Genomic DNA, 57,671 nt, shown 5'->3' with positions numbered 1-57,671 from the left:
AGCGGGCGGCGGGCGCGGTGGGGTTGCACGACGGCGCGCGGGCCGCGCTCGACCCGCGCGCCACACCGGGTGGCCGGTCGGGCGTGTCCACGCCCGACCGGCCACCCGGGACGTGCCCCGCTACGCCTCGGGGGTGTCCCGGCCCTCCAGGTCCGCCGAGCCGGCGGACGTGGTGGGCTTCTTCGCCTCCTCGGTCGGCGAGGTCGGCGTCTCCGGGCGGGCCGACACCGGCTCCTCGGCCTTGTCGCCGTCGAGCAGCGCGGTCAACGCGGCCCCGGTGATCCGGCGGAACGTCCGCCCCACCCGGCGACGGTCCAGGACCGCCACCTCCAACTGGTTGGCGGCGATGGTCCGGGCGGCGCCGCCCTCTCCCCCGACGCTGCTCAGCGCCTGCATCGCGACCTTCACCGCCTCGCCCAGCGACATGTCCGGACGGTGGTGGGACTTCAGCACGCCGGTGATCGCCTCGGCCTGCCCGCCCATCGCCATCCGGCCCGGCTCGTCGTTGACGGATCCGTCGTAGGTAAGCCGGTAGAGCTCGTCGTCCTCGGCGGTGGTGCCGACCTCGGCCACGCAGATCTCCACCTCGAACGGCTTCGACTGCTCGGTGAAGATGGCACCCAGGGTCTGCGCGAAGGCATTCGCCAGGGCCCGGCCGGTGACGTCACGCCGGTCGTAGCTGAGGCCGTTCAGGTCGGCCATCCGCACGCCGGCGCGGCGCAGGTTCTCGAACTCGTTGTAGCGGCCGACGGCGGCGAAGCCGATCCGGTCGTAGATCTCACTGACCTTGTGCAGGGCGCTGGAGAGGTTCTCGGCGACGAAGAGCACCCCGCCCTCGTAGCTCAGGACCACCGCGCTGCGGCCCCGGGCGATGCCCTTGCGGGCCAGCTCGGAGCGGTCGCGCATGATCTGCTCGGGCGAGGCGTAGAACTGCATGGCCACGGCGGCGGTTCTCCTTAGGGCGCTGTGCTGACGGCTGCTGACTGGTACGGGCGGGAGCGGATCAACCGCCCGGGTTCTCCATCCGGCCGGAGACCACGCTCTCGGCGATCGCCGACATCTCCTCGTCGGTGAGCCGGTGGGTGCCCTCCGCCGTCGCCGTCATCACCACCGGGTAGATCCGCCGGATCAGGTCCGGGCCGCCGGTCGCGGTGTCGTCGTCGGCCGCGTCGTAGAGCGCCTCGACCGCGAGCCGGACCGCCTCGTCGATGGAGAGTCCCGGCTGGAAGCGCTTCTTCAGCGCCGACCGGGCGAAGAGCGAGCCGGAGCCGATCGCGTCGTAGCCGGTCTCCTCGTAGGGGCCGCCGGTGACGTCGAAGCTGAAGATGCGGCCGGCCCGCGCCGGGTCCTTCGCGGCCAGGTCGTAGCCGGCGAAGAGCGGGATCACCGCGAGACCCTGCATCGCGGCGCCCAGGTTGCCACGGATCATGGAGGCGAGCCGGTTGGCCTTGCCGTCGAGCGAGAGCATCGCGCCCTCGATCTTCTCGTAGTGCTCCAGCTCCACCTGGAACAGTCGCATCAGCTCGATGCCGATCCCCGCCGTGCCGGCGATGCCGACCAGGGAGTACGCGTCGGCCGGGTGGACCTTCTCGATGTCGCGCTGGGCGATCAGGTTGCCCATGGTGGCCCGCCGGTCGCCGGCCATCACGACACCGCCGGCGGCCGAGATGGCCACGATGGTGGTCGCGTGCGGCGCCATGTCGGCGGCCATACCCGGCGGCAGCGGCCGGCGGCCGGGCAACATCTCGGGGGCCACCTTGCTCAGGAACGAGGTGAAGGAGGACGTCCCCGCGTTGGTGAACACATCTGGTAGACGCCCGGATGGATCAAAACCCGCTGCCACGTGGTTCCTCTCAGATATGTGATCGCCCCGGCCAGCCGCGACCGATCGTCACGGAACTGGCCAAGGCCACCGTTGCAGTTGAAGCACAATATCCCGCGCACCCACCCGGTGCGATGATCGTGGTCGAGATGTTGGGGATCCGGTGTGCCACAGATCGCGCACACCCCGCCCTGCTCGGCCAGGAGCTCCTGGAACTCCTTCTCGCCGATGCCGTAGCGCCGCCGCAGGTGGTACTCGCGACTGCCGCCGTGGAGCCGCGTCCGCGACTCCCTGCCCTTCTCGTTGTGGCAGGGCTTGCAGTATCGGCCGTGGCCGTCCCGCCCGGATCGGTTACGGGGAAAGTCCGCCAGCACCTTGACCGCATCGCACGCCGGACACCGGCGGTACCCTTCCGGCACCGCCGGTAGCTGACGCACCTCACGCCCATCCCGTTCCCGGACGCGCTTCGCGTAGCTGGCCTTCGAACGCGCGTTGAAGCAAGGTTTGCAGTAGCTGCCACGACCGTCTGGTCTCCTGCTGTTGGCGCAGAAGTCCGCTAAGGGCTTCCACACGCCGCAGTCGCGGCAGAGACGCTCGCCGTTCCGGTCATCCCACTGTCGAGGCATGTCCGAAATGCCGGTTAGACCCTATTCACCCCCTTTTTGGACATAGCCGCGCACGAATTCTTCGGCGTTCTCCTCGAGGACCGAGTCGATCTCGTCGAGCAGGTCGTCGACGTCCTCGGTGATCTCGGCGTGCCGCTCCGCCACTTCCGGGTTCGCCTCGGTGGTGACGTCCTCGATCTCCTCGCCCTGACGCGACTTGCCCGACTGCGACTGCCCGCCGCTGTCACGAGTGGCCATTGCTGCCTCCTCCACGATCGCCCTGCGATCAACTTACCTCGCGGAGGCGACGAAAAGCCCGCCGCGCGCCGCGTTCGGCACCCGACGGGCAATCGTCGACCCGGTCAGCCGCCGGTGAGGGTCTCCAGCAGATCCTTGGCGCTCGCACAGCGGTCGAAGAGCGCCCCCACGTGCTTGCGGGTGCCGCGCTCCGGCTCCATCATCGGCACCCGCACCAGCGACTCCCGGCCGACGTCGAAGATGACCGAGTCCCAGCTGGCCGCAACGACCTCGGAGGCGTACTGGGCCAGGCAGCGGCCGCGGAAGTAGGCCCGGGTGTCCTCCGGCGGTTCGGTCATCGCCGTACGCGTCTGCTCGTCGTCGAGCAGCGTCTTCATCGCGCCCCGGGAGACCAGCCGGTGGTAGAGGCCCTTCTCCGGGCGGACGTCGGAGTACTGGAGGTCGACCAGTTGCAGCTTGTGCGAGCCCCAGCCGAGCTGCTCGCGCTCCCGGTAGCCCTCCAGCAGCCGCAGCTTGGCCACCCAGTCCAGCTCGTCGGCGCAGAGCATGACGTCGCGGCCCAGCCTGTCCAGCACGCGCTCCCAGCGGGCGAGCACGTCGAGGGTCTGCTCGTCGGCGTCGGTGCCGTAGCGGTCGTCCACGAAGGACCGGACCCGCTCGTAGTAGGCCCACTGGAGGTCCAGGGCGGTCAGCCGCCGCCCGTCGCGCAGCCGCATCCGGTGCGTCAGGGACGGGTCGTGGCTGACCGCGCGCAGCTCGCTGACCGGGTCGGCGATGCCGAGGTCGGGGCCGAGCGCCTTCTCCTCGATCATCGTGAGGATCAGCGCCGTGGTGCCGACCTTCAGGTAGGTGGAGATCTCCGACAGGTTCGCGTCGCCGATGATGACGTGCAGCCGGCGGTACTTGTCGGCGTCGGCGTGCGGCTCGTCGCGGGTGTTGATGATCGGCCGCTTGAGGGTGGTCTCCAGGCCGACCTCGACCTCGAAGAAGTCCGCACGCTGGGAGATCTGGAAGCCGCTCTGCCCGCCGTCCTGGCCGATGCCGACCCGGCCGGCGCCGCAGACGATCTGCCGGGTCACGAAGAACGGCGTCAGGTACGCGACGATGTCGGCGAACGGCGTCTGCCGGCGCATCAGGTAGTTCTCGTGCGAGCCGTAGCTGGCGCCCTTGTTGTCGGTGTTGTTCTTGTAGAGGTGGATCGGCTGGGTGCCGGGAATCGTGGCGGCGCGCCGGGCCGCCTCGGCCATCACCCTCTCCCCCGCCTTGTCCCAGCGCACCACGTCCAGCGGATTGGTCACCTCTGGTGTGGAGTACTCCGGGTGGGCGTGGTCGACGTAGAGCCGTGCGCCGTTGGTGAGTATCACGTTGGCCAGCCCGAGGTCCTCGTCGGCGAGCGCCTCGGCCGGGTCGTACGCGGCACCGGAGTAGGTGAAGCCGCGCGCGTCCCGCAGCGGCGACTCCTCCTCGTAGTCCCAGCGGGCGCGGCCGCCCCGGTTGAGTTCCGGGCGCGCCCCGTAGGCGTTGACCACCTGGGAGGAGGTGACCATGGGGTTAGCCCCGGCCTGGCCGGGAACGGAGATGCCGTACTCGACCTCGGTGCCCATGATCCGTCTTACGCTCATCGACCTACCCGCTTCGCTCGCCCGACCCGGTCCCCCGTCACGTCGAGCGTAGTCGGCCGCGCGGCGGATGGGGGCGCGGCGGACCGGGGCGGCGGGGGCGGAGAGGCGGGCACGGACGGGACGGGGCCCGTGGCGCGTCGCGCCACGGGCCCCGTGCGGGTGTCCGTCAGAGGTACTGGCCGGTGTTGCTGGCGGTCTCGATGGACCGGCCGGCCTCCGCGCCCTTGCCGCCGGAGACGAGCGTGCGGATGTAGACGATCCGCTCGCCCTTCTTGCCGGAGATCCGGGCCCAGTCGTCGGGGTTGGTGGTGTTGGGCAGGTCCTCGTTCTCCCGGAACTCGTCGACGCAGGCGTCGAGGAGGTGCTGCAGGCGCAGGCCCTTGCGTCCGGAGGTGAGGAACTCCTTGATGGCCATCTTCTTGCCCCGGTCGACGATGTTCTGGATCATCGCGCCGGAGTTGAAGTCCTTGAAGTAGAGGACTTCCTTGTCGCCGTTGGCGTAGGTGACCTCGAGGAAGCGGTTCTCCTCGGTCTCCGAGTACATCCGCAGCACGACCGCGTCGATCATCGCCGCGACGGTGGCCTGGGGGTCGCCGCCGTGCTCGGCCAGGTCGTCCGGGTGCAGCGGCAGCCCGGCGAGGATGTACTTGGTGAAGATGTCCTTGGCCGCCTCGGCGTCCGGCCGCTCGATCTTGATCTTTACGTCGAGTCGGCCGGGTCGCAGAATCGCCGGATCGATCATGTCTTCCCGGTTGGAGGCGCCGATGACGATGACGTTCTCCAGCCCCTCCACGCCGTCGATCTCGCTGAGCAGCTGCGGGACGATGGTGTTCTCCACGTCGGAGGAGACACCGGAGCCCCGGGTCCGGAAGATCGAGTCCATCTCGTCGAAGAACACGATGACCGGTGTGCCCTCGCCGGCCTTCTCGCGGGCCCGCTGGAAGATCAGCCGGATGTGCCGCTCGGTCTCGCCGACGTACTTGTTGAGCAGCTCCGGGCCCTTGATGTTGAGGAAGAAGCTGGTGTGCTTCTCCTTGCCCTCCCGCTCGGCGATCTTCTTCGCGAGCGAGTTGGCCACCGCCTTGGCGATCAGCGTCTTGCCGCAGCCGGGCGGACCGTAGAGCAGGATGCCCTTCGGCGGGCGGAGCTGGTGCTCGCGGAACAGGTCGGCGTGCAGGAAGGGCAGTTCCACCGCGTCGCGGATCTGCTCGATCTGCGAGTGAAGGCCACCGATGTCGGTGTAGTCGACGTCGGGCACCTCCTCCAGGACCAGTTCCTCGACCTCGCTCTTCGGGATCCGCTCGTACGCGTACGCCGAGCGGGGCTCGATCATGAGCGAGTCGCCGGCCCGGATCGGCGAACCGATCAGGGTGTCGGCGAGGTGCACGATGCGCTCCTCGTCGGAGTGCGAGACCACCAGGGCCCGGTCGCCCGGGCTGCCGTCGGGACCCGCGAGGATCTCCTTGAGCATCGCCACCTCGCCGACCCGCTCGAAACCGAACGCGTCGACGATGTTGAGCGCGTCGTTGAGCAGGACCTCCTGGCCGCGCCGCAGCTCGGCGACGTCCAGCGAGGGCGAGACGGCGACACGGAGCTTGCGTCCGCCGGTGAAGACGTCCACCGTGCCGTCGTCGTGCCGCGCAAGGAAGACGCCGTAACCACTCGGCGGTTGCGCGAGGCGGTCGATCTCCTCCTTGAGCGTCACGATCTGCGCGCGAGCCTCCTTGAGGGTGCTCACGAGCCGGTCGTTGTTCTCGGTCAGCCGCGCCAACTGTGCCTGGGTGGCCGCCAGCCGCTCTTCGAGCTGCCGGACGTGTCGGGGGCTTTCGGTCAACTTGCGCCGCACCAGAGCGAGTTCCTCTTGAAGGAACGCGACCTGCGTGGAGAGATCGTGGGCCTCCTTCTCCCACCGTGCGGCGCGCGAGTCCGCGTCGTCGCTGCGTGCCACGTCCCACCTCCCCGGGGGGCTTGAACGTTCTGCCCTAACACTAGCCGCTATGAGGCCGATTCGGTCCCACGCAACGCGCTCGTCACCGAACCTTGATCGCGAAGGGTGGCCCGGGGGGCCGGTACGGGCGTTCGGGTACCGTCGGGGCGTGGGACGGGAGAACATGGGGGGTGCGCCGTGGCGCAGGTCGTGACGGACGAGTTGCAGGTCTGGGTTGACCAGGATCTCTGCACGGGCGACGGGCTCTGCGTGCAGTACGCGCCCGAGGTCTTCGAGTTCGACGTCGACGGGCTGGCGTACGTCAAGGGCCCCGACGGCGAGCTGCGGATGGCGCCGGGCAGCCGGGTCGACGTGCCGGAGCACCTGCGCCTCGAGGTGATCGACTCGGCGAAGGAGTGCCCGGGCGAGTGCATCCACGTGGTGCGCGGCAGCGACGGCGTCGAGGTGGCCGGCCCGGAGGCCGAGGAGGACTGACGGCCCGGTCCTCCCGCGCGAGCGCGCGGGAGGATCGAGACGTCCGGGAACCCCGCCTGCGCGGACCACCCGGGCGTACGCCTCAGAGCATCGGTCGGCCGACCACCGAGGCGACCAGGCGGGCGAACTCCTCCAGGCGGGCGATCTGTCCGGCGCCGCCGTCGTCGAGGGTCTTGCCGAAGCGCAGCGCGTCGTGCCGGGGCGCGCCCACCGCCTCGTCGCTGGGCGGCGCCTCGTCCAGCGAGGTGAGCAGTAGGTAGACGTCGATGCTGTCCACCCGGATCCCGCCGTCCTCGGCGCGGGTGAGCCGGCGCCGGCAGCCGACCTCGGTCACCGTGGAGACCGGCACCACCCGCAACGACGAGGTCATCGAGCCCGGTGGCCCCTCCTCTGGCGGCACGTCCTCGCCGTGCCAGAGGACGAGGCGGCTGCCGTCGCAGACCACGACCTCCTGCCACACCCCGTTGACCTCGTTGACGAAGCGTTCCAGGGTGAAGCCGAGCACCGAAGCGCCGCGCAGCACCCCACCGAGCGCCTCGAGCGCGACGTCGGGGTCCCGCAGGTACGCCCGGGCCGCCGATTCGAGGTCCTGGTAGGGCGACCAGTCCGGGAACACCGCCGGCAGGTCGCCCCCGCCGAAGCCGGGCCGGCTCATGACACCTCCCCGTGCCCGGCCCGCCGGCACGCGCCGACGGGCGGGATCCGTCCGTTCACTCCTCGTCGCCCCGCTGCACCGTCACGGCCGTTCCGTGTCCTCGGCCGCCTGCTGCGCCGAGGCAGCCGCCGCCTGCCTGGCGGCCTCGGCCTCGCGCAGCGCCTGGCGGCGTTCGGCGTACGCCTCGGCGCCCTTGCTGGGCTTGCGGCGCCGCGGCGGTGCGGTGACGCCGGGGGCGAGCTTACGCGCGGAGACGAGGAACGCGGTGTGCGCGATCATGCGGTGGTCCGGGCGCACGGCCAGACCCTCGGCGTGCCAGTCGCGCACCAGCGACTCCCAGGCCCGCGGCTCGGTCCAGCCGCCGCGCTCACGCAGCGCCTCGACCAGCTCGGACAGCTGCGGGGTGGTGGCGACGTAGCCGATGAACACGCCACCGGGCACCAGCGCCCGCTCGACCATGTCGAGGGTCTCCCACGGGGTGAGCATGTCGAGGATGATCCGGTCGAAGCCGGTCTCGGCGCACCCGGCGACGTCGCCGACGTGCAGGTGCCACGCCGGGTGCGGCCCGTTGAAGAACGCCTCGACGTTGCGCCGGGCGATCTGGGCGAAGTCGTCGCGCACCTCGAACGAGTGCAGCTCGCCCCCCGTGCCGACCGCACGCAGCAGGGAGCAGGACAGCGCGCCGGAGCCGGCGCCGGCCTCCAGGACCTTGGCGCCGGGGAAGATGTCGCCCATGGCGACGATCTGGGCGGAGTCCTTCGGGTAGATCACCTGGGCGCCGCGCGGCATGGAGAGCACGTAGTCCGACAGCAGCGGTCGCAGGGCCAGGAACGCGGTGCCGCCGCCGGTGGTGGTGACCACGCTGCCGTCGGGCAGGCCGATCAGCGCGTCGTGCTCCAGGATGCCGCGGTGGGTGTGGAACGCCTTGCCCGGCTCCAGGGTGACCGTGTGCATCCGCCCCTTGGGGTCGGTCAGCTGCACCCGGTCGCCGATCCGGAACGGGCCGCGGTGCACGGGGGGCAGCGCCGGGGTGTCGGCGGGCACCGGGGTACCCGGGTCTGCCGGGGCGGCGGGGGGAGTTGCGGTCACGTGTTCATCTTCCGTTGAGGTTCGAGGAGCTGAGCCAGATCCGCGATGTGCAGAATGCCCACGACATCTTCGCCTGAGGTCACCACGTACTGCGCGCCCGGGTGGGTCTGCACGGTCTCCATCACGCCTTCCCCGTCGAGTCCCACCGGCATCGCGGGCAGGTCGGGCAGGGATCGGGCGACCGCGTCGACGGCCAGCCAGGGGCGGCGTTCCACGGGCACGGCGTCCGCCGCCGCCGGGTCGACCAGGGCGACCGGCCGGCCGGCGGTGTCGGTGACCACGAGGGCGGCGCCCGGGGTGCTCCCGTCGGCGCGCCGGCGGTGCGCCTCGGCCAGCGGCGTGCCGGTGGGCACGACGAGCACGGGCCGGGCCAGCCGGGCCAGGTCGATCAGCGGGAAGCGGCGACTGATCCGGGCCATCCGGATCGACTGCCCGGCGCCGCGCCACAGGGTGAACGCGACGAGCAGCATCAGCGGCAGCGCCAGCGGCGCCAGGTCGCGGGTGAGGGTGAGCAGGGCGACCAGCGCGGCGGTGCCGACGGCGACGACGCGTCCCACCCAGCCGGCGACCTCGGTGCCGCGGTGCCGGTCGCGGGTCACCGCCCAGACCGCCGCCCGCAGCGCCCGGCCGCCGTCGAGCGGCAGGCCGGGCAACATGTTGAACAGCGCGACGATGACGTTGCTGACGGCCAGTTGGAAGGCGAGCTGGTTGGCCAGGGTGCGGTCGGGCAGGGCGAGGGTGGCGGCGACCGCGAGGACGCCGAGCACGGCGGAGACGGCCGGGCCGGCGAGTGACACCAGCAGGTCGATCCGGGGCGTCGGGGCGTCGCGGTCCATCTCGGTGTAGCCGCCGAGCAGCTCCAGGGTGATCCCGCGCACACCGATGCCGTAGCGGCGGGCGGTGAGGGCGTGGCCGAGCTCGTGCAGGAGCACCGAGCCGAGCAGGGAGACCACGAAGCCGAAGCCGATCAGGTAGCCGGCGAGCTGGGACAGGTCGAGCTGGCGGCGGGCGAACTCGGCGTACAGCACGGTCACCAGCAGGGTGAGCAGCACCATCGAGCCGTTGAGGTGCAGCGGCACCCCGAACACCCGGCCCACGGTCAGGCCGCCCCGCGCGTCGGGCCGGCGGCGCGGTCGCCTCGTCTGCTCCATCGGATCGATGCTACGCGGCGGAGATCATGCGCCGGCGTGGTGACGGGACCGGGCGCCGGCGCGGCGACGCGCTGGTGCACCGTCCTGCCACGCGATCATGCACCGGTGCGGCGACGGCGGTGGTGTCACACCGGTGCCCTAACCTTCCGGGCATGACGGCGGAACCGGTGACCACGCAGCATTCCCCGACCCCGGCCGATGTCCCGGCGACGGTGCGGGCCTCGCTGTCGCCGTCGCGGGCGGCGGATTTCAAGACCTGCCCGCTGCTCTACCGGTTCCGCAGCATCGACCGGCTGCCCGAGCGGCCGACCGTCGAGCAGGCCCGGGGCACACTCGTGCACGCGGTGCTGGAGCGGCTGTTCGACCTGCCGGCCGCCGGGCGCACCCCGACGGCCGCCGGCGACCTGGTGGCCCCGCAGTGGGACCGGCTGGTCACCGAGCAGCCGGAGCTGGCGGCGCTGTTCGCCGACGGCGATCCGGCGGCGGCCGAGTTCCTCCGCTCCGCCGCCGGGCTGCTGGAGGGCTACTTCGCGGTGGAGGACCCGCGCCGGCTGGAGCCGGCCGAGCGGGAGAGCCTGATCTCGGCGGTGGTCGACGAGGAGCTGCTGATCCGGGGCTACGTCGACCGGCTCGACGTGGCGCCCGACGGGGCGCTGCGGGTGGTCGACTACAAGACCGGCGGCGCGCCGCGCGAGGCGTTCGAGGCCCGGGCGTTGTTCCAGCTCAAGTTCTACGCGCTGGTGCTCTGGCGCACCCGGGGCGTGGTCCCCCGGGTGCTGCGGCTGCTCTACCTCAAGGACTCGGAGGTCTGCGACTACGCCCCGGACGCCGACGAGTTGCTGCGCTTCGAGCGCACCGTGGTGGCGTTGTGGCGGGCGATCGAGCAGGCGACCGCCCAGCAGGATTTCCGTCCCCGCCCGAGCCGGCTCTGCGACTGGTGCAGCCACCAGGCGCTCTGCCCGACCTTCGGGGGCACCCCGCCGCCGTTCCCGACGCAGGCGGCGCCGGATCCGCTGCGCGACGCCCGGTCCCGCCCGACGCCTCCCGGCGCCGACGAGTGACCGGCTGACCGGCGCACCACCATCCGGTGAGGTCCTCCGCCGCTCGGCGGCGGGTTCCAGCCGCCGCACGGCCGGTCGTCTGGCGCTCACGCGGCGGGTGACACCCTCGTCGGCCGCCCCGACGGGGACGAGATGCTCTCCTCCTGAGGGATGAGGCCGGGCTCACCGCCGGCGACGATCAATCGGCCGCGACGGCGGATAGCGTCGCGGTATGACTTCGGGCCCCCGGGCGTGGCTGCGCCAGCACCCCCTCGCCGCGGACGTGCTCCTCGCCGGCGGGCTCGTCGTGGCGGAGGTGGTGCTCACCGCGTTGACCCCCCGCGAGTACTGGCCGGGGCGCCTGCTGGCGGCGCTGGGCTGGAGCGTGGTCTGCGCCGCCCCGGTGGCGTGGCGGCGGGTGGCGCCGTGGGCGGCGGTCGCGCTGGCGGTGGCGACGCTGGCGGTGCCGCTGCTGCTCGGCCCCGCGCCGACCACGCAGGGCATGACCTTCATGGTGCTCACCTACACGGCGGCCGCCGCCGGGCCACCGCGTACGGCGGTCGTGGCGGCGATGGTGCTGTGGATACCGGTCGCCACCACCAGCGCCCTCGCGCCGCCGCCCGACGAGCTGCTGGCGAACGTCAGTCCCGCCTACCTGGTGCTGAACAACCTGCTGGTGGGGGCGGTGGCGTACTCGGTGGGACGCGCGGTGCACGCCCGTCGGGCCTCCACGGAGGCGCTGCGGGAGCGGGCCCGGGCGGCCGAGGAGAACCAGCGTTCGCTGGCCGAGCGGGCGGTCGCCGACGAACGCCGCCGCATCGCCCGCGAGCTGCACGACGTGGTCGCGCACCACGTCAGCGTGATGGGGGTGCTGGCCACGGGGGCCCGTCGCGTGCTGCCGAAGGACCCGGACGCGGCCGACGGGGCGATCGCCACCATCGAGGAGACCAGCCGGGCGACGCTGCGGGAGATGCGCCGGCTGCTCGACGTGCTGCGTACCGACGCCGAGCCGGCCGCCGAGCTGGCTCCGCAGCCGGGGCTCGCCGGCATCGAGGCGCTGGTGGAGCAGGTGCGCGACGCCGGCCTGCCGGTGACCCTGCGGGTCGAGGGCACCCCGGCGACGCTGGAGGAGGGGGTGGCGTTGACCCTCTACCGGATCACCCAGGAGGCGCTGACCAACGCGCTCAAGCACGCCGGCGCGGCCACCGCCCAGGTGCTGCTGAGCTTCGACGGGGACACGGTCGACGTGGAGATCGCCGACACCGGGCGCGGCCCCGGGCCCGACGGCGACCGGATCGGGCACGGCCTCGTCGGGATGCGGGAGCGGGTCGCCCTCTACGGTGGTGTCCTGCGTACCGGGGCGCGGCCGGGCGGGGGCTTCCGGGTGTCGGCGAGGATCCCGGTGGAACCCCGGGGCGCGGCGGCGTGACCGGGGATCGGGACGGGGGAATCAGGTGACCGACGCGACGGTGCCGGCACGGCCGGTACGCATCCTGCTCGCCGACGACCAGCCGCTGCTGCGTACCGGCTTCCGGATGGTGCTGGGCACGGAGGACGACCTGGACATCGTCGCCGAGGCCGCCGACGGTCTGGAGGCGGTGGAGCTGTCCCGCCGGCTGCTGCCCGACGTGGTGCTGATGGACATCCGGATGCCGCGGATGGACGGGGTCGCCGCGACCCGGGCGATCGTCGACGCCCGGCTGCCGGTGCGGGTGCTGATCCTGACCACCTTCGACCTGGACGAGTACGTGGTGGGGGCGCTGCGGGCCGGGGCGAGCGGCTTCCTGGCCAAGGACGTGCCGGCCGACGACCTGGTGGCGGCGATCCGCACGGTGGCCGCCGGGGACGCGGTCGTCGCGCCGCGCATCCTGCGGCGCCTGCTGGACCGCTTCGCCGACGCGCTGCCCGACCCCGCGGCCGCGCCGCCCCGCACGCTGAGCGCGCTGACCGAGCGGGAGCGGGAGGTGCTCGTGCACGTGGCCCGGGGCCTGTCCAACGCCGAGATCGCCCGGGCGTTGTCGGTCAGCGAGACCACCATCAAGACCCACGTCGGGCACGTGCTGACGAAGCTGGGGCTGCGCGACCGGGTGCAGGCCGTGGTGCTGGCGTACGAGTCGGGTCTGGTCCGCCCGCGGGCGTAGCGCCTCGTCGCCGGCCGGCGCGGGCCGCGTACCCGGGGATTCGCCACGGCACGCGGCGCGGTTGCCGCCGTCACCTACCGTGACCGGAGACGTCGCCGCGCGGTTGACCCTGACGCGGCGTCACTGTGCAGGATCGGTCCCGGCCGGCGGAACGCCCTCGCCCGGCCGCCCACTCAGGGGCAACCCTGAGTCGGCATTGGGGGGCACCCGCAGCGCGAAATCCGCCACGGCTCCGACCGGAGTCGGAGGGATCGGGGCTGGCGAGCACAGATGATGGGACTGCCGTGCCGGACCAGCGGGGGCGGCGCGGACCGAAGACAGACGGAAGAGGTAGATGACGTGACCGCGACGGTAGGCCAGCAGGCGCAGGCCGCGGCCCGGGCGAACGACGTGTGGAAGGTGTACGGCAGCGGCGAGGCGCAGGTCATCGCGCTGCGGGGGGTCAGCGCGGAGTTCGAGCGGGGCCGGTTCACGGCGATCATGGGGCCGTCGGGCTCGGGCAAGTCGACGTTGATGCACTGCCTCGCGGGCCTGGACTCGGTGACCCGGGGCACGGTGTCGATCGGCGACACGAAGGTCACCGGCCTGGGCGACGCGGGCCTGACGAAGCTGCGCCGCGACAAGGTCGGCTTCATCTTCCAGCAGTTCAACCTGCTGCCGACGTTGACGGCGAAGGAGAACATCCTGCTGCCCCTGTCGATCGCCGGACGCAAACCGGATCCGGCCTGGTACGACACGGTGATCGCCACGGTCGGGCTGCGGGACCGGCTGGACCACCGGCCGGCGCAGCTCTCCGGCGGCCAGCAGCAGCGGGTGGCGTGCGCCCGGGCGCTGGTCGCCCGGCCTGAGGTGATCTTCGCCGACGAGCCGACCGGCAACCTGGACTCGCGGGCCGGCGCAGAGGTGCTGAACTTCCTGCGCAACTCGGTGCGCGAGCACGGGCAGACCATCGTGATGGTCACCCACGACCCGACCGCCGCCGCGTACGCCGACCGGGTGGTCTTCCTCGCCGACGGGCAGATCGTCTCCGAGCTGATCGAGCCGACCGCCGACACGGTGCTGGACACCATGAAGAAGCTGGACACCCCCGTCGAGGTGGCGCGCTGATGTTCCGCGCGACCCTGAAGAGCCTGCTGGCCCGCAAGGTCCGGCTGATCCTCTCCGGCCTGGCCGTGGTGCTGGGCGTCATGTTCGTCTCCGGCGCGTTCGTGCTCACCGACACCCTCGGCCGCTCGTTCGACGCGATCTTCGCCGACGCGTACGAGGGCGTGGACGTCAACGTCGCCGCCAAGCCGAAGATCGACATCGGCGAGACGGAGGGCATGCCGGTGGCGGCGCCGGTGCCGACGGCCACCCTCGACAAGGTCCGGGCGGTGCCCGGCGTCGCCGAGGCCACCGGCGTGGTCGGCGTCGACGGGGCGCGGCTGATCGGTGGCAACGGCAAGGTGGTCGCCTCCTTCGGCCCGCCGCAGCTCGGCGAGAACTGGACCGGCGAGAGCGACCTGGTGCAGTTGCGCGAGGGGCGGGCCCCGCAGGCCGACGACGAGATCGTCATCAACAAGGCGCTCGCGACGGCCGGCAAGGTGAAGGTCGGCGACCGGGTCGGCGTGCTGACCCTCCAGCCGAAGCAGGAGTTCACCATCGTCGGCGTGTTCGGCTACAGCGGCGGCCGGGACTCCATCGGTGGCGCCAACGAGATCATGTTCACCACGCCGGTGGCGCAGAAGCTGATGCTCGGCGCGCCGGACACCTTCAGCAACCTCTCGGTCACCGCCGCCGACGGAGTGTCCGACGAGGCGCTGCGCGACGCCGTGGCCGCCGCGGTGGGTGCCGACTTCGAGGTCAAGACCGGTACGCAGCTGTCCGAGGACGCGGCGGCCGGCATGAAGGAGGCGCTGTCCTTCTTCAACCGGATCCTGCTCGGCTTCGCCGCGGTGGCGCTGCTGGTGGGCACCTTCCTGATCCTCAACACCTTCTCGATCATCGTGGCGCAGCGCACCCGCGAACTGGCGCTGATGCGCGCCGTGGGGGCCAGCGGCCGGCAGATCATCGGCTCGGTGGTGCTGGAGGCCATCGCGGTGGGGCTGGTCGCCTCGGTGCTCGGCCTCGGCGCGGGCATCGGCATCGGCGCGCTGCTGGCGTACCTGTTCAGCACGTTCGCCGGCGGGCTGACCCTGGCGGGGATCGGCGTGCCGCTCTCCGCGGTGGTCGGCGCGTTCTCCGTCGGTCTCGTGATCACCGTGGTGGCGGCGCTGCTGCCGGCGCTGCGGGCGTCGCGGATCCCGCCGATCGCGGCGATGCAGGACGTGGCCACCCCCGACCGCCCGCTGACCAAGGTCACCGTGGCCGGCGCGATCGTCACGGCCGTGGGCGGGGCGCTGCTGGCACTGGGGCTCACCGGCAACGCCGGGGGCAACACCCTCGCCACCATCCTCGGCGGGGTGCTGTTCGCCTTCATCGGCGTGGCCCTGCTGACGCCGCTGATCAGCCGGCCGGTGGTGAGCCTGCTCGGCGCGCTCTTCGCCTGGTCGGTGCCGGGCAAGCTGGGCCGGCTCAACTCGGGGCGCAACCCGCGCCGCACCGCCATCACCGCCGCCGCGCTGATGGTCGGCATCGCGCTGGTCACCGGCGTGACGGTGATCCTGGATTCGGCGAAGAGCAGCATCGGCGGGCTCGCCCAGGACAGCCTGAAGGCGGAGCTGGTGATCGCCGGGGCGCAGAGCGGCCCCCGGCCGCCGAGCTTCGACCCGGCCGTGCTGGAAAAGGCCGCCGCGATCCCGGGGGTGCGCCTGGCCGACGGCGAGTACGGCGACCTGGCGATGGTCGGCGGCGAGCGCACCTGGGTGGCGGCGAGCAGTGACGTCGCCGCGCTGCGGCTGATCTTCGGGGCCGAGCCGACCGCCGGCGACATCGACCGGTTGGCGCCGGACGGGATGCTGGTCAGCTCCGACACCGCGACGGCGCGCGGCCTCTCCGTGGGGTCGAAGGTGCCGGTGCAGACGTCCCGGGGCGAGGCGCGGACGTACACCGTGACCGGCATCTACGCCAGTTCCCAGCTGACCAACCCGGTGGTGCTGCCGGCGGAGGCGGCGAGCGGCTTCGCCATCCCGCAGCCCATCCAGGGTTTCATCCAGCTGGCGCCGGGCACCCGGGTGGCCGACGTGCAGCCGCAGATCGAGGCGCTGCTGGCCGACTCCCCCGAGGTGTCGGTGGCCGATCGGGAGGCGTTCATCGAGCAGCAGACCGGTCAGCTCGACGGCCTGCTCGTGATGATCCAGATCCTGCTGGCGCTGGCCATCGTGATCGCCGTGCTCGGCATCATCAACACCCTGGCGCTGTCGGTGCTGGAGCGCACCCGGGAGCTGGGGCTGCTGCGGGCCATCGGCCTGCGCCGGGCGCAGACCATGCGGATGATCACCGTGGAGGCGGTGGTGATCTCGGTGTTCGGCGCGCTGCTCGGCGTCGTCGTCGGCGCCGGCCTGGGCGCGGCCGTGGTCGAGGCGCTGCGCGACGAGGGCATCACCGACCTGGTGCTGCCCTGGACCCAGATGGGGATCTTCCTCGGCCTCGCCGCGATCGTCGGGGTGGTCGCCGCGGCGCTGCCTGCGGTCCGGGCCGCCCGGATCAACGTGCTCGGCGCCATCGCCCACGACTGATCCCGCCGCACGACGAGGGCCCCGCCGACCGGCGGGGCCCTCGTCCGTCAGGCGGGGCCCTCGTCCGTCAGGCGCGCCGCTCGCCGCCTCAGGCGCCCGGCGGCGGCGCGCCGAGCAGGGCGGCCAGCAGCTCCAGGTCCGCGCCGGTCAGGCTCTCCAGCTGGTGTACGCCGTCCAGCGGCCCGATCGGCACCTCCGCCGGTACGGCCAGCACCGCCGCGCCGGCGGCGAGCGCGCTGGCCACCCCCGTGGGCGAGTCCTCGATCGCCACGCAGCGGGCGATCGGCACGCCGAGCAGCCGGGCGGCGGTCAGGTACGGCTCCGGGTGCGGCTTGGCCGCCTCGACCTCGTCGCCGCAGACGACCGCGTCGAAGCTGTCGCGCCCGAGGGTGTCCAGCGCCACCTCCACCAGGGGCCGGCCGCTGGAGGTCACCAGCGCCGTCGGGATGCCCGCCGCCCGGACGGCCCGCAGCAGGTTCAGCGCGCCGGGGCGCCAGCGCAGCCCGGTGCGGAACAGCTCCAGGATCCGGGCATTGATCCACGCCGCGCTGGCCTGCGGGTCGCGCCCCGGCTGGCCCAGGTCGTCGTGCAGGAGGCGCATCGACGCGGCCATGCTGGAGCCGATCATCGCCTTGCGGGCCGGATCGGAGAGGGTGCCGCCGTACTCCGCCGCCAGCTCGTGCAGCGCGACGTCCCACAGCTTCTCACTGTCGACCAGGGTGCCGTCCATGTCGAAGAGCACGGCGGCGGGGTGGTGGCTGTTCAGCGGGTCCTCCCTCGGGTGCGTACCCCGGGATCCTCTCAGCCCCCACGCCGCCGGCGCGCGCCCAGGTGCCGCGGGGTGACCTGGCCGACGGGTTGCGCGCGGGCGCGAGACTCGGGACAACCGGCCGCCAGCCACGGCGGTCCCTCGCCCGGAGGTCGCCATGCGCGTCCGATCCCTGGTCTCCCGGTGCACCGTGATCCTGCTGGCCGCCGCCGCCGCGATCTGGCCGGCCGGGCCGGCCGCCGCCGCGAGCCTGCCGCTGGAGCGGTGCTACGGCCTGGAGACCCCCCAGCACGAGGATGAGCGGGACTGGTTCGCCCCGGGCAACGTGCACACCACGTGGCCCTCCCCGGTGGGCATGGTCGACCGGGACGTGTTCCGGGTGTCCGCCCTGGGCAAGGTCCGCATCGACCACTGGGGCACCCAGAAGTCGATCGCCGGCGAGCTGCCGCTGGCCGGCAGCGGCTGGCCCGCGCCGGACGCTCCCCGGTACGCGCTGATCGCGAAGGTGACCTCGGGTTCCATGCTGGTGCTCAGCACCGGGCTGTTCTACGGCTCGGGCCGGTGGTTCCCGGTCGGCGCCGGCAGCGGCTGCATGCTCTACTACAACGCCGGTGCGCCGTCGCGGCTGGTCTTCTCCTTCAACGACCCGAACCTCGGCGACAACGGCGGCGGGGCCTCGGTGTGGGTGCGGCAGTGGTGGGGCGAGTTCTGACCGGCCCGCTCAGGTGAGGCCGCAGGCGGCCAGGGACCGTTCGTAGCCGCGGAAGAACGACTCGGTGCGCTGCTCGGCGGTGCCGTGCGCGCCCTCGGCGAACCAGGGCTGGTCGGGTGCGTCGCCGACGGCCAGCAGCCCCTCGCGGAACTCCTCCAGGTCGCCGTCGGCGAGCCGCAGTGCCTTCGAGCGCACCGAGTCGCCGAGGTACGCCCCGGCCATGCAGTCGGCCTGCAACTCCTGCTGGATGGTGTAGGAGTGGCGGATGCCGAGCCGGGCCTGGATGCCATGCGCGTACTCGTGGCCGAGCAGGTAGAACACGAACGCGTCGCCGACCTGTCGGAACGCGCCCACCGACCATCTCACGTCGTAGGCGATGAAGTCGCCGGCCGAGCAGTAGACGGCGTTGTTGCGCGGTAGCGGCTGCCCTCCGCAGGAGACCTCCCCGGCGCGCTGGTACGGCACGATCCGGCTGATCGGGCGGAAGCGCTGCCCCGAGGCACGGAACTGGGCGGCCCAGTACCGCTCGGCGATGCTCTGCGCGTCGGCGACGTCCTGCCGGAACTCCGCGACGCTGGTGGTGCCGTCGGCCCGGGTCTGCTCGGCGCCGGGCGAGGCCGGGCCGCCCGGGCGCCCCGGAGCGGGCTGTCCGTCGGACTCGGACACCCCGCCGACCACGCACCCGGCCGCCGCGACGAGGGCCACCAGCAGGCCGGCCAGCGCGCTTCGCGACCGGCCCTGCACACGCGTCGTCACAGTGCCCTCCCCAGCGTCGGCGTCACGACGTCCAGTACCCCCGCGGCGGGCCCGCCATACCGGGGCAGGGAGGTGGGCGACGCCGCGGACGGCGACGGTTCACCGGTCCGGCCGTGCAGCACCGCCGGCCTGACTGCCCGGTCGACGGGGCAGAGCGGACGGGAGACCCGCCCGCCCTGACTCTCGGCCTCCGTCAGGTCACGTTGCACATCGGCCGGGGACCCTCGGCCATCGTGAGATCGCCGATCACGATCCGGTGGTCGGTGGTGGGCGTGTGCAGCCTGCAGCTACGGAAGTTCACGCCTCGGCCGAGCAGGTAGTCGAACTTCGCCGCAGCGGTGGGAAACCCGGGCCCGGTGTGCGGGAGGGTCTTGACGCAGCGGGTGTCCTCGGCTGGCCCGCAGAACGGGTCGACGTCCCTGAACCCGGCCTGCCAGATCGGGCCCATGACCTTCGTGACGTACGGCCGGGTGTTGAGGTCACCAAGAACGAGTGCGCGAGGGTACGCCCGCGTGGCGCTCACCAACTCGCCGACCTGCTTCTGCCTCATCTCTTCGCGTTCCCTCGTCGGCTCACTGAGCTGCGTGTTGAACACCCGGACCCACTGGCCGTCGACCTTCGTGGTGAACGACTGCATGCCGCGCGCCTCCCACCACCCCTCGTCCACGCTGTAGCCCTTCTTGTTGTGGGCCCTGACCGTGGTGCCCTTGGCGTAGACGATCGCGGTGCCGAGCCGACCTGGACATCCGATGTTCTGCGCGGCCGTTCCGGTCCGGTACTCGTACTTGAAGCCCGCTTCGTTGAGCTGCCGAACGGCCTCGCGTACCTCGTTCAGGCAGGATTCCTGCAACGCGGCCACCTGCGGCCGGAAACGCTTGATCTGATCCGCGACCGACTTCGGCGTGCCGAGTTTCTGACCGTTCGTGTTCCACGTCATGAACCGGTTGGGGATCGGCCTGAGGGCCTCCTCGGCGGCGTGGGCAGGGCCGGCGTACGCGGGCGCCACGAGCCCCGCCACCGCCGCCACCGACCCGGCCAGCCATACCCTCGCGATGCGCCATGCTGCGCGTGCTGTGCTGCTCGACCTGCTCATGTCTCCCCTGTTCCTGTGGATCAGTGTCGGACTGGCCGGGCGACGTGCCAGGGGCGCCGGCACTTCTCGGTTCGGGCGGACATTCGTCGTCTGCCTTCACTCCGCCATTCGGCTCCGAGTGCGAAAGGTCGTCCCGTGTGGCCAGATCTGCTGAAAGTGTCACCGGCGGTCGGTGATGCGGAAAAGGGTCTGCGCCGTTCGGAACAGTTCCGAACGCACTGCTCGGACGCGCTGATTTGGCCTTTGTAGACACGGCCAGGCACTTCTTCAGCAGGCGATCGTCCGGCCGAGGCCGTCGAACACCCCGCCGCAATTCTCCGTGCCGCCCAGGCGCGTGGGTCGGGCGGCGGGCTCGGCGGCGCGTGGGTCGGGCGGACGGTCGCGGCGACGGTCAGGGGCTGGCGGCGAGGAAGACGAAGGCGGCGAGCAACACCAGGTGCACGCCGCCCTGGAGCACCGTGGCCCGCCCCGGCACCACGGTCAGCACGCCGGTGACGACGGTGAGGGCGAGCAGGGTCACCTGGGTGCCGCCGAGGCCGAGCAGCAGCGGGCCCTCCAACCAGATCGAGGCGATCGCTATCGCGGGGATGGTCAGCCCGATGCTGGCCATGGCCGAGCCCAGGGCCAGGTTCAGGCTGATCTGCACGCGGTCGCGGCGGGCGGCCCGCGCTGCGGCGATCGTCTCGGGCAACAGCACCAGCAGCGCGATGATCACGCCGACGAACGACGGGGGCAGGTTCGCCCCGGCGACGGCGGACTCGATCGCCGGGGACACCGACTTGGCGTCGCCCACCACGGCGACCAGTGCCACCAGCAGCAGGCCGAGGCTGAGCAGGGCGGCCCGGTCCGACGGCGGCTCGGCGTGTCCCTCCGCGTCGAGCACCCGGCCCTGGCTGTTGACGGGCAGGAAGTAGTCGCGGTGGCGGCCGGTCTGCACCATGACGAACAGGCCGTAGAGGGCGAGCGAGACCACGGCGGCGAAGGCGAGCTGCGCAGAGGTGAACTGCGGGCCCGGCTGGCCGGTGGTGAAGGTCGGCACCACGAGGCTCAGCGCGGCGAGGGTCGCCACGGTGGCCAGCGCCCCGCCGGTGCCCTCGGAGTTGAACACCGCCACCCGGCGGCGCAGCGCCCCGATGAACAACGACAGCCCGAGGATGCCGTTGCAGGTGATCATGACGGCGGCGAAGACGGTGTCGCGGGCGAGGGACTGCGTCTTCTCGCCACCGCTGATCATGAGCGTGACGATCAGGGCGACCTCGATGACGGTGACGGCCACGGCGAGCACGAGCGAGCCGTACGGCTCCCCCACCCGGTGGGCCACCACCTCGGCGTGGTGCACGGCGGCCAGCACCGCGCCCGCCAGCAACACGGCCACCACGACCACGACGGGGCCGGACAGGTCGCGCCCCCAGGTCAGGATCAACACCAGGATCGCCAGCAGCGGCGTGACGACGGTCCAGTCGGTCAGACGGGTGCGGAACAGCGCGGCCATGCCCCCACCTTCGCAGAGGCGACGATCATCCGGCCCCGGACCGCCAGTCCGGGTCCGGCAACCACGGCCCGAGCGCGGCGGGATCGGCGACCGCCTGGCGTACCTGGGCACGTTCCGGTGCGGTCAACGGGAGGGTCGCGAGCCGACCGCCCCAGTCGGGCACCAGCTCCGGCTTCCCCAGCGCGAGCGACAGCTCGATCAACCCGGCCAGCGCCAACGCCTGTTCGATGGCCGGCGCCGCCTCGCCGTGCCGGCGCAGCCCCGAATTGAGCGCCCGGAAGGCGGCCAGGTCGTCGGTCTTGAACTCGCGCAGGATCCGCGCGTTGTCGAGGACCCGGGCCAGCCCCTGCAACCGCTTCGAACCGCCGTACTCCAGCTCCGCCGGCTCGTCGCGTCGGATGAAGATGATGGTGTTCCCCGACGGATCGACGACGCTGAACCGCGACGCACCGGCACGGTAGCGGGTCATCCGGGGGCGTCCCTTGGCGAGCACCTTGCCGTAGGTGCGGCGCATCCCCTCGCTGAACGCCGCGTGGTACGGCGCGACCTCGTCGACCATCACCAGGCAACCGCCGGTGTTCTCGGCCGACGGGTCCACGCCGCTCGGCGCGCCGCCGTAGTGCAGCTCGAACCCGCTCCACCGGAACGCCAGGTAGACGTACGGCTTCGTCTGCTCGTACGTGACCTCGAAATCGAGCGCACGCCAGAACGCCAGGGTCTCCTCCGCCGACACGCAGTGCAGCAGCGGCACCGTGGTCTCGTTCGGCTGGACGTGGTTCTCGGTCATCGTCGGCACCCACTCCCCCGTCCGGGTCGACAGCCCGGCCATTGTGCCAACGCGCGTGCCGCCACGCACGCCCCCCGGCGGGGGGCGAGGACGAGCGTGACCGGCCTCGCCCGGCGGATGACGCCGAAGGGCCGAGGTGCCGGCTCAGTGCGCCGACGTGGCGCCGAGTTCGACGAGGAGCACACCGCCGGCGATGAGACCGATGCCGAGCATCATGACCTTGGTGAGCGGGTCGTTGAAGGCGAACCGCGCGATGATCGCGGTCAGGGCGATGCCGGCCGCCGCCCAGACGCCGTAGGCGACGCCGACGGCCATGCCGGCGCGGAGGGCCAGGCTGAGGAAGACGAAGCACGTCACGTAGCCGCCGACGACGACGGGCGCCCATGCCTTCCTACGCAGCCCCTCGGAGGCACGCAGTGCCATGGTGGCGGCGACCTCGAAGGCGATCGCGGCGGCCAGGAAGACCCAGCTCATCGTGCCCCCTCGGGCTCGTGGTGGACGTCGTGCGGCGCGGTGTGCCCCGATTCCGCCGGGTGGGAGCCGAGTTCGACGAGCAGGACCCCGGCGACGATGACGGCGAAGCCGAGCCCCATCACCCAGGTCAGGGCGTCGCCGAACAGCAGCGCGGCCAGCAGCGCGGTGAGGGTGACCCCGCTGGCGGCCCAGATGCCGTACGCGACGCCGATCGGCATGCCCTCCCGCAGGACCAGCGAGATGAGTGCGAAGGAGAGGGTGTAGCCGACGACGACCAGCGCGATCCACGCGGGGTGGTCGTTGGCCGCCCGCAACGCGAGGGTCCCGCTCACTTCCAGGCCGATGGCTCCGGCGAGGTACAGCCACTGCTTCACGGGGCGTCGCCTTCCGCGGTCAGGTCTTCGATGAGCGCGACGAGGGCGTCGCGGTCCTGCGGTTCGGGTGGGAACAGGCCGGTGGCGAACGCGCTCCAGAGGCCGTCGGCGGCCAGCCGGGCCAGGGTGAGCCGGGCGCGCGTGGTCGGTGGCAGGTCCGGTGGCAGGTCGAACCACTTGGCGAGCCGCCCGACCCAGGGCCCCGACAGCGCCGGCCGGTAGGCGGCTTCCGCGGCGACCGCGTACTCCGCGCGGCTGGCGTCGCCGCCGTACGCCACGCGGGCGTAGGCCCGGATCCGCGCGGCGGGGGTCGCCTGGTCGAAGGGCACCGCGAGCGTGGCGAGCATCGCGTCCTCGACCCGTCCCGCGGCGTGCTCGACGATCGCCAGCAGGAGGGCGTCGCGGGTCGGGAAGTGGTACATCAGTCCCGGCTTGGTCATCCCCGCCTGCCGGGCGACGGCGTCGAGGGTGATGTTCGCGCCCTCCTCGGCGGAGATCAGGGTCATGGCCGCGTCGAGAACGGCGGTCCGCTGGCTCGGTCGCACCCCGTTACTTTACCTTCCGGACGGTAAAGTAACCGGACGATCGTGAGCACGATCACGAACGGGAAGCCGAGCGGCCGAGGATCCGACCGCGCTGACCACCCTGGCGGATTTTCACCACCGGAACGGCGGCGAAGCGCGGACCGGCCCGAACAGGCGTAGGCTGGGGCCATCCCGGAAACGACGACATCCCACTCCTGAGGTGCCCGCCACGCCGGCTCCCGCCGAAGGCATGCGAGGTCCGCACCGATCCGCGGTGGCACGACCGACCGCCCGGGACACAGTTCTCACCTTCCGACGGCCTGCGGTGCCATCGACCCGCGCCTACGGTACGGCGCCCGGGTCGGCACCACGGTGACCCGCACCGCCCGCACCCGGCCACAGCCGTAGGCGCCCCGCAGCGACGGGGCCCCGCAGCGCCGCCCCCGAGCGGGGCGGGCGACCCGGCCGGACGGGTCGACGAACCAGGCGCCCCGCCCGCCGCACGACGCGACCTGACGCACGACCCCACCGCTACGCCGCGGTCACGGCGATGAGGATCCGACATGACGCCATCGCCCCACGACCTCGCTCCCCCGTCGACGCCGCGCCTGCGGATCGAACCGACCCGGTCCACGCGTACGCTGCTCGACGGCGGCTGGTGGCCCCGATCGACAGACCCGCTCGCGGAACTGCCCGGCCTCGTCCTCGCCATCGACCTGCTGCACGGGCCGATCGTCCGGCTGGTCCTCAACGCCGACGCCTGGGACGGCAACCCGCGCCACCTGGCCGTCGACGGCAGGGTGCTGCGGCTGGGCTACTTCACCAGCCAGCCCGCCACCCTGCTGACCGCGATCTGCCGCAACGACGACCGCGTCGACCTGCTGGTCGTACCGCCGGAAACCCCGGCGGGACTGGCCGAGGCGGCGATGGCGCTCGCCGCCACCGCCGGCAACCTGGTCCACTCCCCGCAGTTGCTCGTCGTCGCGGGCACGACGTCCGACGCGAGGACCGACAGCGCGGACAGGCACAGCTGGGAGAGCGAGGGCGGCCGACTGCGCAGCGCCCCCCACGCCCCTGCCGCCGTCGCCGCCCGCCCGGCCGGCACCGAGCCGGCCCGAACGTCCGCGCCGGCGCCCGCACCGACAGCGCCCCCGCCGAGGCAGCGGCACACCGGAGACCTTCCGACCATCGCCACCAAGGAGCAGACCATGACGATCTCCCGGAACACGATCGTGGCCGCGCTGCGTCGACGCGGCCAGCACACCAGGGCCGACTGGGTCGAGCGGGAACTGCCCACGCAGGTCGACACCACCCGGCACGCCGGGCTGCTCGCGACCCTGCGTCTCGACCTCACCGAACTGGGCGGGTCGACCGCGCGGTGAGAGTGGCCCTGCTGGGCCCGGTGGCCTGGCGGACGCCGCCGCGCCACTACGGCCCGTGGGAACAGGTGACCGGCCTCCTCGCCGAAGGCCTCGTCGCGCGGGGCGTGGACGTGACGCTCTTCGCCCCGTTGGACTCGATCACCTCCGCAACCCTGGACGGGTTTACGACGACCTCATCGGTCGTCCGGAACGCTGACACTGTCCAGATACCGACATTTCGCACCGAATCCGGCCCCACTCGATTGAGGTTCACCGCCGGCCCCACCCCCCGCTGACGCGGCGGCCGACCCCTTGAACCCGTTCCGTCGGCCGTCCACGTCGGCCGACGCGCGCCGTTACCTCGTGAGGCCCGCCCCGTTCCCTCGGTGGCGGCCGACAGCCGGAAGGCACGGCACCCGATGTCCACCCGTTACGGCTTCCTGAGCACCCACCCGCCGACCCGCTGCGGACTGGCCACCTTCAACTCGGCCCTCACCGCCCATCTCACCGCCGGCGGCCCGCCGGGGCGGCGTCGTGCGGGTCACCGCCCCCGGCGACGACCAGCGCCCGGACCCCTCCGTGGTGCACACCTGGTCGACGCGGAACGCAGCCGGCTGGCGGGGCGCGGCCACGGCGCTCAACGCCTTCGACGTGGCCGTGGTGCAGCACGAGTACGGCGTCTACCCCGGGACCGACGGCGAGGACGTCCTGCCGCTGATGCGCCGGCTCACCGTGCCGAGCATCGTGGTCCTGCACACCGTGCTCCGTCAGCCCTCGGCCCGGCAGAAGACCCTGCTGGAGCAGATCGTGGCCGCCGCCGGCGCGGTCGTCACGATGACCGGCACCGCCCACGACCGGCTGCTCGTCGGCTACGCGGTGGACCCGGCGAAGGTGTCGGTGATCCCGCACGGCGCCGCCGACGCCGTGGGCGCGGCCACCCCGCGGCGGACCCGACCGCACCTGCTCACCTGGGGACTACTCGGGCCCGGCAAGGGGATCGAGTGGGCGTTGCGGGCGCTGGCCCGGTTGCAGGACCTGGACCCGACCCCCACGTACACCGTCGCCGGCCGGACCCATCCGAAGGTGATCGAGCACCAGGGCGAGGCGTACCGGGCCGGCCTGCACCGCCTCGGCGCCGAGCTCGGCGTCGCGCACGCCGTGGACCACCAGGCCGCGTACCACGACGAGGCCACCCTCGGGGCGCTGGTGCGCTCCGCCGACGTGGTGCTGCTGCCCTACGACTCGGCCGAACAGGTGACCTCAGGCGTTCTGATCGAAGCGGTGGCCGCTGGCGTCCCCGTCGTCGCCACGCCCTTCCCGCACGCCGTCGAGCTGCTCACCGGCGGCCCGGGTCTGGTCGTACCCCATCGGGACCCGACGGCGCTGGCGGCCGCGATCCGGCGGATCCTCACCGAACCCGGCCTGTCCGCCAACCTCGCCGGCCGCTCCCGACCGATCGCGGCGGACCTGCGCTGGCGGCGGTGGCGGCGCGGTACGAGGCCCTCGCCGGACGGCTCATCGCCGGCCGGTCGCCCAGGGTCACCTCGGCAGCGGCGTGACCACGTCGCGCGACCGGGCCGGCGACGGCGGCCACGGCACCGGGATGCCGGCGCCCGCGCCGAGCTTCACCCACCTGGCCCGGCTCAGTGACGACACCGGCCTCTTCGAGCACGCCCGGCACGCCATCGTCCGTCGGGAACACGGCTACTGCACCGACGACGTCGCCCGGGGTCTGCTGGTCGTCAGCCGCGAGCTGGAGCCGTCGGCGCAGGTGCTCGGGCTGGCCGAGCGCTACCTGGCCTTCCTGACCCACGCCCAGGACGGTCGCGGCGCCTTCCACAACCGCCTCGGCCACGACCGGCGCTGGACCGACCAGCCCGGTCTCGGTGACTGGTGGGGGCGGGCGCTGTGGGGGCTCGGGACGGCCGCCGCCCGCAACCCCGCCGACTGGATCCGCACCGAGGCGCTCGTGGCCTTCAGCCGCGGCGCCGCCCGGCGGTCGGCCGCGCCGCACGCCATGGCCTTCGCCGGCCTGGGCGTGTCGAGAAGGACGGGTCAGGACGGTGCGCGTCGGTGTCGGACCCATCTTGTTGAGCCGTGCGGACCCCGGCGGCCGGTGACCGGCCGCCGGGGTCTCCCCGGTCAGGACTCGGAGGTCCTGCGGCGGTAGAGGAAGAGCAGGCTCGCGCCGGTGGCGACGGCGAGGCTGCCGAGGCCGGTCAGGACGGGTACGAGCGCACCACCGCCGCTAGCACCGGTCACCGGCAGCTGCGTTCGGCTCGGGGTCGGGACCCCGGTCGGCGTTCGCGTGGGCTGTCCCGTCGGCGAGCCGGTGGGGCTCCCGGTGGGCTGACCGGTCGGGGTGCCCGTCGGAGTGCCCGTCGGAGTACCGGTCGGAGTGCCCGTGGGAGTACCGGTCGGAGTGCCCGTGGGGGTGCCGGTCGGGGTGCCGGTGGGTTGACCGGTCGGAGTGCCCGTGGGAGTGCCCGTCGGGGTCCCCGTCGGAGTGCCGGTGGGCTGACCGGTCGGAGTGCCCGTAGGGGTGGTGGTCGGGCTTCCTGTCGGCTGCAGGCAGGCGGGGGTGTTGATGGTGTTGGTGTCGAGGGTGACGGCGCCGGTCTGGGCCAGGGCCCGGCCCTGCAGGGTCGCGCCGGTGTTCATGGAGATCGAGGTCTGGGCCAGGATGTTACCGACGAACCGGGTGCCGGTGCCGAGCGTCGCCGAGCTGCCCACCTGCCAGTAGACGTTGCAGGGCGAGGCGCCGTTGATGAACACCACACTGCTGTTCGCGGCGGTGATGAGAGTGGAGGCGATCTGGAAGATGAACACCGCCGCCGGGTCGTTCTGACTGTTGAGCGTCAACTGGCCGGTCAGTTGCGCGGCGCCGATCCGATACACCCCCGGGGTCAGCGTGGCGCCACCGAGTTCCGGCGGCCGGTTGGTGAAGGGAGTCCGGCCCGCGGCGTCGTTGTACGCGGTGGTCAGGTCGTCCTTGGCCTGCAGGGCGACGCCGTCTGCGAGGTGGATCTCGCCGGCGACGGTGCCCGGCGGGAAGTTGGTCGCTTCGCTGCCGGGGTGGACACCGAGGCTCTGCTCCAGGATGGTCGGACCGGTGTTGGTCACCTCCGAGCCGGCCAGTACGGAGAAGTTCGCCGCTGTCCCCAGGCCGACCGGCGCCTCGGCCGCGCTGGCACCGGTGCCACTGACGATCAGCACGGCGGCGGCCGCGCTGGCGGCGGCGACTGCTGCGAGCGCCGGCATGGCCGCGCGCCGAAGATGACGGATTCGGGTGACTGTCACGATGTTGCCCTCTCATGGTGCGTCTCCGGCCGGCACTGTCGCGTCAGCGCGCCGAAGTCACACACGTGCGATATTAGGTAATCGGACTTTTGCACGCAGAAGACGTAAATGCGCCGGAAATTCCAAATTCCTCGTCGATCGACCGGTGAGACGTTCCGGCTCGGCCCGGCGGCGCCAAAGCTGAACATTCAGAACGAGTCTCACGTCAATCGCAAGGGCGCCCGGAACGCCTTTCTGACGGGCCCGACCTCGCCGCCGCGGGCTCCGTCCAGGACGCGCGTCGGCCGCAGCACCCGCCCCCTTCGACGCATCCTGCGGGAGGCGTCCGCGCTGCCACCGCATGACCCGACCGTGTCGAATGCGCCGAATCGCCCCTCGCCGCTGCCGTGGTGTCTCCACGATGTGAAGAAGGTCGGACTCAGAACTGAGAGGGGTAGTGCGCGATGAGGCGTCGACGCAGCAGGAGGGTGCCGCTGCTACAGGCGGCAGCGATGTCGCTGGCAGCGATGGTGGCGGCGGCGGCCGTCGTACGGGCCCGGCGCCGGCGCGCCGTCAACAACGCGGCGGCCGGTGATCTTTCGGATCTGCGGGACAGCGCGTTCGCCGACGCGGGCACCAGCGGGCTACCGGTCCCCGGCGGCGCGGCCGCCCGGGACAAGCAGACGGCGTCACCGGCGGCCGCGGCGCGGTGAGGACGGGGAGCGCCGCCCCGCGCCCGGGCAGGCCCGGCGCCGGCCCGGCGTGACCGGGCGGCGCCTCGGATGCGTGCGCCTGGCGCGCCGCCCCCGTCCCGTCCACGCGGATCGGGGCGGACGAGTGCCCGCCCGCGGCGACCTGAGCGGGCCGCCGGGCCACGGGAGCAGGTCACGGTCGACCCCGACGCGGGCCCGCTGCTGACCTCACTCGCCCTGAAGGACCGCCTGTCCGACGACGACAGGCCGAGAACGCCACGCGCACGGAGCCGCGACGATGAGCGATGCGACCCTCGACACCCGACGTCACGGTGGCAGTCAGTACGCGGAACTGTCGCGCCTGATCCGGCGGGCGGGACTCCTCGATCCGCGGCGCGGCTACTACGCGCTGCGCATCGGCGCCCTCGGCGGGTGCTACGTCGGCGCCTGGGCGCTGTTCGGGTGGCTCGGTGAGTCGTGGTGGCAACTGGGCGTCGCGGCCGTCCTCGCGGTGGTCTTCGCGCAAGCCGGCTTCATCGGTCACGACGCCGGTCACCGCCAGGTCTTCCGTACCCGTCGCGCCAACGACCTGGTCGGCCTGGTCCACGGCAACCTCCTGATCGGCCTCAGTTACGGCTGGTGGATCGACAAGCACAACCGCCATCACGCGCACCCGAACACCGAGGGTCACGACCCGGACATCGTCGTGCGGCCGTTGTCGTTCACCCCGAGGCAAGCGCGGGAGCAGCGCGGGCCCGGCGCGCTGGTGGTCCGTCACCAGGCGTACCTGTTCTTCCCGCTGCTGCTGCTGGAGGGCCTGCACCTGCACGCCAACAGCGTCAAGGCCCTCGTCGGCCCGAGTCGGATCAGGCAGCGCCCAGTGGAGGCCGCGCTGCTGGCCGTGCACACCGTCGGATACCTCGGGGCCGTGATCCTCGTGCTGAGCCCAGCGCAGGCCGTCGCGTTCGTCCTCGTCAACCAGGGCCTGCTCGGCCTCTACCTCGGCAGCGCCTTCGCCCCCAACCACAAGGGCATGCCGATCCTCGCCGCCGACGACCGGCTCGACTACCTGCGGCGCCAGGTGCTCACCTCCCGCAACGTGCGCGGCAACTGGTTCATCGACGCCCTGCTCGGCGGCCTGAACTATCAGATCGAGCATCACCTCTTTCCCAGCATGCCGCGGCCCAACCTCCGTCGCGCCCGGCCACTGGTACGCCAGTTCTGCGCCGACCACGACGTTGCCTACCACGAGACCAGCCTGACGCGTTCGTGGCGTCAGGTGCTGGGGCACCTGCACGCGGTCGGATCGGGCCGACCGGCCGACGACGCCGGCCCGGGCTGAGGCTCAGACCGCTCGCCGGGTCCCGTCGCGCCGGACGCCGGCGACGGCCCCGCCTCGCCGGCGGTTCGGCGACGCCGATCACGTACGCGCGTCAATCGGGTCCACCGCCGCGTTCTCCCGGGCCGTGTTCCGAGGGTGCGCGCCGGCCGGTCGGCGGGCGCGGGATGCGCCGGCACCCTTGCGGTGACGTACAGTTCCGGGTCGGACTTGGCGTGGGCCGGGAAGACACGGCGCGGAAACGGGACGAGACAGCGACGGCATGACGGCGGACAACATCACCGAAACCGGCCACGACGGCATCGACCGGAGCCAACTGGAGACCTGCCTCAGCGTCTTCGAGGCGTTGGAGGACCTGCCCCCCGATCACCCCGACGTGGTGCGCGTACAGCGGGCCACCGCGCGGCTCTACAAGGTGATCAAGCAGCGCCGGCGCGAGGAGCGGCGGGACGCGCTCGCGGCGGCCGACCGCGCGGTGACGGCGGCCACCGCCACCGGCGCGCCGGGCCGGATCGACGACGAGACCCAGGGGATCCCGCTCGCCTCCCCCACCGAGGGCACCACTGCGGGCTTCCTGCACAACCCGCGCGGCTGCTATGTCTGCAAGCAGCGCTACCGCGAGGTGGACGCCTTCTACCACCAGCTCTGCCCGTCCTGCGCGGCGCTGAACCGGGAGCGCCGCGACGCCCGTACCGACCTGACCGGCCGGCGTGCGCTGCTCACCGGCGGCCGGGCGAAGATCGGCATGTACATCGCGTTGCGGCTGCTGCGCGACGGCGCGCACACCACGGTGACCACGCGGTTCCCGCACGACGCGGTGCGCCGGTTCGCGGCGATGCCCGACAGCGGGGAGTGGCTGCACCGCCTGCGGATCGTCGGGATCGACCTGCGCGACCCCGCCCAGGTGATCGCGCTCGCCGACTCGGTCAGCGACCAGGGCCCCCTCGACATCCTGATCAACAACGCGGCGCAGACCGTGCGGCGCAGCCCCGGGGCGTACGCGCAGCTCGTCGCCGCGGAGGCGGCGGCCCTGCCCGAGGGCCCCCTGCCGGAGATCGTCACGTTCGCCAAGCCGGCCGGGCGGGGCGAGACGGCGGGCGGCCTTACCGCCTCGCCGCAGTCGACCCCGCTCACCCCGCACGCGCTCACCGCCCTCGCGCTGACCAGCGGCTCCGCCTCGCCGGAGCGGATCGCGGCGGCCACCGCCATCGACGCCGGCGGCCTGGTGCCGGACCTCGACCCGGTCAACAGCTGGGTGCAGCGGGTGCAGGAGGTCGACCCGGTCGAGCTGCTGGAAGTGCAACTGTGCAACGTGACGGCGCCGTTCGTACTGGTCAGTCGGCTCCGGCCGGCGATGGCCGCGGCGAAGGCCCGCCGCAAGTACGTGGTGAACGTGTCGGCGATGGAGGGCCAGTTCGGCCGCGGTTACAAGGGGCCGGGGCACCCGCACACCAACATGGCCAAGGCGGCGCTGAACATGCTGACGCGCACCAGCGCCCAGGAGATGCTGACCGACGGCATCCTGATGACCAGCGTGGACACCGGCTGGATCACGGACGAGCGGCCCCACCCGACGAAGATGCGGCTGGCGGATGCCGGCTTCCACGCCCCGCTGGACCTGGTCGACGGCGCGGCCCGGGTGTACGACCCGATCGTCCGCGGCGAGCAGGGCGAGGACCTGTACGGCTGCTTCCTCAAGGACTACGCGCCCTGCGACTGGTAACCGACGCGTCACCAATCTGACACTATTGCCAACCTTCGATGGGTGTGTAAAAGTTCTTCACTGACTTCAACCTCGTGCAAGAAAACCTTCGAGGGAGACCGGGATGAGAAGGACCACCACCTGGCTGCTGGGCCTCGCCACCGCGGCGGGGCTCACCGTCACGCTCGGCTCGGCGGCCGTGGCCGAGTCGGCGCCGCAGCCGCAGCCGCAGTCCGTGGCGGTGTCCGCCGTCGGTCCGCAGCCCGGCACCTTCGTCGGCAAGGGCTTCGACACCTGCACCGCACCATCGCAGTCGGCGATGAACGCGTGGCGCGCCAGCTCGCCGTACCGCGCGGTGGGCATCTACATCAGCGGGGCCAGCCGGACCTGCGCGCAGCCCAACCTGACGGCGACCTGGGTCGCCAACCAGGTCGCCAACGGCTGGCGGCTCATCCCCATCGAACTCGGCTACCAGGCCCCCTGCGGCACCCGCGCGCCGAAGATGTCCGCCGACCCCGCCACCGCGCGCTCGCAGGGCCGCACCGCCGCCGACAGCGCCGCCAGCGCCGCGCAGGCGCTGGGCATCGGCGCCGGCAGCACCATCTACAACGACATCGAGCACTACCCGACGACCGCGTCGTGCCGCGCCGCGGTGCTGTCGTTCCTGTCCGGCTGGGTCGAGCGGTTGCACACCAAGGGCTACCTGGCCGGCATGTACTCCAGCGGGTCCTCGGGCATCAAGGACGTCTGCCTGGAGTACAACAACGCGAGCTACACCAGGCTGGACCAGATCTGGATCGCCTGGTGGAACGGCGTGGCCGACACCGACGCCGGGAGCTACTGCTCCGACGCCTACTACGCGAACCACCAGCGGCTGCACCAGTACGCCGGGGACGTGACGGAGACCTGGGGCGGCGTGACGATGAAGATCGACCGCAACTACCTGGACGTGAGCACGTCGCAGCAGCCGCCCCCGCAGCAGTGGACCACCACTATCGACAACACCACGTCCGGCCGGTTCACGGCGGGCGCCAACTGGAGCACGTCGTCGTACTCCGGGCAGCGCTTCGGCACCGACTACCGGTTCGCGAACCCGACCTCGGCCAGCGACGTCGCCTGGTACCGGGCGAACGTCCCCGAGACGGGGACCTACGAGATCTCGGTCTGGTACCCCGCCGACCCCGGATACAACGCCCAGACGCCGTACGTCGTCGCCACCGCCTCGGGCAATCGGTCGGTGACGGTCGACCAGCGCGTCAACGGTGGACGGTGGGTGTCGATCGGCGTCTTCACGCTCGCGGCCGGCGACGGCAACAAGGTCGGGGTGAGCCGCTGGACCAGCGGCAGCGGCTACGTGGTCGCCGACGCGGTACGCATCACCCGCGCCTGACCGCACGGCTGCCGGGTCAGCACCGTCGATCCGGGTAGTTCTCGCCCAGTTCGATCTCGGCCCGTACGGCGAACTCGCGCAGCCTGGTGATCGCCTCGGCGGGCCCGCCGGTGGCCTGCACCATCGCCGACTGGGCCAGGATGATCAGCGCCTCGACCGCCTCCTGCGGCCGGGGGTTGACCAGGGCGGCGACCTGGCCCATGTCGTCGTCGAAGTAGGCGAGCAGGATCCGGCTCGCCAGCCCGATGGTCCGAGCGGTGTCCCCCGCGAGGTCGTCCGCGCCGCCCGGCGTCACGTCCCGCGCCCCGCCCACGGCGCCCTCCGGTGGTCGGTCACGCCCGGCCGGTCACCGGGGGCCCGAGGGTCTCGCCCTCGACCAGGGTGCAGGGCAGCAGCCGCTGGTGGTCGCTGTCGCGGCCGTGCAGGATGTCGTCGAGCACCTCGATGGCCTGCCAGCCCATCTCCCTGCGGGCGATATGGAAGCCCGTGAAGTCGAGGTCGGTCTCGGCCTGCCGGGTGGGATCGCCGAGGGCCACCAGGGACAGGTCGCCGGGCACGGACATGCCCCGGGCCCGCGCCGCCTCGGCCACCGCCACCGCCTCGACGAGTTCCTCGCAGAGGACGGCGGTGACCCGGGCCGCGCGCAGTGCGTCGAGCAGCTCCGCCGTGGTCCTGTCGCCGACCGGCTCGTGCCGGCCGTCCACACCGGTCTCCCGGACCGCGGCGGTGAAGCCGGCGAGCCGGTCGGTGGCGGACTCGGCCCCGGCGCCGGCGCCCACGTACGCCAGCGCCCGGTGCCCGAGGTCGACGGCGCGGTGGACGAGGGTGGCGGTGGCCCGGGCGTAGTCCGCGCCGACGTAGGGCACCGGACCGCCCGCCCCGGACGGCAGGTGGGCGTCGTCGCGTCGACCGACGGACACGAAGGGCATGTCCCCGGCGACCATCCGGGCCAGCTCGTCGCGGGGGATCTCCCGACCGAGCAGCACGCAACCGTCGGCGAGCCGGATGCGGTTGTTGTCGTGGAAGATCCGGCGGCTGCCGCCGCTCACGGGGGCGCTGGTGAACAGCAGCAGGTCGCACCCGATGTTCTCCGCGCACGCCTCGATGCCGGACATGAACGGGTGGTAGAAGTTCGCGCTGGTGCTCGGGAACACCGACTCGTAGGTGAACACGCCCAGGATCTGGTTGTGCTGTTGCAGCAGCCGCCGGGCGAGCGGGTCGGCGACGTAGCCCGTCTCGCGGATGACGCGCAGCACCCGTTCCCGGGTCTCCGGGGCGATCCGCCAGGCCGCCTCGGTCCGGTCGTTGAGCACGAGCGACACCGTCGTCTGACTCACTCCGGCCATCCGCGCGATCTCGTGCTGCGTCAGCCTGCCCCGCCCTGCGGACACGGATATCGGCCACCTTCTGAGCATCACGTATCGCCGATGGTTGTCGCGGAGGATGCTGCCCGGCCCGCAGAACCGGTGTCAAGGGCCGACGGACGCAGTAATACGTATTACGGCCTCCGGCGGTATTGACCCGGGCCTCTCGCTGATCCAAGACTCAGCGCATCCCCCGGCAACGCGAGGAGCCGACATGCCTGATCACGCCCTGTCCCGCCGTGGCCTTCTCCGGGCCGCCGGCCTCACCGGCCTCGCCGGCACCGGCCTCACCGCCCTCGGTCCGCCGGCGCACGCCCGACCGAAGACCCCGCGGCTCGGCACGATCGCCCTGGTCCCGCTCGACGACCGGCCCTACACCTGGTACGCCCCGCAACAGATCGCCACCGGCGCCGGCTACGACACCCTCCTGCCACCTCGGGAGACCCTGGGGCGGCACTTCGCCCCCGGCGACGGCCGCGCCGTCGGCCAGTGGCTCACCTCGTCCACCACGCAGGCGGACGCGCTGGTCGTCGCCCTACCGATGCTCGCCTACGGTGGACTGCTCAACTCCCGCAACAGCTCCGTGCCGGAGGCCGAGGCGTTCGCCCGGCTGGCGGCGGTACGGACCGTCCGACAGCGCCGCCCACACCGGCGGCTCTACGCCTTCGACACCATCATGCGGCTCACCCCCGAGGGGCCGTGGCGCAACGAGCTGCGGGCCTGGGCCACGGTGAAGGACGAGGTCGACAACCTCGGAATGGTGGAGAAGCGCCCGCAGCTCGACGCGCTGGAGTCCCAGATCCCGGTCGACGTGCGCGACGACTACCTGGCCACCCGGGCGCGCAACCACCGGATCAACCTGACGATGATCGAATGGGCGGCCGAAGGGATCTTCGACTTCCTCGTGGTGGGCCAGGACGACGCCACCGGCCACGGCCTGCACCGACCCGAGTCCCAGGCGCTCGCCGCCCGCATCGCCGAACTCGGCGTCGGCGACCGGGTGGTGATCTACCCGGGCGCCGACGTGGTGGCCGCCCTGCTCATTGCCAAGATCGCCGTAAGGGACGCCGACGTGCGCCCCCGGGTCAGCGTCGAGTACTCCCGGGTGCCTGGCGAGGAGTGGACCGCGCCCTACCAGAACATCCCGTACGCCCAGCTCGTCAAGGGCTACGTCGACATCCTCGGCGGGACGGTCGTGGACCGGCCGGAGCAGGCCGACCTGGTCCTGATGGCCAACACGGGCGGCAGTTCCGCGTCGGTGGCGCCGTTCGCCGACCGCCTGGTGGCCCACGTCCGGGCCGGACGCCTCGTGGCCCTCGGCGACGACGCCATCGCCGGGCACTCCGACCGGCGGCTGCTGTCCCTGCTCAACGGCCGGATCCGGTACGTCGAGCTGGCCGGCTACTCCGGCTGGAACATCGGCATCAGCCTCGCCCAGGCGACGTCCCGCTGGGCTCTGCGGCAACGCTCGCTCCGCGGTGACCTGCCGCCCGGCGCGCCCCGCACCGTCGGTGAGCCGGTCCTGGCCGCCCGGCGGGCACTCCTGCACGACGCGGCCCGAGCCACCATCGAGTTGTCCATCTCGGAACTGGTGCAGACCGACTCGTACCGCGCCTCGAACGTCCGCACCGCCACCACCGCCTACGCGTCCGCGCTGGGTGAGCCGGACCCGCAGAACATCGCCACCCACTTCGCCGAGATCAACGCCTATGCGGTCGACAACACCGTCCCGCACGCGGAGAAGCTGTTCGCCGACGAGTTCGCCGGGGCCACGCTCGCCCTCGGCAGCGACGGACGGGCGCCGGTGACCGCCCGCGTGGACCGGCTCGACGCCTGGCACCTCTACCTGCCCTGGAACCGCACCGGCGAGATCGCCGCCGAGCCCCGGATCGTCCTGACCCCGGATCGGGGACGACGGTGAGGGCGCGGGCGGCCGCGCTGCTGGCCGCGCTCGTCGTCGCCGCCGCGACGCCGGTCCCGACCGCCCCGGCCGTCGCCGCCACCCCGGTCCCGCTCGTCGACAGCTACTTCGACTGGCTGGTGGCCTCACACGACGGGGTCCGCAACGGGTTGCGCCGGGACATCGAACACGTCCACGGCGACCAGCTGGCGATCGCCGGCAAGACCTGCACCACGGCGAGCCCGTGCACGATCGGCGGGCCGCGGCAGAGCACCGCCGCCTGCACCTCGCTCCAGTTCATCTCGGTCTACCTCGACCAGCGGGCGGCGTACGAGCAGCGGTCCCTGTCGAGCGTGGAGACCGGGCTCGTCGACGAGTTCGCCGGCGCGGTGCTCGCCCACCGGCTCGCCAAGGACCCGAACGCGCCGAAGATCTTCGACGACGCGGTGGCGAGCACCCCGGACGGCCAGCTCCGCTACTTCACCTCGTTCGGCAACGCGGCGTGCGGAGAGGCGCTGCTGGCCGCCCACCAGGCGACCGGCACCGCCGGGTACCTCGACGCGGCCGTCGGCATCGGCGAGTTCCTGCTCCGGATGCAGGACCCACGCGCCTACTACCTGACCTACGGCGTGCATCCGTTCGTCGACGCACTCGGCCAGCCCACCACCCCGCCGGGCGGCTACGTCGACCAGATCTCCAGCTGGAGCAACCTCTACTCGACGATCTCCACCTGGAACCTCACCGCGATCGCGTTCATGCAGCGGTTGCAGACGGCCGTCGCGCCGCCGGACAACCGGTACGGCCAGTCGGCCGCCACCGCCCGGCAGTTCCTCACCACGGGACTACAGCTCGGCGCGGACTGGTACACCTTCGACTTCGACTCCCCCGCCACCAGCCAGAACCGCGTGGTGGCGCAGAGCGCGTACCGCGCGGACTGCCGCGACAACCGGTGGCACCGCAAGGGCTCCTGCACCTACACCGACGGCCGGATCGCCGGCGGGACCCTGGGCACCGACATGATCGAGTACGGGCTGGCCGGACTCTACGACCACGAACGCCAGCTCAACGGCGCCAGTTCCGCGGCTGCCGCCGTGACGACCCTCTACACCACGTACACCAGCCTCCCGGGCTGGCACACCGCCTCGGCCAGCGACCCGCTCGACTGCGTCGACGACACCGCGTCCGGGGCCGTGGACCCGTACTACCCACCGGACAACCAGGGTGCGACGCCGACGGGTGACGCCCGCGACTACGACCCGCACCTGTCCTTCGGTGGCTTCTTCCGCCTCACCCCGCCCAATGAGAACGCCGAGGCGAAGTACTACGACATCGTCGGCTTCGGCATCCTCGCCGAGCTGCGCGAGGAGCTGGTGCCGGCCAAGTTCGCCGCCGGCTACCAACGGTTGCAGCAGGCCGACCGGCAGGACGCGCTCTACGCCCTGCTCGACCGTTCGCTGGCCGCGATGTTCCTGCCCACCCGCGACGCCGACGACCTCGACGGTGACAGCGACACGACCGAACACCTGTGCAAGGGCACCCGGGGCACCCTCCCGGTCGCCCACAACGGCCTCGGCATCCTCAAGGCCGTCGGGTACGCCGGCACCCGTGACCGCGCCACCGATCCCCGATGACCTCGTCCACCACCATGACGAAAGTGAACCGATGCGTCGCACCAGACGACTGACACCTCGAACCCTCAGCGTGATCGCCGCCGCCGCGGTGGCCCTCACCTTCGCGGTCGCCCCGGCGGGGACCCCTGCCGCAGCCGCCGCGCCGCCGGCCAACCTGGGCCGGCTCGCCGTCGTACCGCTGGACGACCGGCCGTTCACCGCGCACACGCCCGTCGCGGTCGCCGAGGCCGGCGGACACGAGGCGCTCACACCCCCGAAGGACCTGCTCGGCGAGTACTTCACCTACGGCCAGGCCGACGCGGTCGGCGCCTGGTGGCGCAAGGCCGCCGCCGACGCGGACGGCTCGGTCGTCGCGGCCCCGATGCTCGCCTACGGCGGCCTGGTCGCCTCCCGGACCTGCCAGACCAGCCTGGCCGACGCCCGGCGGCGGCTCGCCGTGCTGGACGAGGTGAAGCGGAGCAACCCCGACAAGCCGCTGTACGCGTTCGACGTGATCATGCGCCTCACCATCGAGCCGACCAGCAGCTACCCGGGCATCCACTCCGGTCCCATCCGCCGCTGGGCCGTCCTGATGGACCAGGTGGAGAACCTCGGGCAGGAGGAGCGCCGGGCCGAGTACGAGCAGGTCGCCAGCGAGATCCCCGAGGAGATCAAGTCGGACTTCCTCTGTGCCCGGGCCCGGGACCACCAGATCAACCGGGACATGATCGAACGGGTCGCCAAGGGCACCATCGACTACCTGATCCTCGGCCAGGACGACGCCACCGAGCACGGCCCGCACCGCCTGGAAAAGGCGGGCCTGGCCGCGCTCACGGCCCAGCTCGGGGTCCAGGACCGGGTCAGGATCTACCCGGGCGCCGACATCCTCGGCGCGCTGCTGGTCGCCAAGCACGTCACCGAACGGCTCGGCGCCGCCCCGACGGTCGACGTCGAGTGGTCCCGCACCCCGGGCGAGCAGTGGGTGGCGCCCTACCAGGACGTCCCCTACGCCACCCTGGTCGACGAGTACGTGCGTACCCTCGGCGCCCGTCCCTCGGACGGTCCCGACGCCGACATCCTGCTGATGGCGAACACCGCCGGGGGCGGAAACCTGGAGCCCTTCGCCGACCGGATCCACGACGCGGTGGCCCGGGGCCGGCTCGTCGCGGTCGGCGACGACGCGCTGGCCGGCAAGGTGGATGCCGAGCTGCGGTCGCTGCTCGCCCCCCGGATCCGGTTCGGGGAGCTCGCCGGCTGGTCCGGCTGGAACATCGGTCTGTCGATCTCCCAGTCGGTGGTCCGCGCGGCGCTGTTGCAGGCGAGCCGGACCGGACGCCTGCCCAATTTCCCGGGCCGGTCGAAGGGGATCCCCTTCCAGCAGGCGCGCCAGGCCATCCTGCTGAACGCCGCCGCCGCGCACGTCGAGTTGACGCTGCAGGAGCTGGCCCACACCGACGTCTACCGCAACCAGGTGCTCAGCCAGGTCCAGGCGTACGCCCGGGACAACGGCGACGATCCGCAGTACATGACGAAGGTGTTCGAGGGCGCCAACCAGCTCGCGGTGCAGCGGACCAGGGCGCTGGCCGACCAGCTCTTCGCCGACGAGTTCGCCGGCACCCCCCTCCGCGCCGGCAACGACGGCCGGCACGAGGTGACGGCGGTCGTGCACCGGCTGACGTCCTGGCAGATGACGCTGGCCTGGTCGCGCTACCAGGAGCTGGAGGCCTTCCCCACGCTCGCCCTGAGCACGGCCCCCACCGATCGCGGTGCGCTGCTCACCGTCTCGGCCCTGCCCCTGCGCACCACGGTCCGGCCGGACTCGGACGTGGACACCCGGATCACCGCGGTGCTCCGCAACGACGTCGGCACGCCGGTGACGGCACAGCTCAGCGCCGTCGTACCTGAGGGGTGGGTGGCCCTGGCGCCGACCGAGGTGCGCCTCGCGCCGTTCGCGGTGGTGGAGGTTCCGTTGACCGTGGGGGTACGCGGGCTCGCGGCCGAGCAGAGCGCCACCGTCAGGGTCGACGCCGCGCACGGCGTACTGCCGGACCAGCCCCGACAGTTCACCGCGAGCGCCACCACGACCGTCGGTGCGGTGTGGCGCAACGTGGCACTGGCCGCCGAGGGCGCGAAGGCCAGCGCGTCGGGCTGGTGGCGGCAGTACGTGCCGGCGCACGTGATCGACGGCAACCGGGTCAGCTCCGGTAGCCGCTGGATCACCGACCCGGCCGACAGCCACTGGCTGCGGGTCGACTTCGCCGGTGCGGAACTGGTCGACACCGTGCGGCTGCACCAGTACGGCGGGTACGAGCTGACGTCGTACCGGATCTCCGGCCTGGTCGACGGCACCTGGCGGGTGCTCGACGAGGTCACCGGGAACACGACCCAGGTCACCACGCACACCTTCACGCCGGTCCGCGCGACCGCCGTGCGCCTCGACGTCCTCGCCAGCCGGGACCGGCAGGCCCGGCTCTACGAGATCGAGGTGACCTGCCGCGCCGCCTCCTGCGGCTGACGCCGACACCGCCGAGGCGGCGTCGACACCACCGCTGCGTCCAGGTCCGGTCACTGGGTGGCCTCCCGCCCCCGGCGACCGGACCGGCCGGCGGTGCGCGCGCCGCCGGCCGGTGTGGCGCAGCGCCGTACGCGGCAGGCGGACGACGCTGCGTCGCGGGGCGCGGCCACGACGCGCAGAAGAAATCGATTCCCTGCCATATAGGATCTCAGGGCCGACCACTCTCGGGCGGCGGGCCGCAACGGACGGTGGTGCTCGTGCGGTCGCATCCGGGGGGTCCGGTGCGGGACCGGGCGCGAGACACCGACAGGGGACGACCGCATGACGACCATCTACGACGTGGCCCGGGTGGCCGAGGTCTCGGCGTCGACGGTGTCCCGGGTGCTCAACGGGCACTCGTCGGTGGATCCGGACCTGGCCGCGCGGGTACGCCAGGTGGTGCTCGACCTGGACTACCGGCCCAACGCGGTGGCCCGCAGCCTGCGCCGGCAACGCACCAGTCTCTGGGCGGTGATCATCTCCGACATCGGCAACCCGTTCTTCACCTCGCTGGTGCGCGGCATCGAGGACGTGGCGCAGGAGGCGGGCTTCTCCGTGGTCCTGTGCAACGGCGACGAGGATCCCGAGAAGGAGACCCGCTACGTGACGGCGGCCCTGGCCGAGCGGATGGCCGGCGTGATCATCTCGCCGTCGGGACGACCGGCCCTGATCAACCGGCTCACCGAGGCCGGGATGCCGGTCGTGGCCATCGACCGGCAGCCGCACGGGGTGGCCGTGGACACCGTGCTCGTGGACAACGTCCACGGCGCCGAGACGGCCACCGCCCACCTGATCGACAGCGGCTACCGCCGGATCGCCTGCGTCACGGGACCGCGGCGGATCTCCACCGCCGTCCAGCGGTTACGCGGATACCAGCAGGCCCTTCGCGCGGCCGGCCGGAGCGTGCCGGAGGACCTGGTCCGGTACGCCGACTTCCGGGAGGACGGCGGCTACCAGGCCATGGCGTCCCTGCTGAACGCCGCCGAGCCGCCGGACGCGGTCTTCGTCACCAACAACCTGATGACGGTGGGCGCGGTGGAGTGCCTGGTCGACAGGGGCGTCGCCGTGCCCACCCGGTGCGGCGTGGTCGGGTTCGACGACATCCCCTGGGCCCACCTGGTGCGGCCCTCGCTGAGCACCGTCGCGCAGCCCACGTACGACCTGGGGCGGGCCGCGGCGTCGCTGCTCACCGAGCGGATCGCCAACCCCGCGAAGGCGTCCTCGACCGTCACCCTGCGCACGACCCTGCGGGTCCGCGAGAGTTCGGTCCGGTCCCTGCCCCCGCCCGACGGACAGCCCGCCTCCGGCGCGGGTGGGCCCGCCCGGGCCCGGTGAGCCGGCGGCGGGCCACCCGGACGGGTCATAGCGCCACGTCGCCGCACAGGTGCACCCGCACCCCCAACGCGTCGAGCATCGCGGCCTTGACCCGCAGGGCACGGTCGGCGGCGTCGGCGTCGTCGGCGTAGACCACGTTGACGTGGTTGGCCTTGTGCCGGGCCATCAACTGGTCGCGGCCCACGCCGTGCAGCACGGCGTGCATGATCGGCCACTGCGGGGTGGTGGCCCGCAGCCGACGCCGCGTCTCGGCGGCCGGCAGCTCGACCACGGTGCCCCGGCCCAGGTCGGCGTGCAGCACCCCGTCCATGATGAAGATCCGCGACCAGACGATCTCGCCCGGCCGGGAGACGCCGCTGAGGGTGCCGCCGCCCAGCGGGAAGTACATCGGCGGCTGCCGCATGCTGTACGACCGGTCGTAGCCGCCGTTGTGGGACGCGGGCACCGAGCCGGAGATCTCGAACACCCAGACGAAGTCCGTCCCGTACGACTCCCCCCAGCGGATGTCGTGCAGGGTGGTGGCCGGGTCCATCCCCATTGCGGTCCAGATCCGGTTGGTGACCAGCGAGTCCACCGCGACGCCCTCGTCGACCTCGTTGAAGTGCGGCAGGGCCTGTCCCGCGTAGAGCTCGCGTGTGCCGTCCCGGCTGGTGACCGGCGGCCGGGACACGTCGTTGAGCAGCCCCTCGGCCAGGTCGCTCGCCGGCACCGTGTCCTTGAGCCCCTGCTGGTACTGGATGCCGACCGCGTCCAGGCCGAAGTCGTCGGCGATGCGCAGCGCGGCGACGTACATCTTGAACTGGCTGTGCAGTTGGGCGTCGGTCAGTTCGGTGGCCTCGTCCGTGCCGGTGTGGAAGGTCATCCCGGCGGCGTCGAGCCAGGCCCGCACCGCGTGCGCCTCCTCGTCGCTCACCCGCGACATCTCCGCCACCAGCGCGCTCTGCGACAGCCGCTCCTTGTAGACGCCGAGCGGGTTGAGCAGCTCGTCGTCGATGATCGCGTTGTACATGCCCATGCAGCCCTCGTCGAAGACGCCGACGACGGCCGGCCGGCGTCGCAACTGGCGGGCCAGCGCCACGCCGAGCGCGACCTCGGGATCGGGCGGCAACGGCGGCAGGTCCCGCACGTGGCTCTCGTCGTGGACCACCTCGCCGGTCTCCAGCCAGGCCTTCAGCCCGTCGCGCGCCCACTCGTCGGTGAAGTCCTCGCTCCACAGCGCCGAGTACCGCACGCCCGCCTTGGTGAGGCTGCCGGCGAGGTTCAGCAGGCCGACCAGGCCGGGGAACTCCCCGCTCCAGTTCGCCACGAGCAGGATCGGGCCGCGGTGGGCACGCAGCCCGGCCAGCACGTGGTGGCTGTACTGCCACACCGCCTCCACGACGACGAGCGGGGCGTCGACCGGGATCCCCTGGAAGACCTCGATGCCGGCGCGCTGGCTGTCGATGAAGCCGTGGCCCGCGCCGGCGTCCACCGGATGGGCCCGCCGGGTCTGCCAGCCCAGGGCGGTCACCGCGTCGGCGAGGTCCGCCTCCAGGCGTTGCTGGGTCGGCCAACCGGTGACGTTCGCGGCCGGCCGCAGGTCGCCGCTGGCGACCGTGTAGACCGTCCGGGGGGCGGCGGCCGGCGGGTCGACCAGCACCGGCATGGTGTAGTTGCTCACGGGTTGACTTCCTCCACTGGCTCGTCGGTACCTGGCTGGGGCGGGGTCGCGAGGCGCGTCTGCCGGGCGGCCAACACGTGGGCGACGGATTTCGAGCCGGCGTAGAGCTGCCGGTAGAGCCCGTACAGCTCCGCGTAGTCGGCGGCGAGCGCCGGGCGCGGCTCCCGGACCTCCCGGATCGGGTTCCACCGGTGGATGTCGACCCGCTGCACCGCGCCGGCGGCGAGGAACGCGGCGCCGTAGCTCGCGCCGATGGTGACCGACGGGATGTGCTGTGCCCGGCCGGTGACGTCCGAGACGATCTGCGTCCAGAGGTCGCCCCGGGTGCCGCCGCCCACCGCCACGACGCGGCGGATGTCGCCGCCGGCCGCCTCGATGGTCTCGATGTTGTGGCGCACGGCCAGCCCGGTCGCCTCCAGCGCCGCCCGGTAGATGTCGCCGCGCCCGTGGGAGAGCGTCAGGCCGGCGATGACGCCCCGGGCGTCGGGATCGAGGATGGGGGTCCGCTCGCCGGCGAAGAACGGCAGCATGAGCAGGCCACGCGCGCCCGGCCCGGAGCGCTCGGCCAGGCGCAGCAGCTCGGGGTAGTCGGCGGCGTCGAACAGCTCCCGCAGCCATCCGGTGATCGCCCCGGAGGTCGCCATGCCGCCGGCCAGGTTGCGGGTGCCCGGCAGCGCGCCGACCGTGCCCCACAGCGCCGGGCTGGTCAGCGGGTGCGGCACCGTGTGCACGAGGAACATCGTGGTGCCGTACATGAGCATCAGGTCGCCGACGCCCTGGGCGCCCACGCTGACCGCCTCCGACCAGGCGTCGATCGTCCCGGTCACGACCGGGGTGCCCGGCGGCAGCCCGGTGGTCGCGGCGGCCCCGGCGGTGACCGCACCCGCCACGTCGCCGGGCCACCGCAGCTCGGGCAGCTCCAGCCCCGGGGCGATCTCGTCGGCCCAGGGGCGGTACCAGGTCTGCGCCGCGCTGTCGTACAGCGGCGTGCACTGGCTGGCCGAGTGCTGGTCGAGCAGGTACCGGCCGGTCAGCTGCCAGACCAGCCAGGAGCTCGGCATGAACAGCCGCCGGGCCCGGGCGAACAGCTCCGGCTCGGCGTCGGCGACCCAGGCGACCTTCGCCCCCGCCGCCTGGGTCGACAGCGTCGAGCCACACCGGCGCAGGATCTCGTCCGCGCCGAAGCGCTCGGTCAGCCGGGCGATCTGCGGCGTGGACCGGGTGTCGACGCCGTAGAGGACGGCCGGGCGCAGGGGCGTGCCGGCGGCGTCGGTGAGCAGCACGCACGGCCCCATCCCGCTGACCCCGACCGACACCACGTGGACGTCGCCGGGGGCCAACAGCTCACGGGTGAGGGCGACGAACTCGTCCCACCAGACGCGGCCGTCCATCTCCACCCAGCCGGGTCGCGGCCGGTCCACCCGGTGCTCCCGGACGCGGGAGCGCAGCACGCGCCCGGCCAGGTCGACGAGGACGCCCTTGCTGCTGGACGTGCCGATGTCGACCCCGAGCACCGCGGCCACCGTCATGCCAGGTCTCCTCCGCTCTTCCAGGTCCGGGTCGTGGCCCGCCGGGCCGCGCCGGCCCGGCGGTCAGGCGACGCCACCGAGCTTCGCGTACGTCTCGGCGGCGTTCTCCTTCGTGACGCGCATCGTGTCGAGGGTGGTGGTACGCGGAACGTCCTCGGCGCAGTCGACCAGGATCCGGCGGGCCAGGTCGACGGCCTCCCGGCCACCCGTGGCGTACTGGAAGGTCGCCGCCAGCCGGCCCTGCTCGACGGCCTTGATCCCGCCCGACGGCACCGGCAGGGCGTCGATGCCGGTGAACTTCACCTTCGTGTGCAGCCCGGCCGCCTTCGCGGCCAGGTACGCGCCCTCGGCCATCGGGTCGTTGTGGGCGTACACGGCGGCGGCGTCGGGGTGGGCCTTGAGCAGCGCGTCGGCCACCGACTGGCCCTTCTCCCGCAGCCAGTCCCCCGGCTGGGAGGCGACGACCTCGATCTTCGGGTTGGCCGCGATGCCCTCCCGGAAGCCCTGGGCGCGTTCGGCCGCCGGCGTGGAGCCGGGCAGCCCGGCGATCTCGATGACCTTGCCGCCGGCGGGCAGCAGCGTGGTGGCGTAGAACTCGCCGGCCGCCCTGCCGATGGCGACGTTGTCCCCGCCGATGAAGGCCGTGTACGCCTCGCCCTCCACCTTGCGGTCGAGCACGATCACCGGGACCCCCCGGTCGTACGCCTTGCGCACCACCGCGGTCAGCGGCTTGGCCTCGTTCGGCGAGATGACCAGCAGGTCGATCTTCTGGGTGAGGAAGTTCTCCACGTCGGCGACCTGCTTGCTGTTGTCCTGCGCCGCGTCGGCGACCACCACGGTGAACCCGGGGACGGACTTCGCCGCCGTCTGCACGTCGTTGTTCATGACCTGCCGGTAGGGCTCGGCGTTGTTGGCCTGCGACATGCCGATGAGGAAGTCCTTGCCGGCGCCGCACTTCGCGGCCGTGGCGTCGCCGCCGTCGGACGGCTTCTCCACGCTGCACGCGGTGGAGGTGACGAGCGCGCCGGTGCACAGCAGCGCGAGAAGGACGGTACGGGTGCGCATGATGACGCTCCTTGTTCGGTGGCGGTTCAGACGATGCTGCGGCGGAGCTTCTGCAGCCCGGCGGCGGCCACGATCACCAGCCCTTTGATCAGTAGCTGCACGTTGGCGTCGATGTTGTTGAGCGCGAGGATGTTGTTGAGGATGCCGAGCAGCAGCGCCCCGGCGAGGGTGCCGCCCATCGAGCCGGTGCCCCCGGCGAGGCTGGTGCCGCCGATGACCACGGCGGCGATGGCGTCGAGTTCGTAGCCGGCGCCGTCGTTGGGGCTGCCCTGGTTGAGCTGTCCGGCGTGGATGATCCCGGCGACTGCGGCGAGCAGGCCCGCGATCGCGAAGACCGCGACCTTGACCCGCAGCACGGGCACGCCCGAGAGGCGGGCGGCCTTCTCGTTGCCGCCGATGGCGTAGACGTGGCGGGCGAACGCGGTCTTGCGCAGCACGACGATCGCGGCCACCCCGATGCCGATGAACAGCACGGCCGGGACGGGCAGCACCCCGTTGATCGTGCCGTTGAGGATCTCGAACGCGGGGGGCGCCTCCTGCGGGCCGTCGCCGTAGGCGATCGGGATGCCGAGCCCGCCCGACCAGATCCGGGCGAGGCCGCGCGCGACCTGGAGTCCCGCGAGGGTGACGATGAACGACTGGATGCCGAGCCGGGCTGTCGCGTAGCCCTGCAACGCGCCGAAGAGGGCGCCGATCAGCAGCACGACGGTGACGGCGGGCAGGATGCCGAGCCCGGAGTCGACCATCAGCGTCGCGGTGCCGACGGCGGAGAGGCCGAGGATGGCGCCGACGGAGAGGTCGATGCCGCCGAGCAGGACGACGAACGTCATGCCGATGGCGATGATCCCGATCTCGGACACCGCGCGGACGATGTTGCCGAGGTTCTCCGTGGAGAGGAAGAGGATCTCACCGTCGCGGCGGGGCGAGACGGCGATGGCCAGCACGAACACCAGCAGCAGCGCGAAGAGGCTCTGCACGGCGAAGAGCCGCTCGACGAGGTCGCCCCGGCCGCCGGCCCAACGCCACCGGCCGGCGCCGGCCGCCGGGTCGCCGCCGGCCGGCGCCAGTGGCGTGCCGGGCCCCTTGTCCGGTGCGCGCAGGTGGGTCATCGGTCGTCCCCTCCGGCGGCCGTGCCGCCCATGGCCGCGGTCAGGATGTCCTCGCCGGTGCACCCGTCGGCCGCGAGTTCCGCGACGGCCCGTCCGCGCCGCAGGACCACGATCCGGTCGCAGACGCCGGTCAGCTCGGGCAGCTCCGACGAGGCGAGCAGGATGCCCATCCCGTCGTCGGCGAGCCGGCGCAGCAGCCGGTAGATCTCCGCCTTGGCGCCGACGTCGACGCCCCGGGTCGGCTCGTCGAGCAGCAGCAGGCGGGGGCGGGTGAGCAGGTGCCGGGCGAAGACGACCTTCTGCTGGTTGCCGCCGGAGAGCGAGCCGACCGGCGCGGCCGCGGACGACGTCTTGATCGCCAGGGCGGCGACCTGCTGGCGTACCGCGTCCCGCTCGCGTCCGGCGCGGACGACCCCGGCGGTGCTGACCCGGCGCAGGGCGGCCAGGACGATGCTGCGGCCGACGGGGTGCTCGAGCACCAGGGCGGAGCGGCGGCGGTCCTCCGGCACGAAGCCGACGCCGGCGCGCAGGGCGGCGCGGGGGCCGCGCGGGGCGTACGGGCGGCCGGCCAGCCGGATCTGGCCGCTGCGGCGACCGGGCGGGCCGGCGCCGTACAGGGTCTCCAGCAGTTCGGTGCGGCCCGCCCCCATCAGGCCGGCCAGGCCGACGATCTCCCCGGCGCGCACGGTCAGGCTGACGCCGGCGGGTTCGCAGCGTCCGGGCCGGGTGCCCCGGGGCCGTACGGCGAGGTCGTCGACCTCCAGCACCGGGGGCCCCGCGGGGCGGGCGGGCCCGGCGGATCCCGTGCTGAACAGCGCCTCGGCGGGGCGGCCGACCATCAGCGTGATGATCCGCTGCCGGTCGGCGCGGTCCGGGCGCAGCGTGCCGGCCACCTCGCCGTTGCGCAGGACGGTGGCCCGGTCGGCGATGTGCTCGATCTCCTCGAGGCGATGGGAGATGTAGACGACGGCCACGCCGCGCTCGCGCAGCGCGCGGATGGTGGACATCAGCCGCCGCACCTCGGCGTCGGCGAGCGCGGCGGTCGGTTCGTCCATGACGAGGACGCGGGCGTCGAGGGAGAGCGCCTTGGCGATCTCGACGAGCTGCTGCTCGCCGACGCGCAGCGAACCGACGGGCCGGCGCGGATCGATCCGGGCGCCGAGCGGGCCCAGCCAGTCCTGGGCGGCGCGGGCCATCGCCCGCCGGTCGAGCGTCCGCAGCCTGGTGCGCGGTTCCCGGCCGAGCACCAGGTTCTCGGCCACGGAGAGCGCCGGCACCAGGTCGAGTTCCTGGTGGATCGTGGCGATGCCGGCGGCCTGGGCGGCTGCCGGGCCGGCGAAGCGCACGGGCTGGCCGCCGATCGAGATCTCCCCGCCGTGGTCGGTGACGACGCCGGACAGGATGTTGATCAGGGTCGACTTCCCGGCCCCGTTCTCCCCCAGCAGGGCGTGGACCTCGCCGGCGCGCAGGGTGAGATCCACGCCGCGCAGGGCGTGGACGCCGCCGAAGCGCTTGGTGATGCCCGACATGGCGACGGTCACCTGGTCGCTCACGCGGGCCTCCGGGGAGATCGGAAATCGATTTCTGGCAACATAGACGGACGTCGAAGTGATGTCAACGCCCCCGGTGCGGGCCGGGCCGCCGCCCCGCCGCCCGACCCGCACCGGCGGCCCCTCAGGGCACCGCGTTGACCGCCGCGTGCACGGTCTCGGCGAACGCGGTGTCCCGCCCCACCCCGCTGGCGGCGAACCGCCACGTCCCGCCCGGGTACGACCCCGGCGGCCACGCGGCGCCCCCGTTGCGCCACAGCGGCTGCCAGGCCGCCATCGCGTGGCCGGCGTCGTACCAGGTGTTGTCGCCGCGCCACGCCGAGGCCCAGCGGTGGGCGGCCACAAGGGACAGATTCGCGCCGGAGGTCATCGACCACGTCGGCATCCCCGGCACGTCCCCCGTCGGCCGGGCCGCCACGGCGGGATCCCCGACCGCCGGCAGGGCACCGTCGACGTTGAACGCCACCTCCCACACCGGCGCCGTCGTCTGGCCGGTCACCGACCAGGTGACGTCGCTCTGCAGCGCCGGCCCGGTCCAGCGGGGCGCCACGGTCAGCAGCCAGTCGGCGGTGACCGGCTCGTCGCCCATCCGCATGCCGACCAGGTTGATCCGGGAACCGTCGGCGGAGACGTCCACCCTTGCCGGCGGGCCCGCCCGGTCCGTGACGTCGAAGCGGCCGACCGACAGGTAGGGACCGGTGCCCCGGTGCGACGAGTCCAACGCCGGCCGGTACGCCCCCGCGCCGGCCGGGTCGACCGCCAGGGACGCGATCCGGGTGTGCGGCCAGGTGCGCACGTCGGCGCGCAGGAAACCGGTGCTCACCTGGTAGCCGCGGGCGACCACCTGGGTGGACCAGGTCAGCGGGGCGAGCCACAGCCCGCCCTGGCCCCAGCCGGCGTGGCTCAGGTACCAGTTCTCCCCGTCGACCACGACCTCGGCGGCGTGCGCGTCGAGTACGGTCACCTTCTCCGCCCCCTCGAAGCGCAGGGGGTCGCGGCTGCGGTAGACGGCGGTGCGCCGGTACGCCGCGCCGTAGTCGGTGCCGTCGCAGCAGACGAAGAGGTACCACCAGTCCCCCCGGCGCACCACGAACGGCGACTCCGTCTGACCGGCGGCCCGGCCGGTGTGCGGCGACGCGTACGCCACACCACGCCCGCTCCACGTCCGCAGGTCGGTGCTGGTGCGGTACGCGACCACGTGGTTGCCGCCCTGCGGGTTCGAGGTCGCCGTGTAGTACATGACCCAGCGGTCACCGACCCGGGTCACCATCGGGTCACGCGCCTCCCAGCCGTCGCTGAACAGCGGGTTGGCGGGGCTGCGGGTCCAGGTGGACAGGTCGGTCGAGGTGGCCAGGTGCATCCGGTAGTTCGCGTAGTCGGGGCTGCCGGCCGCGTAGAACATGTAGTAGGTGCCCTGGTCGTGGACGACGTGGGGCGCCCAGATCCACTGTTCGCCCCTCGACGGGTCGGCCGTCAACGCCGGTGGCCGCTTCGTCCACGGCCCGGTGGGGGTGGGCGCCGTGGCGTGGCCGAAGCTCTTCTCGTCCTGCGGCGCGCCGGGCTCGGCGTGGGTGATGGCGAAGGCGTGCCACAGCCCGGTCCGCTGGTCGCGCACGATCGTGTGGTCGTTGTAGTACCACGCTGTCGGCTCCCCCACGCCCGGGTCGTAGACCCGGGTCAGCGGCCCCCGCGCCGGCGTCTCGGCCACCGTCTCGTACGCCGTCGTGGTGACCGCCGCCAGCGGGCCGACGCGGCGCAGGGTGAGCGTGTCCAGGCCCGCGAAGAACCCCGTCGAGGAGGCGGAGCGGCCGGTCACCGTCACCGTCAGCCGGTGGCTGCCGGCGGTGAGCGAGGCCGATCCCAGCGGTACGGCCTCGACGCGCCGCACGGTCGGGGCGTAGCCGTCGAAGAGCTGACCGACGGCCACCCCGTCGACGGCGAAGCGCAGGGTGCCGTAGTCGGCGGCGCGGGTGAGCACGGCGCCGATGTCGTACTGCCCGGCCGGCACCGGCGGCAGCGACACGGTGACCGAGTCCCCCGCCCGGGCGGCACGCAGCCAGAGTTGGCGGCCCGCCGACCAGGCGATCCCGCAGCAGTTGGCCTGCGCCTCGACCGGGGCGGTCGACGAGAGCACCGTCAGCGACTCCGCCTCGGCCCGTACGACGTCCTCGGCGGCGGCCGGCGTGGCCGGGACGGCCAGCAGGGCGGCGCCGAGCAGGAGCACCGCGAGCATCCGGGGCGCGCGCATCACGACACGCTCGGGCGGGGCAGGTCGGTGCCGGGCGCGAACTGGTCGTGCCACCTGACGCCCGGGCCGAAGCCGCCGCCGGTCGACAGCGCCACGTACGTGTCCGCACCGGTTCCCCGCGTGTACGTCACGAGGTCCGCCCTTCCGTCGCCGTTGAAGTCGCCGATGCCGGGCAGTTCGTCGCCCACCGCGAACCAGTCGTGCCACCTGCCGGCCTGCGCGCCGAAGCGCGTGCCGTCGGAGAGCGCCACGAACACGTCGCCGGTGGTCCCCCGGGTGAACGTCACCACGTCGTCACGCCCGTCGCCGTCGACGTCGCCCAGCGCCGGCAGCTGGTCGCCGAGCGCGAGCGAGTCGTGCCACTTCCAGCCGTCCTCGACGAACCGCGTCCCGTCGGAGCGGGAGACGAACACGTCGCCGGTGGCGCCCCGGGTGAACGTCACGATGTCGTCGCGCCCGTCGCCGTCGACGTCGCCCACCGCCGGCAGCTCGTCGCCGAGCGCGAAGTGGTCGTGCCACTTGACGCCGGGGCCGAAGCCGCTGCCGGTCGACAGCGCCACGTACACGTCGGCGGCGGCGCCCCGGGTGAAGGTGATGATGTCGGTGCGCCCGTCGCCGTTGACGTCGCCGACGGCGGGAATCTCCGTACCCGTGGCGAAGAAGTCGTGCCACTTGGCCCCGGCGGCGTACGTCGTGCCGGTGGAGAGCCCCACGTAGACGTCGGCGCTGTCGCCCCGGGTGAAGGTGATGACGTCGGCCCGACCGTCGCCGTCGACGTCGCCGGTGAACGGGAGCTCCTCGCCGACGGCGAAGAAGTCGTTCCACCTCCGGCCGTCCGGCACGAACCGGGTGCCGTCCGACACCGACGTGGTCACGTCGGCGGTGGCGCCCCGGGTGAACGCCACGGCGTCGTCGCGGCGGTCGCCGTTGGCGTCGCTGGTGTTGCGGGTGCGGGTGGTGGCCGACACCTCGGCCGAGGGCGCGGAGGCGTTGCCGGCGCCGTCGACCGCGACGACCCGGTAGTGGCGGGTCTGTCCGGCCGGCAGCGGGCCGTGCCGGAAGGTGGTCGTCCGGGTCGTGCCGACCAGGTTGGCGGGGGTGGTCGCGACGTTGGGATTGCGCGAGGCGTAGACCCGGTAGCCGGCGACGCCCACGTCGTCCGGCGACGCCGACCAGGACAGGCCGAGGGCGTGCACCCGACCGCCGGCCAGGCCGAGCCCGGTGACCGCGCCCGGCGCGGTGACGTCGAGGAACGGGGGAACCATGCTGTCGGCCTCGTAGCGGGCCGCCGTCCAGGCCGGTGCGCCGGCCGCCGGGGTGAGGGTGACGGTGACCGTCGCGCGGCCGGCGGTCAGCGCGGGCGGGAGGACGAACTCGTCGGCCAGCCAGCGCTGCCGGTCGTTGCCCAGCGGTTGCCGCCACACGCCGGCCGGGCGGCCGTCGACCGACACGGCGACCTGTTGGTACGCGCCGGCCTGGTCACCGTGCCGGCGCAGCCGTACGCCCTGGTTGGCGGGGTCCACGGCGAGCCGGAAGCTGGCGGCGCCGCCCGTGGCGCGCACCTGGCCCGCGACGGGAGCGTTGTCGTCGTCGCCCTCGTACGCGGCGGTCAGCGGGTACTGGGTCCCGGAGTCGGTGTAGGCGTGCCCGGCGCGGCTGGCGGCGTCGCCGGTGACCAGCGTGTCGGTGCGGCGCAGGGCCACGGTCGGCTGGGTGTAGAGGAAGGCGGTCGAGGCGTAGTTCGCCGGCATGTCGTTGGCGGGGCCGTGCTCGATGCCGAAACGGAGCCCCGTGGCGTAGGGCACCGCGTCGCCGATCATCAGCCGGTACATGGCGTCGCACTCGTCGGCACAGCCGCCGGAGCGCAGCAGGTGGGCGGTGTTGCCGGTGAAGACGCCGCTGTACTCGCCGCGGTTGAAGTACCAACCGGACTCGTAGAAGTCCTCGGTGCCGGTGCCGTAGATCTGCGGCGTGGGCGAGCCGTCGACGTGGACGCGCTCGTCGCCCTCCAGGTAGTTGCGGGTGTTGCCGCCGATGATGTGGCCGCGGGCGGTCTGGGACACGCCGACGAACCGTCCCCGGCCGGCCTGGTCGGCGACGATCCAGTCGCCGCCCCCGACCGTCTCCGCGCGGCGCGACTGGGTGGTGAAGTAGCCGGCGGCGCCGTCGGGGGCGAGGGCGCCGGTCCAGGCGGTGCCCGGCGCGGTGGTCACCTCCGCCTGGACGCCGGCGACGGGGGCGCCGGTGGTGTTGGCGACCGAGATCGTCGCGGTGGAGCGGAAGGGCATCGGCCACCAGGCGCTGTACCAGCCGCCGGGTGCGGAGTCCATGGCGAACATCAGCGAGCGTACGGAGCGCTCGCCGAGTCCGGCGCCGAAGAACTCGCCCACCGGGCTGTCGACCGTGGCGCGCCCGTCGAAGGCGATCCGCAGCCGCAGGCCCGACAGCGTCGAGGCGGTGGCCGCCGCGTCGGGCAGCCGCAGCCGCAGCGCCGTGACCGCGGCGGGGCCGGTGAGCGTGGCGAGTGTCGCCTGCCCGCCCGCCGGGACGTCGACCCGGGCGGTCCTGGTGCTCGCGCCGGGCTGGCTCGGCTTCGGGTCGCGTTGGCCGGCGGCGCGCAGCCTGTCCACCACGTCGGTGGCGGGGTCGGTGGGGTCGAACGTGGACACCCCGACCGCGTCGGCGAACGTGCGGTAGGTGACGTGGTGGAAGAGCGGGTTGGACTGGGTGGTGATCCGCATGGACTCGCGGTAGGGCATGGGGACCTTGACGGTGACCCCGCCGGAGGTCTGGTCGGCGTTGGTGACCAGCGGGAACACGAACGGGTGGCCGAGGCCACCGTCGACGAGGCGCTGGAGGCTGGTGTCGACCACCGTGACGCCGTCGAGTTCGACGCGGATCCAGCCGGTGGCGCTGACGTTGCCGTCGTCGCGGGTGAACCAGATCGACTGCACCTCGCCGGCTCCGCGGTCCTCGGCGATGACGCAGCCGCCGGCCTGGCGAAGGCACGAGTAGGTGCCGACGAAGCCGTCGTCGTTGGAGCCGTCCCGGGCGAAGCTGGAGAACTGCCGGGTCCGGCTGCCGGCTGCCAGCTCGGGCAGCCGGTCGAGGCGGCGGTAGACGTCCCAGCCGACCGGGCCCTTGTCGTCGACGACGGCGAGCGCCCCGACACCGCGCGGGACCGGGGCGGGCTCGGCGGCGTGCGCCGCCGCCGGGGGGATCATGGTCGCCAGCGCCGCGGCCAGAGCCAGCCAGCGGCGGAGGTGGGGCTTCATGGATGTCCCTCCAGGATGACCGTCGGAGCCGCGAGAAATCGATTGCTCGGGAGTTAACCGGGGGGCATCGCGAGATGTCAATACTTTACCGCCACCGCTCAGTTGCCGAAGGAAGATTCCAGGACGCATTGACAGCCGTCGGGGTCCTGGCGATACTCCTCGGCAATCGATTTCCCACCGACGGGGAGGTGTCGACGCGGCGACGCACCCGTCAGCCCGGGCGGCCCTCCTGGCGGCAGCGCGCCTCCGTGGCGGAACCGCTCGCCGCACCGCTGACACCCCTCAGAGGAGCATCGTGAGACGTACTCCCCTCGCCCTGCTGGTCGGCCTCTGCACCGCGCTGGCGTCGGTCGTGGCGACCGCGCCGGCGCAGGCCGACGCCCCGATCGGCACGCTGGCCTGTACCTCGATCCCCGCCAACCACGACCCCGCGATCAGCGTGATCGTCTACCGGGTCGCCCGCGCCCACAACGTCAACGACAAGGTCATGCTCTCCGCGTTCGAGGCCGGCTGGGTCGAGTCGCACATGAACAACCTGCCGTGCGGCGACAAGTCCTCGCTCGGGGTGTTCCAGCAACGGTGGGACTACGGCTGGGGCACGCCGGAGCAGATCATGGACCCGGTCTACGCCACCACCCAGTACGTCACCCGCGCGATCGTCTGCGACCGCAACAACCCCCGCTACAGCGCCGGCCAGGTCGCCCAGTGCGTGCAGCGCTCCGGCTTCCCCGACCGCTACGACCAGGTGGCGACGAAGGCGCGGACCCTGCTCGACGAGGCGGCACGGACCCACGCCATCGCCGGCGGATCCGCCACCGACGTCAGCGGCGACGGACGCGACGACATCGTCAGCTTCACCCAGAACGCGCTCGCCGACGTCTACGTCAGCACCTCCACGGGCGCGGGCTTCGCCGGGACCTCGGTGAAGTGGAACGACTTCTTCTCCATCGGCGGCGAGACCGCCTCGACCGGCGACGTCGACGGCGACGGACGCGACGACGTCGTCACCTTCGCGCACGGCAACACCGGCGACGTGTACGTGGCGCTGTCGAACGGCACCAGCTTCGGCGGCGGCCAGAAGTGGCACGAGTGGTTCGCCCCCGGCGCGGAGATCGGCGCGGTCGGCGACGTCAACGGCGACGGCCGCGCCGACATCGTCGCCTTCACCCACAACGCGGCCGGCGACGTCTACGTGGCGCTGTCCACCGGATCCTCGTTCGCCGGCACCGCCGTGAAGTGGCACGAGTACTTCTCCATCGCCGGCGAGTACCCCGCCCTCGGCGACGTCAACGGCGACGGCCGCGACGACATCATCACCTTCACCCAGGGCCCCAACACCGCCTCCGACGTCATCGTCGCCCTCTCCACCGGCAGCGCCTTCGGCGCGCCCCAGAAGTGGCACGACCTCTTCGCCGTCGACACCGAACTCCCCCGCGTCGGCGACATCAACGGCGACGGACGCGACGACATCGTCACCTTCACCTGCAACACCAACGCCGACGTCTACGCCGCCACCTCCACCGGCACCTCGTTCGCCGGCACCACCGTCAAGTGGCACGACTTCTTCTGCCTCGCCGGCGAGTTCCCCTACCTCGCCGACGTCAACGGCGACGGCAAGGACGACATCGTCGTCTTCACCAAGGGCGCCACCAACGACGTCCACGTCGCGCTCTCCACCGGCACCACCTTCGGCGCCAGCGCCAAGTGGCACGACTTCTTCGGCCTGAACGGCGAGACCACCCTGTGAACCGCGGACGGGAGACCACCATGAGACCCGACAGACTCTCCTGGCGCGGGGGTGCCGCCGTCGTCCTCGCGGCGGCGCTGCTGAGCCCCGTCGCGCCGGCCGCCGCCGCGCCGGCCGCCGCCGCGCCGGCCAGGCCCGCCGGTCCGCTCGACACGGCCTTCACGCGGGCGGCCGGCGAGTTCGACGTACCCAGGGACCTGCTGGTCGCCGTCGGCTACGGCGAGACCCGGCTCGACGGACACGAGGGGCAGCCCAGCCAGGCCAACGGCTACGGCGTCATGCACCTGGTCAGCAACCCCCGCCAGCGCACGCTGGAACGGGCGGCCGCACTGACCGGGCAACCGGTGGCCGCCCTGAAGTCGGTGACCTCGGCCAACATCAGGGGCGGCGCGGCCCTCCTGCGGGACATCGCCGACGCCGAGCGGCTCACGGCCGCCGACCGGGACCGGATCTCCGCCTGGTACCCGGTGGTCGCGCGGTACGCGCACGCCGCCGACGACGCGACGGCCCGCCTGTACGCCGACCACGTCTACGACCTCCTGCGGGCCGGCATCACCGCGCCCTCCGCGCGGGTCACGCCCCAGCGGGTGCAGCCGGAACTCGGCCGGTACGCCCGCGTCGCCCCCGCCGGGGTGGCGGCACCGGGTGCCCTCGCCGCAGCAGTGCCGGAGTACGCGCCGGCCCGGTGGATCTCGGCGTACGGCGGCAACTACGCGGCGGGTCGCTCCTCGCGGATCACCACTGTCGTGGTGCACGTGACCCAGGGCTCGTACGCCGGCACGGTGAGCTGGTTCCAGAACCCGTCGGCGGGAGTGAGCGCCCACTACGTGGTGAAGTCGAGCAACGGCGAGATCACCCAGATGGTGCGCGAGGGCGACACCGCCTACCACGCGCGGTCGGCCAACCCGTACTCGGTGGGCATCGAGCACGAGGGCTTCGTCGACAACCCGAGCTGGTTCACCGAGTCCATGTACCGCTCGTCTGCCGCGCTGACCCGCTATCTCTGCGACAAGTACGGCCTGCCGAAGAACCGTACCGCGATCAAGGGGCACCACGAGCTGCCGGGCAACGACCACACCGACCCGGGTCCGCACTGGAACTGGAACCACTACATCTCCCTGGTCAACGCGGGTGGCGGGTCCGGTGGCCGGTATCTGGCGGGTTCGCCCACGGACTTCACCGGCGACGGACGCGACGACATCGTCGCCTTCACCCAGGGCACCCTCAACGACGTCTACGTCTCCACCTCCACCGGCACCAACTTCGCCGGCACCTCCAACAAATGGAACGACTTCTTCGGCCTCAACGGCGAAACCCTGCTCACCGGAGACTTCAACGGCGACAACCGCGACGACATCGTCACCTTCACCCACGGCACCCTCGCCGACGTCCACGTCTCACTCTCCACCGGCACCACCTTCAGCCCCAGCACCAAATGGCACGACTGGTTCGCCCCCCACAACGAAGTCGCCGCAGTCGGCGACGTCAACGGCGACGGCAAAGACGACATCATCACCTTC

General features: G+C 72.8%; 45 protein-coding genes and 2 pseudogenes. 20 read left to right on the top strand and 27 right to left on the bottom strand.

The features are described from left to right. Positions 1–249 precede the first annotated feature (249 nt). The 6 genes and pseudogenes from prcA to arc form a co-directional block, all read right to left on the bottom strand. A pseudogene (gene prcA / locus ABZ573_RS12670) lies at positions 250–942 on the bottom strand (proteasome subunit alpha); the annotation flags it as partial. A gap of 61 nt (positions 943–1,003) precedes the next feature. Next, positions 1,004–1,843 carry a proteasome subunit beta gene (prcB, locus tag ABZ573_RS12665; RefSeq protein ID WP_192581475.1) on the bottom strand — a complete coding sequence of 280 codons (840 nt, stop codon included), beginning with the start codon at positions 1,841–1,843 and terminating at the stop codon, positions 1,004–1,006. Then, positions 1,762–2,448 (bottom strand): endonuclease VII domain-containing protein, encoded by a 687-nt coding sequence (locus tag ABZ573_RS12660; RefSeq protein WP_151455851.1) that lies wholly within the window; start codon positions 2,446–2,448, stop codon positions 1,762–1,764. The genes prcB and ABZ573_RS12660 overlap by 82 nt, the downstream gene beginning before the upstream one ends. Before the next feature lie 21 nt (positions 2,449–2,469). Continuing rightward, the gene (locus tag ABZ573_RS12655; RefSeq protein WP_088993750.1) at positions 2,470–2,685 is read right to left on the bottom strand and encodes a ubiquitin-like protein Pup; all 216 of its coding nucleotides are present in this window, start codon (positions 2,683–2,685) and stop codon (positions 2,470–2,472) included. 104 nt (positions 2,686–2,789) lie between these two features. Then, positions 2,790–4,307: a depupylase/deamidase Dop gene (dop, locus tag ABZ573_RS12650; protein WP_151455852.1), complete on the bottom strand. Its 1,518-nt coding sequence runs from the start codon at positions 4,305–4,307 to the stop codon at positions 2,790–2,792. Between the two features lie 166 nt (positions 4,308–4,473). Beyond that, positions 4,474–6,255 (bottom strand): proteasome ATPase, encoded by a 1,782-nt coding sequence (gene arc / locus ABZ573_RS12645; RefSeq protein ID WP_151457627.1) that lies wholly within the window; start codon positions 6,253–6,255, stop codon positions 4,474–4,476. A 177-nt stretch (positions 6,256–6,432) separates the two neighbouring features. Between arc and ABZ573_RS12640 the strand changes: the two genes are divergently transcribed. Then, positions 6,433–6,729 carry a ferredoxin gene (locus ABZ573_RS12640; RefSeq protein ID WP_132237457.1) on the top strand — a complete coding sequence of 99 codons (297 nt, stop codon included), beginning with the start codon at positions 6,433–6,435 and terminating at the stop codon, positions 6,727–6,729. An 82-nt stretch (positions 6,730–6,811) separates the two neighbouring features. Here the strand turns inward: ABZ573_RS12640 and ABZ573_RS12635 are convergent, their stop codons facing one another. The 3 genes from ABZ573_RS12635 to ABZ573_RS12625 all read right to left on the bottom strand — a co-directional run bounded on the left by ABZ573_RS12635 (position 6,812) and on the right by ABZ573_RS12625 (position 9,624). Next, positions 6,812–7,384: a hypothetical protein gene (locus ABZ573_RS12635; protein ID WP_151457626.1), complete on the bottom strand. Its 573-nt coding sequence runs from the start codon at positions 7,382–7,384 to the stop codon at positions 6,812–6,814. Between the two features lie 81 nt (positions 7,385–7,465). Further along, the gene (locus tag ABZ573_RS12630) at positions 7,466–8,428 is read right to left on the bottom strand and encodes a tRNA (adenine-N1)-methyltransferase (protein ID WP_327031220.1); all 963 of its coding nucleotides are present in this window, start codon (positions 8,426–8,428) and stop codon (positions 7,466–7,468) included. Positions 8,429–8,469: 41 nt separating this feature from the next. Then, positions 8,470–9,624, bottom strand: coding sequence for a site-2 protease family protein (locus ABZ573_RS12625; RefSeq protein ID WP_358117992.1), 1,155 nt, complete (start codon positions 9,622–9,624; stop codon positions 8,470–8,472). A 152-nt stretch (positions 9,625–9,776) separates the two neighbouring features. Here ABZ573_RS12625 and ABZ573_RS12620 point away from each other — a divergent pair, with 152 nt between their 5' ends. The 5 genes from ABZ573_RS12620 (at position 9,777) to ABZ573_RS12600 (ending at position 16,461) form a co-directional block, all read left to right on the top strand. After that, positions 9,777–10,685 (top strand): RecB family exonuclease, encoded by a 909-nt coding sequence (locus ABZ573_RS12620; protein WP_311412759.1) that lies wholly within the window; start codon positions 9,777–9,779, stop codon positions 10,683–10,685. 211 nt (positions 10,686–10,896) lie between these two features. Next, a complete protein-coding gene (locus tag ABZ573_RS12615; protein ID WP_358117988.1) occupies positions 10,897–12,093 on the top strand; it encodes a sensor histidine kinase in 1,197 nt (398 codons plus the stop codon). Positions 12,094–12,118: 25 nt separating this feature from the next. After that, on the top strand, positions 12,119–12,805 hold the full coding sequence (locus ABZ573_RS12610; RefSeq protein WP_132237447.1) for a response regulator transcription factor: 687 nt from the start codon (positions 12,119–12,121) through the stop codon (positions 12,803–12,805). Between the two features lie 339 nt (positions 12,806–13,144). Next, complete coding sequence (locus ABZ573_RS12605) at positions 13,145–13,912, top strand: ABC transporter ATP-binding protein (RefSeq protein WP_358117985.1); 768 nt, start codon at positions 13,145–13,147, stop codon at positions 13,910–13,912. Then, entirely contained in the window at positions 13,912–16,461 is a 2,550-nt protein-coding gene (locus ABZ573_RS12600; protein WP_358117982.1) for an FtsX-like permease family protein, read from the top strand. Before ABZ573_RS12605 ends, ABZ573_RS12600 begins: the two co-directional genes overlap by 1 nt. Positions 16,462–16,549: 88 nt before the next feature. Here ABZ573_RS12600 and ABZ573_RS12595 read toward each other — a convergent pair whose 3' ends face one another. Then, complete coding sequence (locus ABZ573_RS12595) at positions 16,550–17,203, bottom strand: HAD family phosphatase (protein WP_311412763.1); 654 nt, start codon at positions 17,201–17,203, stop codon at positions 16,550–16,552. A gap of 184 nt (positions 17,204–17,387) precedes the next feature. Here ABZ573_RS12595 and ABZ573_RS12590 point away from each other — a divergent pair, with 184 nt between their 5' ends. Next, positions 17,388–17,942, top strand: a complete 555-nt coding sequence (locus ABZ573_RS12590) for a hypothetical protein (RefSeq protein WP_151454175.1) — start codon at positions 17,388–17,390, stop codon at positions 17,940–17,942. Positions 17,943–17,951: 9 nt separating this feature from the next. On the opposite strand, the pseudogene ABZ573_RS12585 reads toward ABZ573_RS12590, so the two are convergent. The 7 genes and pseudogenes from ABZ573_RS12585 to ABZ573_RS12555 form a co-directional block, all read right to left on the bottom strand. Next, a pseudogene (locus tag ABZ573_RS12585) lies at positions 17,952–18,743 on the bottom strand (neutral zinc metallopeptidase); the annotation flags it as partial. 148 nt (positions 18,744–18,891) lie between these two features. Next, positions 18,892–19,716 carry an endonuclease/exonuclease/phosphatase family protein gene (locus ABZ573_RS12580; RefSeq protein WP_358117978.1) on the bottom strand — a complete coding sequence of 275 codons (825 nt, stop codon included), beginning with the start codon at positions 19,714–19,716 and terminating at the stop codon, positions 18,892–18,894. Between the two features lie 466 nt (positions 19,717–20,182). Beyond that, positions 20,183–21,283 (bottom strand): ionic transporter y4hA, encoded by a 1,101-nt coding sequence (locus ABZ573_RS12575; protein ID WP_327028271.1) that lies wholly within the window; start codon positions 21,281–21,283, stop codon positions 20,183–20,185. A 25-nt stretch (positions 21,284–21,308) separates the two neighbouring features. Further along, entirely contained in the window at positions 21,309–22,070 is a 762-nt protein-coding gene (locus tag ABZ573_RS12570) for a glyoxalase (protein WP_358117975.1), read from the bottom strand. A 144-nt stretch (positions 22,071–22,214) separates the two neighbouring features. Beyond that, positions 22,215–22,544: an SMR family transporter gene (locus ABZ573_RS12565; protein WP_358117972.1), complete on the bottom strand. Its 330-nt coding sequence runs from the start codon at positions 22,542–22,544 to the stop codon at positions 22,215–22,217. After that, a complete protein-coding gene (locus tag ABZ573_RS12560) occupies positions 22,541–22,918 on the bottom strand; it encodes an SMR family transporter (protein WP_151454170.1) in 378 nt (125 codons plus the stop codon). Before ABZ573_RS12560 ends, ABZ573_RS12565 begins: the two co-directional genes overlap by 4 nt. Further along, on the bottom strand, positions 22,915–23,463 hold the full coding sequence (locus ABZ573_RS12555) for a TetR family transcriptional regulator (protein WP_151454169.1): 549 nt from the start codon (positions 23,461–23,463) through the stop codon (positions 22,915–22,917). The genes ABZ573_RS12560 and ABZ573_RS12555 overlap by 4 nt, the downstream gene beginning before the upstream one ends. A 542-nt stretch (positions 23,464–24,005) precedes the next feature. Here ABZ573_RS12555 and ABZ573_RS12550 point away from each other — a divergent pair. From ABZ573_RS12550 to ABZ573_RS12540, 3 genes are all read left to right on the top strand, one after another. Further along, the gene (locus tag ABZ573_RS12550) at positions 24,006–24,824 is read left to right on the top strand and encodes a DUF5994 family protein (protein WP_358117967.1); all 819 of its coding nucleotides are present in this window, start codon (positions 24,006–24,008) and stop codon (positions 24,822–24,824) included. Positions 24,825–25,337: 513 nt separating this feature from the next. Continuing rightward, positions 25,338–26,453, top strand: coding sequence for a glycosyltransferase (locus ABZ573_RS12545; protein ID WP_358117964.1), 1,116 nt, complete (start codon positions 25,338–25,340; stop codon positions 26,451–26,453). Next, positions 26,407–26,973, top strand: coding sequence for a hypothetical protein (locus ABZ573_RS12540; protein ID WP_358117961.1), 567 nt, complete (start codon positions 26,407–26,409; stop codon positions 26,971–26,973). The genes ABZ573_RS12545 and ABZ573_RS12540 overlap by 47 nt, the downstream gene beginning before the upstream one ends. Here ABZ573_RS12540 and ABZ573_RS12535 read toward each other — a convergent pair. Next, positions 26,946–28,064: an ice-binding family protein gene (locus ABZ573_RS12535; RefSeq protein WP_358117958.1), complete on the bottom strand. Its 1,119-nt coding sequence runs from the start codon at positions 28,062–28,064 to the stop codon at positions 26,946–26,948. The two genes, ABZ573_RS12540 and ABZ573_RS12535, sit on opposite strands and share 28 nt — an antisense overlap. A gap of 530 nt (positions 28,065–28,594) precedes the next feature. Between ABZ573_RS12535 and ABZ573_RS12530 the strand changes: the two genes are divergently transcribed. The 4 genes from ABZ573_RS12530 (at position 28,595) to ABZ573_RS12515 (ending at position 33,205) form a co-directional block, all read left to right on the top strand. Beyond that, on the top strand, positions 28,595–28,795 hold the full coding sequence (locus ABZ573_RS12530) for a hypothetical protein (RefSeq protein WP_358117955.1): 201 nt from the start codon (positions 28,595–28,597) through the stop codon (positions 28,793–28,795). Positions 28,796–29,072: 277 nt separating this feature from the next. Beyond that, a complete protein-coding gene (locus tag ABZ573_RS12525; RefSeq protein WP_358117952.1) occupies positions 29,073–30,116 on the top strand; it encodes an acyl-CoA desaturase in 1,044 nt (347 codons plus the stop codon). Positions 30,117–30,375: 259 nt separating this feature from the next. Beyond that, positions 30,376–31,836, top strand: a complete 1,461-nt coding sequence (locus ABZ573_RS12520; protein ID WP_358117949.1) for an SDR family NAD(P)-dependent oxidoreductase — start codon at positions 30,376–30,378, stop codon at positions 31,834–31,836. Positions 31,837–31,939: 103 nt separating this feature from the next. Next, a complete protein-coding gene (locus tag ABZ573_RS12515) occupies positions 31,940–33,205 on the top strand; it encodes a glycoside hydrolase domain-containing protein (RefSeq protein WP_358117946.1) in 1,266 nt (421 codons plus the stop codon). Positions 33,206–33,221: 16 nt separating this feature from the next. On the opposite strand, the gene ABZ573_RS12510 is transcribed toward ABZ573_RS12515, so the two are convergent. Together ABZ573_RS12510 and ABZ573_RS12505 are read right to left on the bottom strand one after the other, a co-directional pair. Next, on the bottom strand, positions 33,222–33,518 hold the full coding sequence (locus tag ABZ573_RS12510) for a hypothetical protein (RefSeq protein ID WP_358117943.1): 297 nt from the start codon (positions 33,516–33,518) through the stop codon (positions 33,222–33,224). 19 nt (positions 33,519–33,537) lie between these two features. Beyond that, positions 33,538–34,620: a LacI family DNA-binding transcriptional regulator gene (locus tag ABZ573_RS12505; RefSeq protein ID WP_358117940.1), complete on the bottom strand. Its 1,083-nt coding sequence runs from the start codon at positions 34,618–34,620 to the stop codon at positions 33,538–33,540. A gap of 163 nt (positions 34,621–34,783) precedes the next feature. Between ABZ573_RS12505 and ABZ573_RS12500 the strand changes: the two genes are divergently transcribed. The 4 genes from ABZ573_RS12500 to ABZ573_RS12485 all read left to right on the top strand — a co-directional run bounded on the left by ABZ573_RS12500 (position 34,784) and on the right by ABZ573_RS12485 (position 41,968). After that, on the top strand, positions 34,784–36,490 hold the full coding sequence (locus ABZ573_RS12500; RefSeq protein WP_358117937.1) for a DUF4127 family protein: 1,707 nt from the start codon (positions 34,784–34,786) through the stop codon (positions 36,488–36,490). Next, a complete protein-coding gene (locus ABZ573_RS12495) occupies positions 36,487–38,100 on the top strand; it encodes a hypothetical protein (protein ID WP_358117934.1) in 1,614 nt (537 codons plus the stop codon). Before ABZ573_RS12500 ends, ABZ573_RS12495 begins: the two co-directional genes overlap by 4 nt. A gap of 31 nt (positions 38,101–38,131) precedes the next feature. Further along, positions 38,132–40,594, top strand: a complete 2,463-nt coding sequence (locus tag ABZ573_RS12490; RefSeq protein ID WP_358117931.1) for a DUF4127 family protein — start codon at positions 38,132–38,134, stop codon at positions 40,592–40,594. A 321-nt stretch (positions 40,595–40,915) separates the two neighbouring features. After that, positions 40,916–41,968, top strand: coding sequence for a LacI family DNA-binding transcriptional regulator (locus tag ABZ573_RS12485; protein WP_358117928.1), 1,053 nt, complete (start codon positions 40,916–40,918; stop codon positions 41,966–41,968). Positions 41,969–41,993: 25 nt separating this feature from the next. Here ABZ573_RS12485 and ABZ573_RS12480 read toward each other — a convergent pair whose 3' ends face one another. The 7 genes from ABZ573_RS12480 to ABZ573_RS12450 form a co-directional block, all read right to left on the bottom strand. Next, positions 41,994–43,628, bottom strand: coding sequence for a fucose isomerase (locus ABZ573_RS12480; protein ID WP_358117925.1), 1,635 nt, complete (start codon positions 43,626–43,628; stop codon positions 41,994–41,996). Next, a complete protein-coding gene (locus ABZ573_RS12475) occupies positions 43,625–45,157 on the bottom strand; it encodes an FGGY family carbohydrate kinase (RefSeq protein WP_358117922.1) in 1,533 nt (510 codons plus the stop codon). The genes ABZ573_RS12480 and ABZ573_RS12475 overlap by 4 nt, the downstream gene beginning before the upstream one ends. 63 nt (positions 45,158–45,220) lie before the next feature. Next, positions 45,221–46,222 (bottom strand): substrate-binding domain-containing protein, encoded by a 1,002-nt coding sequence (locus ABZ573_RS12470; RefSeq protein WP_151454158.1) that lies wholly within the window; start codon positions 46,220–46,222, stop codon positions 45,221–45,223. A 26-nt stretch (positions 46,223–46,248) separates the two neighbouring features. Then, positions 46,249–47,331, bottom strand: a complete 1,083-nt coding sequence (locus ABZ573_RS12465; protein WP_327028258.1) for an ABC transporter permease — start codon at positions 47,329–47,331, stop codon at positions 46,249–46,251. Next, entirely contained in the window at positions 47,328–48,884 is a 1,557-nt protein-coding gene (locus tag ABZ573_RS12460) for a sugar ABC transporter ATP-binding protein (protein WP_358117918.1), read from the bottom strand. The genes ABZ573_RS12465 and ABZ573_RS12460 overlap by 4 nt, the downstream gene beginning before the upstream one ends. Before the next feature lie 121 nt (positions 48,885–49,005). After that, on the bottom strand, positions 49,006–51,129 hold the full coding sequence (locus tag ABZ573_RS12455) for a family 43 glycosylhydrolase (RefSeq protein WP_358117915.1): 2,124 nt from the start codon (positions 51,127–51,129) through the stop codon (positions 49,006–49,008). Further along, complete coding sequence (locus ABZ573_RS12450) at positions 51,129–54,404, bottom strand: DUF2961 domain-containing protein (protein ID WP_358117913.1); 3,276 nt, start codon at positions 54,402–54,404, stop codon at positions 51,129–51,131. The genes ABZ573_RS12455 and ABZ573_RS12450 overlap by 1 nt, the downstream gene beginning before the upstream one ends. Before the next feature lie 295 nt (positions 54,405–54,699). Here ABZ573_RS12450 and ABZ573_RS12445 point away from each other — a divergent pair, with 295 nt between their 5' ends. Both ABZ573_RS12445 and ABZ573_RS12440 read left to right on the top strand, forming a co-directional pair. Further along, the gene (locus ABZ573_RS12445; RefSeq protein ID WP_358117911.1) at positions 54,700–56,151 is read left to right on the top strand and encodes a VCBS repeat-containing protein; all 1,452 of its coding nucleotides are present in this window, start codon (positions 54,700–54,702) and stop codon (positions 56,149–56,151) included. 20 nt (positions 56,152–56,171) lie between these two features. Then, positions 56,172–57,671 (top strand): N-acetylmuramoyl-L-alanine amidase (locus ABZ573_RS12440; RefSeq protein ID WP_358117909.1); only part of this gene is annotated, 1,500 nt, incomplete at its 3' end.

The organism is Micromonospora sp. NPDC007220 (assembly GCF_040634035.1).
GTDB lineage: Bacteria > Actinomycetota > Actinomycetes > Mycobacteriales > Micromonosporaceae > Micromonospora > Micromonospora reichwaldensis.
The sequence above is the reverse complement of the archived record's forward strand: the minus strand, read 5'-3'. Positions and strand labels throughout refer to the sequence as shown.

Coding starts and splice junctions, on each gene's coding strand:
- ABZ573_RS12660 (WP_151455851.1), bottom strand. CDS start 2,448: ATGCCTCGACAGTGGGATGACCGGAACGGCGAGCGTCTCTGCCGCGAC.
- ABZ573_RS12655 (WP_088993750.1), bottom strand. CDS start 2,685: ATGGCCACTCGTGACAGCGGCGGGCAGTCGCAGTCGGGCAAGTCGCGT.
- dop (WP_151455852.1), bottom strand. CDS start 4,307: ATGAGCGTAAGACGGATCATGGGCACCGAGGTCGAGTACGGCATCTCC.
- ABZ573_RS12635 (WP_151457626.1), bottom strand. CDS start 7,384: ATGAGCCGGCCCGGCTTCGGCGGGGGCGACCTGCCGGCGGTGTTCCCG.
- ABZ573_RS12625 (WP_358117992.1), bottom strand. CDS start 9,624: ATGGAGCAGACGAGGCGACCGCGCCGCCGGCCCGACGCGCGGGGCGGC.
- ABZ573_RS12620 (WP_311412759.1), top strand. CDS start 9,777: ATGACGGCGGAACCGGTGACCACGCAGCATTCCCCGACCCCGGCCGAT.
- ABZ573_RS12615 (WP_358117988.1), top strand. CDS start 10,897: ATGACTTCGGGCCCCCGGGCGTGGCTGCGCCAGCACCCCCTCGCCGCG.
- ABZ573_RS12600 (WP_358117982.1), top strand. CDS start 13,912: ATGTTCCGCGCGACCCTGAAGAGCCTGCTGGCCCGCAAGGTCCGGCTG.
- ABZ573_RS12590 (WP_151454175.1), top strand. CDS start 17,388: ATGCGCGTCCGATCCCTGGTCTCCCGGTGCACCGTGATCCTGCTGGCC.
- ABZ573_RS12575 (WP_327028271.1), bottom strand. CDS start 21,283: ATGGCCGCGCTGTTCCGCACCCGTCTGACCGACTGGACCGTCGTCACG.
- ABZ573_RS12570 (WP_358117975.1), bottom strand. CDS start 22,070: ATGACCGAGAACCACGTCCAGCCGAACGAGACCACGGTGCCGCTGCTG.
- ABZ573_RS12565 (WP_358117972.1), bottom strand. CDS start 22,544: ATGAGCTGGGTCTTCCTGGCCGCCGCGATCGCCTTCGAGGTCGCCGCC.
- ABZ573_RS12550 (WP_358117967.1), top strand. CDS start 24,006: ATGACGCCATCGCCCCACGACCTCGCTCCCCCGTCGACGCCGCGCCTG.
- ABZ573_RS12540 (WP_358117961.1), top strand. CDS start 26,407: ATGCCGGCGCCCGCGCCGAGCTTCACCCACCTGGCCCGGCTCAGTGAC.
- ABZ573_RS12535 (WP_358117958.1), bottom strand. CDS start 28,064: ATGCCGGCGCTCGCAGCAGTCGCCGCCGCCAGCGCGGCCGCCGCCGTG.
- ABZ573_RS12530 (WP_358117955.1), top strand. CDS start 28,595: ATGTCGCTGGCAGCGATGGTGGCGGCGGCGGCCGTCGTACGGGCCCGG.
- ABZ573_RS12525 (WP_358117952.1), top strand. CDS start 29,073: ATGAGCGATGCGACCCTCGACACCCGACGTCACGGTGGCAGTCAGTAC.
- ABZ573_RS12520 (WP_358117949.1), top strand. CDS start 30,376: ATGACGGCGGACAACATCACCGAAACCGGCCACGACGGCATCGACCGG.
- ABZ573_RS12515 (WP_358117946.1), top strand. CDS start 31,940: ATGAGAAGGACCACCACCTGGCTGCTGGGCCTCGCCACCGCGGCGGGG.
- ABZ573_RS12505 (WP_358117940.1), bottom strand. CDS start 34,620: ATGCTCAGAAGGTGGCCGATATCCGTGTCCGCAGGGCGGGGCAGGCTG.
- ABZ573_RS12500 (WP_358117937.1), top strand. CDS start 34,784: ATGCCTGATCACGCCCTGTCCCGCCGTGGCCTTCTCCGGGCCGCCGGC.
- ABZ573_RS12490 (WP_358117931.1), top strand. CDS start 38,132: ATGCGTCGCACCAGACGACTGACACCTCGAACCCTCAGCGTGATCGCC.
- ABZ573_RS12485 (WP_358117928.1), top strand. CDS start 40,916: ATGACGACCATCTACGACGTGGCCCGGGTGGCCGAGGTCTCGGCGTCG.
- ABZ573_RS12475 (WP_358117922.1), bottom strand. CDS start 45,157: ATGACGGTGGCCGCGGTGCTCGGGGTCGACATCGGCACGTCCAGCAGC.
- ABZ573_RS12470 (WP_151454158.1), bottom strand. CDS start 46,222: ATGCGCACCCGTACCGTCCTTCTCGCGCTGCTGTGCACCGGCGCGCTC.
- ABZ573_RS12465 (WP_327028258.1), bottom strand. CDS start 47,331: ATGACCCACCTGCGCGCACCGGACAAGGGGCCCGGCACGCCACTGGCG.
- ABZ573_RS12455 (WP_358117915.1), bottom strand. CDS start 51,129: ATGCGCGCGCCCCGGATGCTCGCGGTGCTCCTGCTCGGCGCCGCCCTG.
- ABZ573_RS12450 (WP_358117913.1), bottom strand. CDS start 54,404: ATGAAGCCCCACCTCCGCCGCTGGCTGGCTCTGGCCGCGGCGCTGGCG.